The following is a 53,768-nucleotide window of genomic DNA, read 5'->3' as shown; positions in this document are numbered from 1 at the left end:
CTCAACAAGATTTGGGCCTGCAACGAGGGGAAATTCAAATCATGGGTATTTATACTTAATTACTTCGATAAGATTTATGTAAACTAAATTGGACACTTTATGTGTCAATAAATATTTACACTTACGCTGTCAGGCCGAACGGGGTATATCCTGTCGGCGCTTGTCCGGGTTGATAGGGCAACGCGCGAGACCAAGGGTTCGTTCCCGCGCGCCGATGAGTTACTTGTTCTCTTTTTGTTCTAGTTGGTCAAGCGGAAAATCCTGCTTCGGCAAAAATTTTTGGCATTTGCGCGTGGCTTTCTTCAGGCGATTGGGCTAACGGCCCTGATAGCTGGGGGAAGACCTAGGTATGGTGCCTAAGGTCCGTGCCCTCAGTATTCCACATGGGAAGCACCCAAACCGGTGCCATAAGCGGGATCTCCGCTGTGGTTCTGCGCTTCCCAGAGGTCGAACCGGAAAGGAAATACCCTATGGCGGCACCAGTCGTCACAATGCAGCAATTGATCGAGGCCGGCGCGCATTTCGGCCATCAGACGCACCGCTGGAACCCGCGCATGAAGCCGTATATCTTCGGCGCTCGCAACGGCATCCATATTCTTGATCTGTCGCAGACCGTGCCGTTGATGGCGCGCTCGCTCGAGTTCATTTCGGCCACGGTCCAATCCGGAGGCAAAGTGCTGTTCGTCGGCACCAAGCGCCAGGCGCAAGAGCCGATCGCGCAGGCCGCGCGGGCTTCGGGCCAGCATTTCGTCAATCATCGCTGGCTGGGCGGCATGCTCACCAACTGGAAGACGATTTCGGGTTCGATCAAGCGGTTCAAGGCGCTGGAAGAGCAGCTTTCGGGCGACACCACCGGCCTCACCAAGAAGGAAGTGCTTCAGCTGACGCGCGAGCGCGACAAGTTCGAGCTTTCGCTCGGCGGCATTCGCGACATGGGCGGGATTCCCGATGTCATGTTCGTGATCGACGCGAACAAGGAAGAGCTGGCGATCAAGGAGGCCAATGTGCTCGGCATCCCGGTCGTGGCGATCCTCGATTCGAACGTTTCGCCCGATGGCATCGCCTTCCCGGTTCCCGCCAACGATGACGCCAGCCGCGCGATCCGTCTTTATTGCGATGCGGTTGCCGCAGCCGCCACGCGCGGCGGCCGTGATGCCGCAATCTCGTCGGGTGCCGATCTGGGCGCGATGGACGAGCCGATGCATGAAGAAGCGATCGAGATTGCCGTTTTGGCGGACGTGGCTGAACCCACCGACGTCTGATCGCGGCGACAGTGACGGACCCGCGCGCCAGCATCGCCTGCGCGCGGGTCCGTCACTGAATTGACCTGATTGGCGCATACGAGCCCGCGGCAAGCGTTGCTGCAACAGCTGCCCGGCCGCATCCGCTGCAAGAACTAATGCCCGTTTCAAACACAAAGGATTGGCGCAATGGCTTATACCGCCGCTGACGTGAAGAACCTGCGCGAGCGCACTGGCGCCGGCATGATGGACTGCAAGAGAGTACTTGAGGAAACTGGCGGCGATCTCGAAGCTGCGGTTGATGCCCTGCGCGCGCGCGGTCTTGCCGCCGCTGCCAAGAAGTCGAGCCGCACGGCGGCCGAAGGGCTCGTCGGCATTGCCGTTTCGGGCACCAAGGGCGTTGCGGTCGAGGTCAATTCAGAAACCGATTTTGTCGCCAAGAACGATCAATTCCAGGATTTCGTGCGCAAAGTGACCGATGTGGCGCTCGCCGGCGGCATGGCCGAAGTCGAAGCCTTGAAGGCAGCGTCCTATCCGGACGGCGGCACGGTGAGCGAAACGCTGACCAACAACGTCGCCACCATCGGCGAAAATCAGCAGCTGCGCCGGATCAAGCAGGTTGCGGTAAGCAGCGGCTTGATCGTGCCTTATATGCACAATGCCGCTGCCCCGAACCTGGGCAAGATCGGCGTGCTGGTCGCGCTGGAATCCGAAGCTGGCGCGGATGTGCTTGAACCGCTGGGTAAGCAGATCGCGATGCACATCGCGGCGGCCTTTCCTCAGGCGCTCTCGATCGAAGATCTCGATCCGCTGGTGCTTGAGCGCGAACGCAAGATCGCGCTGGAAAAGGCAGTCGAAGAAGCGGCCAAGAGCGGCAAGCAGATCCCCGAGGACATCCTTGCCAAGCGCGCCGACGGCGCCGTGGCCAAGTATGCCAAGGACAACGCGCTGCTCAGCCAGGTGTTCGTCATGGACAACAAGACCCCGGTATCGCAAGTGGTGGAAGCCGCCGCCAAGGCCGCTGGCACCAAGATCGCGCTGACCGATTTCGTGCGCTTCCAGCTGGGCGAAGGCATCGAGAAGGAAGTGACCGACTTTGCCGCAGAAGTGGCCGCAGCAGCGGGCATCAAGTAACCGCCAAGATTATGTTTTTGCCCCGCGCGGTCATTCGGGCCGCGCGGGGTTTTTCATGTCCGCGATCCGGCAAAGCCTGCTTCGCGCCCTTGGCAGTTTGCCGCTTCTGCGTATAAGGGCGGCGTTCTCCGATATGAGTTGTTTGATCCGATGAGCCTCCCAAAGTTCAAGCGCATTCTGCTCAAGCTGTCGGGCGAGGTGCTGATGGGCAATCAGCCGTTCGGCATCGATACCGATTTCGTCGCGGAGATGGCGAGCGAGATGAAGGCGGCCAAGGATACCGGGCTTGAGCTGTGCCTCGTGATCGGCGGGGGCAACATTTTTCGCGGCATGGCGGGCGCGGCCAAGGGCATGGACCGGGCGCAGGCCGATTACATGGGCATGCTCGCCACGATCATGAACGCGCTGGCGATGCAGAGCGCGCTGGAAAAAATCGGCGTGGAAACCCGCGTGCAATCGGCGATACAGATGGACGAGGTGTGCGAACCGGTGATCCGCCGCCGCGCCGAACGGCATCTGGAAAAGGGCCGCATCGTGATCTTTGCCGCAGGCGTCGGCAGCCCCTATTTCACCACCGATTCGGGCGCGGCCTTGCGCGCTGCCGAAATGAAGTGCGATGCTCTGCTGAAAGGCACCAGTGTCGACGGCGTGTATGACGACGATCCCAAAAAGAACGCGGCGGCAAAGCGCTATGTTACGGTTGATTATGATACCGTTCTGGCCAACAATCTTAAGGTGATGGATGCATCTGCCGTGGCATTGTGCCGCGACAATGAAATCCCCATCGTGGTCTTCTCGATCCGGGAGCACGGCAATCTCGCGCGGGTTCTTGCGGGCGAGGGCACCCATACTATTGTGCAAAAGGAAGCCTGACTTATGGCCAAGTTCGATAAGGCCGACATCGAGCGCCGCATGAGGGGCGCTGTCGAAGCATTGAAGCACGATCTTTCGGGCCTGCGCACCGGCCGCGCGAACACTGCGCTGCTCGAGCCGGTGATGGTAACGGTTTACGGGGCGAGCACGCCGATCACGCAGATCGCCACGATTTCTGCGCCGGAGCCGCGCATGCTCTCGGTTCAGGTGTGGGACAAGACCAACATCGGCCCGGTGGAAAAGGCGATCCGCTCGGCCGGGCTCGGGCTCAATCCGATCAACGACGGCAATACCCTGCGCCTGCCGATCCCGGACCTGACCGAAGAACGCCGCAAGGAATTGGCCAAGCTGGCCAGCCAATATGCCGAAAAGGCGCGGATCGCGATCCGCAATGTGCGGCGCGATGGGATGGAAGCGCTCAAAGCCGACGAGGCCAAGAAGGAAATCGCCGAAGACGCGCGCAAGCGCGGCGAAGCCGATCTGCAGAAGCTGACCGACGAGGTGATCAAGGCGGCGGATGAAGTGACCGCGCAGAAGGAAAAGGAAATCCTCGGCAAGTGACCTTTGGGCGGGCACGCAGCGAGCGGAAGGTGCAGGAGGCACCCGGCGCGCCGGGCGCACCGGCGCGCCATGTCGCCATCATCATGGATGGCAACGGACGCTGGGCCAAGAAGCATCATCTGCCGCGTGTTATCGGCCACAAGCGCGGGGTCGAGGCGGTGCGCGAAGTGGTGCGCGCGGCCCGCCACATGCGCCTTGAGGCGCTCACCATCTATGCGTTCTCGTCGGAAAACTGGCGCCGTCCGGAAGATGAGATCAATGATCTGATGGGGCTGCTGCGCGCCTTCATCCGCAGCGATCTGGAAGAATTCGTCGCCAATGATGTGCGGCTCAAAATCATCGGCGACTATGGGGTGTTTGCCCCCGATATCATCACCATGATCGATGATGCACTGGCGCGCACGTCCCACAACACCGGGACCACGCTGGCGATTGCGCTCAATTATGGCTCGCAGCAGGAAATCGCCCGTGCCGCCGAAGCCGCCGCGCGCAAAGGCGCGGTCACGGTCGAGGCGATCGACGCCGAGCTCGATACCGCCGACATGCCGCCGCTTGATCTGTTGATCCGCACTTCGGGCGAGGTGCGCCTTTCGAATTTCCTGCTGTGGCAGGCGGCCTATGCCGAAATGCAGTTTCTCGAAGTGCTCTGGCCCGATTTCACGCCCGCACATCTGCGCGAGGCGCTCGATCACTTCGCCACCCGCGAGCGGCGCTTTGGCGGACGGTGATGCGCCTGCGGCCGGCGCGGCCGTGCCGGTCAAATCCGATCTTCCTGTGCGCGTTGCCTCCGCCATCGTCATGCTGGTGATTGCCGGAGTGGCGATCTGGCGAGGAGGCGCGGTTTTGCAAGGTTTTGTCGCGGTGGTGGGGCTGGGCATTTTTGCCGAATATGTCGGGCTAGCTGCGAAAATTGCGCCTGATCCGGCGCGGATGGCGGCGGCGGTGATCACCGGCGCGGTCTATGTCAGCTGGGCGACACTGGCGCTGGGGTTGATGCCGGTGCCGCTGCTGATCGGGGTGGTCGGCCTTGTGGTGTGCACCGATGTCGGCGCTTATTTTGCTGGACGCGCCATCGGCGGGCCCAAGATTGCGCCCGCGATCAGCCCCTCCAAGACCTGGGCGGGTCTGGCCGGCGGCATGGCGGCGGCGGCGTTCTGGACCACGGCCTTCGCGCTGTTTGTTAGCTACGCGGTCTCGGCGATGTCTCCCACTGGCCCGGGGCTGGACGATGCCTTCAGCAATACGCGCATCGGTCTTGCCGCGCTGACCGGCGCTGGCCTCGCCATCGCGGCGCAGGCCGGGGATTTTTATGAAAGCTGGCTGAAGCGCCGCGCCGGGGTGAAAGACAGTTCGCGGATTATTCCGGGACATGGCGGGCTGTTTGATCGGTTTGACGGGCTGCTCCCGGTGGCTATCATCGTGGGCACAACATGGGCCGTAACAGAATGGGCAGCATCCGGGGGGACGCGATCTTGAGCCGTACGCTTACTTTGCTGGGGGCCACCGGATCGGTCGGCACCTCGACGCTCGATCTGGTGCGGCGAAATCGCGAGGCGTTTCGCGTTATCGCGCTCACCGCCAATTGCCAGGCAGCGGAACTGGCCGCGCTGGCCCGCGAGTTCGGGGCCGAACTGGCGGTCGTCGCCGATGAAAGCTGCCTGCCCGCGCTGCGCGATGCGCTCGCCGGATCGGGCATTGCGGCGGCGGGGGGCGCGGCGGCGCTGGTCGAAGCGGCGGCGCGCGGGGCGGATATCACCGTGGCGGCGATTGTCGGCTGCGCCGGGCTTGCCCCCACGATGGCCGCGATCGAATGCGGCAAATCGGTCGCGCTGGCCAACAAGGAAGCGCTGGTTTCCGCAGGCGATGTGATGACAGCGGCTGTGGCCCGCTCTGGCGCGACGTTGCTGCCGGTCGATAGCGAGCATAACGCCATTTTTCAGTGCCTTGCCGGCAATGATCCCGCGCATGTCAGCATGATCACGTTGACCGCGAGCGGCGGCCCGTTCCGCGAATGGGAGATCGAACGCCTGCACCGCGCCACCCCGGCCGAGGCGGTCAAGCACCCGAACTGGTCGATGGGCGCCAAGATCAGCGTCGATTCGGCCACGATGATGAACAAGGGCCTCGAATTCATCGAAGCCTATCACCTGTTTCCGGTCGGCATCGATAAGCTGCGCATTCTGGTCCATCCGCAATCGATCGTGCATTCGATGGTCGAATATCGCGACGGTTCCACGCTCGCACAACTTGGCCCCTCTGACATGCGCGTGCCCATCGCTTCGGCGCTCGCGTGGCCTGCGCGGATGGACACGCCCTGCGCGCCGCTCGATCTCGCCGCCATCGGCGAATTGACCTTTCGCCGCCCTGACGAAGCGCGCTTTCCCGCCACACGGGTAGCGCGCGAGGCCGTGCTTGCGGGCGGCGCGGCCCCGGCGGTGCTCAATGCGGTAAACGAAATCGCGGTCGCGGCGTTTCTGGATGGTCAGATATCGTTCACCAGAATCGTGCAATGTGCCGAGACGATGCTGGCGCGCGGGCTTCCGCCGCCGCCCTCCTCGCTCGACGATGTGATCGCCGTGGACGAGGAATCGCGGATCCGCGCGCTTGAAATGATGGAGCCCTTGCGGTGATGCCAGATGTGAACAGTCCGGGACTATTGCTCAGCGTGCTGGCGTTCATCATGGTGCTCGGGCCGCTGGTTTTCGTCCACGAGCTGGGCCATTATCTGGCGGGCATGGCGTTCGGCGTGAAAGCCGATGTCTTTTCGATCGGTTTCGGCAAGGAGCTGATCGGCTGGACCGACCGGAGCGGCACCCGCTGGAAAATCGCGGCTCTGCCGCTGGGCGGCTATGTCCAGTTCGCGGGCGACCAGAACGCGACCGGCGCGCCGAGCGCGGATTGGCTGGCGCTGCCAGCGGCGGAGCGCAACCGCACCTTTCATGCCAAGCCCGCATGGCAGCGTGCGCTGATCGCGGTCGCCGGGCCGATGACCAATCTGGTGCTGGCGGTGCTGATTCTTGCAGGCTTCACCCTCGCTTATGGCAAAGCGGTGATCCCCCCGGTTATCGGGACGATCAAAGTGGGCTCGGTGGCTGAAAAGGCCGGCCTGCAATTGGGCGACCGGATCATTTCGATGCGCGGCAGTCCCATTGAAAACTTCATCGATGCGCGGATCGCGATCACGCAGCATCCGGGCGAGCCGCTGGCCATGGAAATCGAGCGCGACGGCAAGCGCATCGCGGTGCCGGTAACGGCGATGACCAAGGAAACCTCGGACCGATTTGGCAACACCCAGAAGATCGGCTTTCTTGGCATCGGCCCGGCCAGCGTGTCGCGGGTCGCGGTCGGGCCGGTGGAAGCGCTGGTCGACGGCGTGGCGCAGACACGCAACATCATGGGCGTGATGATCACCGGGATCAGCCAGATCCTCACCGGCCAGCGCGAGGTCAAGGAACTGGGCGGGCCGATCAAGATCGCCAAGTATTCGGGCGAACAACTGGTTTCGGGCTGGGCGAACTACGCCTGGTTTATCGCGCTTATTTCCATCAATCTTGGGTTCATCAATCTGCTGCCAATTCCGATGCTGGATGGCGGGCACATCATGTTCTGTCTGGCCGAGATGGTCCAGCGCAGGCCCGTCAGCCAACGGTCGCAGGAATGGGCCTTGCGCACGGGCCTCGCGTTGATGGTGGCGCTGATGCTGTTTGTCTCGATCAATGATGTGGCCTCGCTGAATCTGTTTGGGGGCTAGACACGCTATCTCGGCGTTGACTCGAAGGCGCATTCAGGCTTGGGGAAAGTCGAATTTGCCCTGATTGTTACGGGGACATTTGCGGGGGCAATTTGGCCGAATGCAGCGCGCTTGCTTGGCGCGCCTGCATCGGGCAGGAGGCGGCGGTGCGCGGCGCGGCTGGAGTGATCCGGCGGCAAGTCGCGGGCTGCTCGAACAGACAGGATTGCGCTTGGTGATGATTGCTTGGAATTCGGGTCCGACCCATCACCGCGCGGTCCGGCTTCGCACCGGCGGCCGTTCTGCGGTCATGCTGGCGCTCACCTTGACCACCGGCCTCACAGCTGCCGTATCGGCGCAGGCGCAGACTGCCATCGCTCCCGCTCCCGCCGCTGCGGCAAAGCCCAATGCCCCGGTTGAACTGGTCCGCACGATCACCATCGTGGGCGCACAGCGGCTCGAAACCGATACCATTCGTTCGTACATCCGCCTGAAGGAAGGCGACCGCTACACGCAGGCCGCCGCCGATCAGGTGCTCAAGGACCTTTACGCGACCGAGCTGTTTGCCGATGCGCAATTGCGCAACAATGCCGGCGACGTGACGATCGAGGTTAAAGAAAACCCGGTGATCAACCGCATCATCCTCGAAGGCAACAAGCGCCTCAAGGATGACAAGATCCTGCCCGAGATCAAGCTGGCCGCGCGCCAGATATTCACCCGCTCGAAAGTGCGCGCCGATGTTGCGCGCATTATCGAGCTGTACAAGCGGCAGGGCCGTTTTGCCGCCTCGGTCGAGCCCAAGATGGTGATGCTTGAGCAGAACCGCGTCGACATCGTGTTCGAACTGACCGAGGGTCCCAAGTCCAAGGTGCGCAAGATCAACATCATCGGCAACGAGCGCTTCAAGGATGGGCAGCTCCGCGGCCAGATGGTGACCAAGCAAGCCGGCCTGACAAAGCTGTTTTCGAGCTCCACGAGCTACGATCCCGATCGCCTCGCGTTCGACCAGCAGAAGCTGCGCCAGTATTATCTGACCAATGGCTATGCCGATTTCCGCGTGGTTTCGGCGGTGGCCGAGTTGACCCCGGACAAGCGCGACTTCATCATCACGTATGTGGTTGAGGAAGGAAAGCGCTACAAGTTCGGCGATATCAAGGTCGATAGCCAGCTGCGCGATTTCGATGGCGACGTGCTGGCCAAGCGGCTGCAGCCCAAGACCGGCGCCTGGTACAACGCCAAGCTGGTCGAAGATACGGTCGACAGCCTCACCGAAACCGCGGGCAGCTTCGGCTATGCCTTTGCCGATGTGCGGCCGGACTTCAATCGCAACAAGGATGATCTGACGATGTCGATCACCTTCCGGTTGACCGAATCGCCGCGCGTCTATGTCGAGCGGGTCGATGTGAACGGCAACACTTTGACGCAGGACAAGGTGGTGCGCCGCGAGTTCCGCATTTCCGAAGGCGATGCGTTCAGCTCGTTCCAGATCAAGCGCTCGTCGAACCGCATCAAGTCGCTGGGCTACTTTCAGGAGAAGTTCGAGGTTGAACAGAAGCCCGGTTCGGCGCCCGACCGGATCGTGCTTGAGGCCAATGTCGAGGAAAGACCCACTGGCCAGCTGCAGCTTTCGGCCGGTTTCTCCAGCCTCGAACAATTCATCCTGCAGGCTTCGATCCAGCAGAACAATTTTCGCGGACGCGGCCAGACGGTGGGCCTAAGCATCGATTATTCGCGCTTTTCGCGCAGCGTTCAGGCGAGCTTTACCGAGCCATATCTGTTCGACCGCAACATTTCGCTGGGCTTCGATATCTATCGGCGCGATTTTAACAGCTTCAATTTCCAGAACAGCAGCCGCAACACCACCTATCGGCAATCGACCACTGGCTTTCAATTCCGCGCCGGTGTCCCGCTGACCGAGTATATCTCGCTGATCGGGCGCTATACGCTCAACTTCGAGAACGTGACGCTGGACCGCGATACATATTATCTGCCCAATCCGGTGACCGGCGTGTCCGAATGCTCGATCTTCCTCGCGGGCCGCTACTTGTGCGATGCCATCGGGCGGCGGACCAGCTCGATCATCGGTGCCAGCCTCGTTTACGACACGCTCGATAACCGCCTGCGGCCGACCAGGGGCTCGCAGGCCGTGATCGGCATTGATGTCGCCGGGCTGGGCGGCGATGTCCGGTATGCGCGCATAACCGCGAACGCCTCGCGCTTTTTCCCGCTCGGCAAGGGTTTCGTCTTCTCGGTCCGCGGCGAAGGCGGCGCGATCAGGGCGCTGAGCAGCCGCTCGGACGAGGCGACCATCGACGATGTTCGCCTTACCGACCGCTTTTTCCTGGGCGAGCCGCAAATTCGCGGGTTCGACATTCGCGGCGTCGGCCCGCGCGTCTTGCGCAAATTCTATGCCAGTTTCGATCCCTTGACGGGCGCGGGCGGTACGGTCTCAACGGACCGCAACCAGTTCGTCGATGATGCCTTGGGCGGCAAACTCTATTATCTTACCCGCGCCGAGCTGGAAATTCCGCTCGGTTCGGGCGCGCGCGAACTTGGCCTGCGTCCCTCAATCTATGTCGATGCGGGTGCGGTGTTCAACGTGGCAAGACCGTTCACTTCGGGAACCCCACTGCTGCTTTATCAGGACAACGTGACCGGACGTTTGACGACGGCGGCCAACACCAACAACAAAGCCAATTCGATTGTCCAAAAGTTCGACGAGGTCTTCCTCGGCGATAGTCCCAAGCCGCGCGTTTCGGTCGGCATCGGGGTCAATTGGAACTCGCCGTTCGGCCCGTTCCGCATCGATCTCGCCAGAGCTCTCACCAAAGTAGAGGGCGATGATCCCAAAATACTAACCTTTAACGTAGGAACCCAGTTCTAATGAAAAACCTTGCTTTTTCGGCCCTGCTTGCAGGCCTCATGTTCTCGTCCGCGCCTGCCGCTCTGGCGCAGGCCACCCCCGGCGGCGTCGCAATCAATGGCATCGCCATCGCCAATCGTCCCGCCATCGTCGCAGGATCGAACGCTTACAAGACCGCAGCGACCCAGCTGCCGGTCACCTACAAGGCGCAGATCGATCAGGCCAACACGCGCCGCAACCAGATCGCCGCGCAATTGAAGCCGCTTTACGACAAGTTCGAAGCCGATCAGAAGGGCCCCAAGCCCGATGCCGCCGCGCTGCGCACGCAGGCCGCGCAGATCCAGCAGCTTGAGCAATCGGGCGAGCGCGAGATGCAGCAACTGATCGAGCCGGTGAACCTTGCCCAGCAGTATGTGATCGAGCAGATCGGCGACAAGCTGGATCAGGCCACGCAAGCAGCGATGACCAAGCGCAAGGTGACGGTCGTGCTCGATGCGCAGAGCGTGCTGAAAGCCGATCAGGTCTACAATCTCAATCAGGACATCCTGACCGAGATCAACGTGCTCATCCCGGCCGCGCAGCTCGTGCCGCCCACCGGCTGGTTGCCGCGCGCCCAGCGCGAAGCTGCGGCCCAGCAGGCCGCCCAGCAGGCAGCGCAGGCCGCACAAGGCGGCGCGGCGACTCCGCCTAAGCAGCCCGCCGGCCGCTAAGGCGAGGCTGGATGAGCGAGGAACAGGAAGGAGCGGCCGCAGCGCCGCTCCAACTTGACATCGTCGGGATCATGGCGGCGTTGCCCCATCGTTATCCCTTGCTGCTGGTCGATCGCGTGGTCTCGCTCGTTGCGGGCGAGCGGATCCATGCGATCAAGGCGGTCTCGATGAACGAGCAGTTTTTTCAGGGGCATTTCCCCGGCCGCCCGATCATGCCCGGCGTGCTCCAGATCGAGGCGCTGGCGCAGGCCGCAGGCGTGCTCGCGGTGGAAACGCTGGGCCTCGCCGGCACCGGCAAGCTCGTTTACTTCATGGCGATCGAGGAAGCCAAGTTCCGCACGCCGGTGATGCCCGGCTGCCTGCTCGATCTCCATGTCGAATTCACCCAGAAGCGCGCGCGGGTCTGCAAGTTTGCGGGCAAGGCGATGCTGGAAGGCAAGATCGCCACCGAATGCAGCTTCACCGCGATGATCGCGGATAGCTGAGGCGCTCAAGATAGCGTGCTCTGCGCGAAACCCCTCTTCCTTGAACATCGTCGCTAATGCGGCGCTATCCGCTTGCTATCTGCACCAAACTTGCCTAAGCGCGCGCCTTTCCCAATTCCCCTGAGCCCGGTTGGAACCGGGCTCTCACTGCGGAGCCAGATACCATGAAGCCCAGCATTCACCCCGACTACCACATGATCAAGGTCCAGATGACAGACGGCACCGTGTTCGAGACGCGCTCGACCTGGGGCAAGGAGGGCGATGTCATGGCGCTTGAAATCGATCCGCTTTCGCACCCGGCATGGACCGGCGGCACCCGCCAGCTCGATCAGGGCGGCCGCGTGGCCCAGTTCAATAAGCGCTTCGGCGGGCTCACGCTCAAGAAGTAAGGCTTGGCGGCAACGCAAAGGCATCAAGGGCGGCTTCGGCTGCCCTTTTTGTTGAAATCCTGCGCGCGATTGTGGGTGGGCGCGGCATCGCCAAGTTTTTGCTTCCCATGCGGGGCGGTTTCTGCAAAGGCGCGGGGGCTCGTCGGTCCTTGCTGCTGCAAGGCCGCTTTGCTTGTGGCGATCATAGCTCAGTTGGTTAGAGCGCCGGTTTGTGGTACCGGAGGTCGTGGGTTCGAGCCCCATTGGTCGCCCCATTTTTTGCTTGGCATTGCCCCCTTAAGCCCTTGCTCCTTGGCGAGCAGGGTGGCACTGACATGGGCAGCAAACGGCGGCGAGGGCTGCTGGACAAGGAAATATCTCAAGCCTCCTATGCATGGCTTTGCCAATCCCGCCCGGTTTCTGCGCATCGCGCGCTGGCTGATGCCGCTCATGCTGGTCAGCGGGCTCATCATGGCGATGGGCGCGCTGCTTTATGGCTTGTTGGTGGTGCCGCCTGACCGGCTGATGGGCGATACCGTGCGCATTCTGTTCATCCATGTGCCTTCGGCGTGGCTCGGCATGGCGGGATGGACCACGATTGCGGTCTCCAGCATTGTCGAGCTGGTCTGGCGCCATCCGCTGGCGGCGATTGCGGCGCGCGCTGCGGCGGTGCCCGGCGCGGTTTTCACCGCAATCTGCCTCGCCACCGGTTCGATCTGGGCGCGGCCGACTTGGGGCACATGGTGGGTGTGGGACGGGCGGCTGACCAGCTTTCTCGTGCTGCTGTTTCTCTATCTCGGCTATGTCGCGCTCAGCCAGGCGGCGCAGCGCGATGCGGCGGCGGGCAGCGGCGCCAGCCGCGTCACCGCGATTTTCGGCATCGTCGGCGCGGTCAATATCCCGATCATCAATCGCTCGGTGGTGTGGTGGAACAGCCTGCACCAGCCCGCCTCGATCAGCATGGGCAAATCCTCGATCGACGCTGCGTTCCTCTATCCGCTGCTGTTCTCGGCGCTCGGCTTTACGCTGATTTTCGGGGGCGTGGTGCTGGCGCGGATGCGCATGCTGCTCGCCGATATCCAGACCGAGGCGCGCCTGCGCCGCAAGGCGATGGCATAACGCGCGGATGCACGAGCGGCTGGATCAGTGGCAATTTGTCATCGCGGCGCTGTCCATCGGCGTCATCGGCACGCTATTGCTGGTTGGCTGGTCGCTGTGGGCAATGGCGCGCGCCGAGCGGCGCAGAGATCGGGCGCGTGAAAAATGAGTGTGGTCAAGCCCAAGCATCAACGGCTGGTTTTGCTCCTGTTCGCGGTCAGCGCGCTGATCGGCGCGGGGTTGCTGGCCGCTTATGCGCTGCGCAATCAAGCCGCCTATTTCTATGTTCCGAGCGATCTGGTGGCCAAGCCGCCCGAGCCGGGCCGCGCTGTGCGCTTGGGCGGGATGGTTCAAAAAGGCTCGATCAAGACGCGCGGCGACGGCGTGACGATCGATTTTCTGGTCGGCGACGGCAAAGTGGACGTGCCCGTGCGGTTTCGCGGGATCACCCCCGAATTGTTTGTCGAAGGCTCCGGCGTGGTCGCCGAAGGCCGCATGGAGGGCACAACCTTCGTGGCCGACAACCTGCTTGCCAAGCACGATGAAAAGTATGTGCCGCGCGAAATGAAAGACATGAGCAAGGCGCAGGCCGCCGCCGTCGTGGCAGAAACCAAATGATGACCGCCCCCGCTGCCCCGCCTGAGGCTCCGGCCTGCGCCGGGGCGCAGCGCATGGCCCGAACGGCAAAGCCGCGATGATCGCTGAACTGGGCCTTGCCATGCTGTGGATAGCGGCCGCGCTCGCCGCGCTCCAATTGGTTGCGGGATGCCTCGCGCTCACGCCGAAGGGCGGCCTGTTTATGGGCCTGGTGCGGCCGGTCGCCATCGCGCAAGGCGTGCTGGTGGCAGGCGCATTCGCCGCGCTGATCTGGCTGTTTCTGTCGACCGATCTTTCGGTCAAGCTGGTCGCGGGAAACAGCCATGCGGCCAAGCCGTGGATTTTCAAACTAGCGGCTACATGGGGCAACCACGAAGGCTCGATGCTGATGTGGGTGACGATCATGAGCATCGGCGGCGGAGTCGTTGCGCTGGTGGAAAAGCGGCTGCGCGAGGAAACACTGGTTGCCACTTTGGCGGGCCAAGCCTTTGTCAGCCTCGGTTTCTATGCGTTCCTGCTGCTCGCCTCGAATCCGTTTCAGCGCCTCCCTGAACCGGCGGCAGAGGGGCAGGGGCTGAACCCGCTGCTGCAGGATATCGGCCTCGCCTTCCATCCGCCGACGCTCTATGTCGGCTATGTCGGGCTGTCGATCGCTTTCAGCTTTGCCATCGGCGCGCTGGTCACGCGCGATGTCGGCCCCGCTTTTGCCCGCGCCATGCGGCCATGGGTGCTCGGCGCTTGGATTTTCCTGACTTTGGGCATCACCGCCGGCTCGTATTGGGCCTACTACACGCTGGGTTGGGGCGGCTGGTGGTTTTGGGATCCGGTTGAAAATGCCTCGCTGATGCCGTGGCTGGCGGCCACCGCGCTGCTCCATTCGTGCAGCGTGCTGGCCTCGCGCGGCGCGCTCAAAGCGTGGACGGTGATGCTCGGCGTGGTCGCCTTCTCCATGTCGATGGTCGGCACATTTCTTGTCCGCTCGGGCATTCTGACCTCGGTTCATGCCTTTGCCGTCGATCCCACGCGCGGCAGCTTCATCCTCGCGCTGCTGGCGATCTACATCGGCGGCGCGCTCACGCTGTTTGCCTTGCGCGCCAACACCGTGACCGAAGGCGCGCGCTTCTCCTTCGTCAGCCGCGAGGCCAGCCTTGTCTTTAACAACGTGATGCTCTGCGGCATTCTCGGCATCGTGCTGATCGGCACGCTCTATCCGCTCTTGACCGAGGCGATGGGGGTCAAAGTTTCGGTCGGCCCGCCTTATTTTAACCCAGTCTCCGCCTTCTTCGCTATCCCGATGTTCCTGATCATGGCGGTCGGCCCCTTGCTGCGCTGGCGCGATGACAAGGCGGCGCGGATCACTTGGGCCGTCGCGGTGCCCGCCTTTCTGGCCGCCGCAGCCCTGCTCGGCATCGTGATTTTCGCCCCTGCGGTCAGTGTGCTGTCGGCGCTGGGCCTCGCGCTGGCCCCGGCGCTGGCGCTGGCCAGCCTGATGCCGCTGCGCGGGCGCAATCTGCGGCGCACGCCGTTGCCGATTTATGGCGGCGTATTGGCGCATCTCGGGATCGCCGTCGCGCTGTTTGGCATGGCCAGCGAAAGCGCGTTCTCGACCGAGAAGCTGGCGGCGATGAACCCCGGCGATGTGCAGCAGGTGGGGCCCTATGCCATCACGCTCAAAGGCATCGATCCGGTGGCCGGGCCAAACTGGACCGCGCTAGAAGCCACGCTGGCCGCCAGCTATGAAGGTGCCGCCCCGATCATCTTGCGCCCGCAAGCGCGCACATTCTCCAATCCGCCGGGCAACCGCACCGAATCGGCGCTGAGCACCCGCTGGAACGGGCAGCTTTACCTCGTGCTCGGCGAAGAGGCCGCCGATGGCCGCTGGCAGATGCGGCTTTGGTGGAAGCCGTTCGCGCCGCTGATCTGGTATGGCGGAGTGCTGATCGCGCTGGGCGGTCTGCTCGCGCTGGTGGGCCGCGTCGCGCGCGATGTGAAGCGGCTGGTAGCGACCGACAAGATCGCCTTTCGCCGCACGGCGCAGGGCCGATGAGCGCGCAGGCTCCCGGCAAGCCCGGGCCAAAAAAGCCGGGTCTTGCGCTGTGGCTGCCGCTGATGCTGTTCGCCGGATTTGTTGTGTTGGTCATCTACGGCCTGTCGCGCAATGCCAATACCGACGTGGTCAGCGCTTTTATCGGCAAGCCCTTGCCGGCCTTCGATCTGCCGCCGGCCAGCGATGATCGTCCGGGCCTCGCCACCGCGGATTTCACCAAGGGTAAGCCGCGCCTGCTGAATGTCTTTGCCAGCTGGTGTGTCCCTTGCGCCGTGGAAGCGCCGCAACTGGCCGCGCTCGCCGCCAAAGGGGTGGAGATCGACGGCGTCGCGATCCGCGATCGCAAGCAGGATCTGGCGCAATTTCTGGCGCAGAACGGCAATCCCTTCGCGCGGATCGGCCGCGATGATCTTAGCCAGGTGCAGCTGGCGATCGGCTCATCCGGCGTTCCCGAAACTTTTGTGATCGATGGCCGCGGCGTGATCCGTTATCAGCATATCGGTGATATCCGGCCTGAGGATGTGCCGATCATCTTGCGCAAACTGGCCGAGGCGGGCGCATGAAGCGGCTCTGGCTCGCGATTATGGCGCTCCTTGCCGCCGCGCTGTGCTCGCCGCCGCTGGCCGCGCAAGACCTGCTGCCGCCCGCGCCCTATGCCTACAAGCAGATCGCCGATCCGGCGCTGGAGGCCAAGGCGCAGACACTGATGCTCACGCTGCGCTGCCTCAAATGCCAAAGCCAGTCGATCGCCGATTCGGACGCGCCGATGGCGGGCGATATGCGCCATCAGGTGCGCACGCGCATCGCGGCGGGCGAAGATCCGGAGGCGATCCGCGTCTGGCTGATCGAGCGCTACGGCGATTATGTGAGCTATACCCCGCAATTGAAACCGATCACGTGGCCGCTGTTTGCCGCGCCGCTGATCATTCTGGTGCTCGCCGCGCTGCTCCTGCGCGGGCGCTTTCGCCGCAGCAAGGCGGCGGCATGACGTGGGTCTGGATCGTTCTGATCGGCGGCGCGCTGCTCGCGGCTATGATCTTCGTGCTCAAGATGCCGCGCGCAGGCTGGGAAATAACGGCGGCAGCGCTGCTGTTCGGCATTTTGGGCTATAGGTTGCAAGGGCATCCCGGCCTTGCCGGATCGCCGACGGAGGCGCTGGAGAACGCCAAGCTAGCCGATGCCACTTTGCTGAAAGAGCGTCAGCAAATGAGTTCGTCCGGTGCGGCTTATGGCCGCGCGGGCTCGTGGATGGTGCTGGCCGACGCGCTGACCCGGCAGGGCCAGTTCGGTGCGGCGGCGGATATCTTGCACAAGGCGACGCTTGAGAACCCGCAGGATGCCGACTTGTGGGTGGCGCAGGGCAATGCGCTGATCGGCCATGCCGGCGGCGCGATCACCCCGGCGGCAAAGCTGGCGTTCACCCGCGCGGCGACGATCGCGCCCGATCATCGTGGGCCGCCGTTCTTCATCGGGCTTGCGCTGGCGCAAGGCGGAAGGCTGGCCGAAGCGCGCACGATCTGGGCCGATCTGCTCGCCCGTTCGCCCGCCGATGCGCCCTATCGGAACGACTTGCAGGCGCGGCTGGGGCAGATCGATGCGATTCTGGCCGAAAGCGCCGGTGCCCCGGTCGGCGCTGGTGCTCCCGCAGCCGCTGCTGCGCCGCAGCCAAGCCCTGCGCCTGCTGCGCCCGGGCCACGCTAATCATCTGTATTCATTGCGTTAACCTGCCTCGTTCAGACCATGGGATGAAGCTGGCGATGGGCGTTGTGTCGCGCATTGCGGGGGGCATCGCCCGGTGCTAATGCGCCGCGTCGCTTCGGCGCCCATTCCGGGGCCGGCAGGGGTTGGCGAGAGCCGGGGATTCGCTTGCCATGAATGATGCCGTGGTTGATCCCGCGCTTGCCGCCAGCGGCAAATCAGGCGCTGCTCCCGCCCATGGCCGTAGCGGCACGATCAAGCTTGCGGTCGGCGCCATCGGCGTCGTGTTCGGCGATATCGGCACCAGCCCGCTTTATGCGCTGCGCGATACTTTTGCCGGGCATCACCCGCTGCCGCTCGATCAATTGCATGTTTATGGCATCGTCAGCCTGATGTTCTGGTCGATGATGGTCATCGTCACGCTCAAATATGTCACCGTGATCATGCGGGCCGATAACAAGGGCGAGGGCGGCAGTCTGGCGCTGCTCGCGCTGATCAACCAGCACACATCGGGCAAGCGCTGGGGCAAGGGCATCATCCTGCTCGGCGTGTTTGCCACAGCGCTGTTTTATGGCGATTCGATGATCACGCCCGCCGTGTCGGTGATGAGCGCGATCGAGGGAATCGCTGTATACCGGCCATCCATGCACCCGCTGATCGTGCCGATCGTGGTGGTGATCCTGATCGGGTTGTTCTTCATTCAGAGCCGCGGCACCGAAAAGGTTGCGGCGTTTTTCGGGCCGATCATGCTGGTCTATTTCGCCACGATCACCGTGCTGGGGGTCATCAGTATCGCCGCGATGCCGCACGTGATCCTGGCGCTATCGCCGCATCATGCCGCCGCGATGTTCGCCGCTGATCCGTGGCGCGGCTTTCTGGCAATGGGCGCGGCGGTGCTGGCAGTCACGGGGGCCGAGGCGCTCTATGCCGACATGGGGCATTTCGGACGAAAGCCAATCCGGGTTTCGTGGCTGGTGTTCGTGCTGCCCGCGCTGGTGGTCAATTATCTGGGGCAGGCGTCGCTGCTGATGCGCGAGCCCGCCGCGCTGCAAAGTCCGTTTTATCTGCTTGCGCCCGCATGGTTCCAATGGCCGCTGCTTGTCATCGCCAGCCTGGCTGCCGTGATTGCCTCGCAAGCGGTCATCTCGGGCGCGTTTTCGGTGACGCAGCAGGCGATCCAGCTTGGTTTCATTCCGCGCATGACGATCAAGCACACTTCTACCGCAGCGGGCCAGATCTATATCCCGGCGATCAACTTCGCGTTGATGATCGCGGTGATCGTGCTGGTGCTGATGTTTCAGCGCTCGTCCAATCTCACGGCCGCTTATGGCATCGCGGTGACGGGCGCGATGCTGATCGACAATTTCCTGCTGGCGGTTGTGCTGTTCAAGCTGTGGCAGTGGAAACCGGTTTATGCGCTGCCGCTGCTCGGCCTGTTTTTCGTGATCGACGCCAGCTATCTCGGCGCGAACCTGACCAAGATACCCGATGGCGGCTGGGTGCCGCTGGTCATGGGCGTGGGCATCTTCACCTTGCTCACCACCTGGTCGCGCGGGCGCCAACTGATGCGCCAGAACATGGCCGATAGTTCGATCCCGCTCGAAGTGTTCATCAAATCGGCCTGCAACAGCGCGGCGCGCGTGCCGGGTACCGCGATCTTCATGGCTTCGGCCGCCACCGGGGTGCCTTCGGCGCTGCTCCACAATATCAAACATAACAAGGTGCTGCACGACCGCGTGGTGATCCTCACCATCGCGATCGAGGATGTGCCCTATGTCGAGGCGGCCGAGCGTTCGATCTGCCGCGACGTGGGTTCGGGTTTTTACCGCATGACCTTGCATTTCGGCTTTCTGGAGGAAACCGATGTGCCCGCCGCGCTAAGCAAGGTGACCATGTGCGGCGAACCGTTCGAGATGATGAAGACCAGCTTTTTCCTCTCGCGCCAGACCCTGCTTGCTTCGGACAAGCCGGGCATGGCGATTTGGCGCGAAAAGCTGTTCGCATGGATGCTGCGCAATGCGGCCAGCGCCATGGAGTTTTTCCGGCTGCCCACCAACCGCGTGGTTGAACTCGGCAGCCAGCTCAAGATTTGAGCCGGCAGTCACGGACTGCAGTAAGGGTTGTTTCGGCCCTCCTCCCCGGCGGGGATGGGTTGGGGGAAGGGGAGCCGCCTCTCTGGCAAGCGCTGATCACCCTCACCCAGCCTCCCCCGCGCGGGGGAGGAACAGACAAGCTCTCTTGGGTTCAGGTGAGGGCTCAATCGGCCTCAGGTTTGGGCGAGGGTGTGCTCTTCATCTCGTCTTTGGCGTCCCGCGCGCCCTCTGCGATGCCGTCGCCCATTTTGCTGGCGGCCGCGCCTACTTTCTTGCCGAAATTGGCAACGTCGGCGGCGGTTTCGCTGGCCTTGTCGTCCATCGCCTCGACCCCATTGCTCGCCGATGCGCCGAGCGAATCCATGCCTTCGCTGGCGTCAGCGGCCATTCCGGCGACGTCATTGGAAGCCGAAGTTGCCGTCTCGGAGGCGTCCTTCTGGGTCTCTTTCGAGCAGCCGGAAAGCACAACGGCGGCAATGGCGATAGTCGTCAAGGTGAGCGATGAAGTTGTGCGCATTGGGTATTCTCCTGCATGCAAACCGAAACAAAGCGGCCCGGGCCGCGCGTGGTGCGATCACCAACGCAGCCCGGGCCGCAAAGTTCCATGTCAGGAGCGACGACCGCCGCCGCAATTTGCTGCGGCGGTCCTCAGGGTTTGGCCGTCAGCCCAGATTGGCGCTAACCATGCAATACAGCATCGGCAGCGACAGCAGCAGATTGGTGCGGCTGGCCATCAGCGCGCGCGGGGCGGCGGCGGCCTTCTGCTCGGCGGTCGCCTCGACCAAGCCGAGAATCTTCTGCTGAGCGGGCCAGATGATGAACCACACATTGAACGCCATAATGATGGCAAGCCACATGCCCACGCCGATCAGATTGACATTGCCTTCGCCGGTGAAGGTCAGCGCGGAATGGCCATAGCCACTAACGATGGCGACCACGAGGCCAGTGATCAGCGTCAGCAGCGCGCCGTAGCGAAAGAAGAAGAACACCTTGGGTGCGATGTGGCCGGTGATCGCGCCCTTCTGCTCGGCGGGAATCTTGGGCATTGTCGGCACTTGCACGAAGTTCAGATAATACAGCAGGCCGATCCACAGGATCCCGAAGAAGGCATGCAACCAGCGAAACACCGAATTGGTGTCCACCGGAGCGCTGCTGTGAAAGCCGATCATCACAGCGATCGCGGCGACGAGCCCGACCACCAGAACCTGATGAAGATTGCCAAAGAATTTGAGCATACGATTCCCCCTGGAAGTTGCAGAGCGCCTCAGGCCGGAGCGCGGCGAGGCTGATGGCCGCTTATTAAGGGAAATGCGCTGTTTGTCATGCCATTTTGAACGTGTCGGCCAAAGGGGAGTCGTGCGCTCAATCGCGGGGCGGGTTTTGCTCGGCCTCGGCCGCGCCTGTATCGCCCAGCCCGTGTTTGAGCAGCATCGGGATCTGCGTAAACGTGAACAGGAAGGACAATGTGGTCACGCCCCACAGCTTGGCCGCAAGCCAGCCATCGAAGCTTAGCGAATAGCGCAGCACTTCGTTGAGCGCGGCCAGAAACAGGAAGAAGAACGCCCAATTGCGCGACAGCTTGAGCCAGCCTTCTTCGGAAAGGCCTTCAAATGCGCTTTCGAGCAAGGTGCGCAGCAGGGGCTTGCCGCGCATCAGCCCGCCAAACAGCAAGGCGGCAAACAGCAGGTAAATCGCGGTCGGCTTGATCTGGATCCAGAACGGATCACCCAGGAGCACCGTCAGCGAGCCAAATCCGATGATCAGCACCGTGGAAAGCCACAGCATCGGCGAAATCCGCCCCAGCCGCCATTTCGACACCACCAGTGCGATCACCGTTGCGATCATGAAGGCCGCCGTGCTCTTGGTCACCGCAACCACCGCGCTAACCCCTTCGGCACTCGCGTCCTTCGGGCTGAACTGGCGATAGGCGAGGAAAAACACGATCAGCGGGCCATAATCGACCGCCAGATTGATCCACGAGGATTTGGGCTTGGCCTTGTGCGGTGCGGCTTCGGGCGGGTTCAACGCGCTACTCCTGCAATCACTTGCGCCACCAGATCGGGATCGAAGGCGCGCAGATCGTCGATCTTTTCGCCCACGCCGATGGCATGGATGGGGAGGCCATATTGCTGCGCCGCCGCCACCAGCACGCCGCCGCGCGCGGTGCCATCCAGCTTGGTCATGATCAGCCCGGTGACATTCGCCACCTGGCCGAAAATCTCGATCTGTTGCAGCGCATTCTGGCCGTTGGTGGCATCGAGCACGAGCACCACGTCGTGCGGCGCTGCGGGGTTGATCCGGCCCAGCACGCGGCGCACTTTGGCCAGCTCGTCCATCAGTTCGCGCTTGTTGTGCAGCCGCCCTGCGGTATCGACGATTAGCGCGTCGATCCCGGCATCGGTCGCCGCGCGCACCGCGTCAAACACGATCGCCGCCGGATCACCGCCTTCGGGGCCGGTGATGATGGGCACCCCCAGCCGGTCGGCCCAGACCTTGAGCTGGCCGATCGCGGCGGCGCGAAAGGTATCGCCCGCCGCCAGCATCACGCGGTAATCCTGCTCCTGAAACATATGCGCCAGCTTGGCGATGGTCGTGGTCTTGCCCGATCCGTTCACCCCGATCACGAGGATCACCTGCGGACGCGGGAAGGCGGTGATCTCCAGCGGCTTGGCCACTGGCCGCAGGATCGCGGCGATTTCCTCGGCCACGGCGGCGCGCAGGGCGGCTTCGTCGAGCCCCTTGTCGAACCGCCCTTCGCCAAGCCGCGCGCGGATGCGGGCAGCGGCACGGGGGCCAAGATCGGCCTCGATCAGGCCGTCCTCGATCTCGTCCAGCTGCGCCTCGCTCAGCCGGGTGGCCCCGCCAAAGCCGGTGAGGCTGCTGCCGAGCGTTTCGGTCAGCCGTTCGGAGGTCTTGCGCAGCCCCCCGCGCAAACGATCAGCCCAGCTCCCGCTTTGCGAACTTGTCGTCTCGGCGGGTGTGCTCATGCCAGCATTCTTTCAATCATCCTTGTCGGCCCGCAGCAAGCCAGCGCCCGCGCCGCCCGGAATGGCCGCTGATCCTGCATTGGGCAAGCGAAACTGCCGCATGGGATCATCGGTCACAGCGGATAATCCGCATCCTCGAACGATCCTGCAAAGCTCATCTGCGCAGGGCCTGCCATCAAAACCGCGCCGCCCATCGGCCAGCCAATCTTGAGGCGGCCACCTGGCAGATCAACCCAGACCTTGCGCCCCGTCAGCCCGCGCCGGATGGCCGCGACCGCGCTGGCGCAGGCACCGGTGCCGCAAGCGCGGGTCAGCCCGGCGCCGCGCTCCCACACGCGCAAAGTCAGGTGGTCGGGGCCGGTCACGCTGGCGACATTCACATTGATCCGCGCCGGAAACAGCGGATCATGTTCGATCAGCGGCCCCAGCCGGGCAAGATCGACGGCATGGGCATCGGGCACGAAGAACACCACGTGGGGATTGCCGACATTGACCGCCACCGGCGCTTCCAGTTCGTCCCACGCCACCGGCATCGATAGCGTGTCCATCGCATAGGCCAGCGGAATATCCTCCCAACCAAAGCGGGGCGCGCCCATGTCGACCGCAACGCTGTCGTCGCGCGCTTCGGCGCGGATTATGCCGCCTAGCGTCTCAATGCTGTGCGCGCCGCCCAGCAAAAAGCCGACCGCGCGCGCGGCATTGCCGCAAGCCTCCACTTCGCCGCCATCGGGATTGAAAATCCGCATGCGCACATCGGCCGCTGCGGAAGGTTCCAGCAAGATCAACTGATCGCAGCCGATGCCCGTGCGCCGATCCGCCAGCGCGGCGGCGCGCGCCGCCGACACCGCAACCGCCGCCGTGCGCGCGTCGATCACGACGAAATCATTGCCGAGGCCGTGCATCTTGCAAAACGGTATGCGCATTACCGCGATCTAAGCCGCATCGGCCTTGATCGCAATGGGTGCCGCTCATCGCCGCCCGGGGTTCAGGCGCGCGCTGCCGCGATCGGCGCTGGCGCGTTGGCGGGCGGCGCGTTCACTGCCAGCAGCTGCTGCTCGCGCAGCAAGCGACGGGTTTCCGATGCGCTGGCTGGCTGGCCGTAAAGATAGCCTTGGCCCTTGAACTTGCCCAGTTTGCGCAGGCTTTCCAGCACTTCGGAGCTCTCGATCCCTTCGGCGGTGATCGGCATGGCCATGCCGCGCCCCAGCGAGGTGATCGCCTCGACAATGGCGGTGTTGTCCGTGCTCGAAGCCAGCGTTGAGATAAAGCTGCGGTCGATCTTGATCCGGTCGAACGGCAAGGCGCGCAGCTGCGCGATGCTGGCGTAGCCCGTGCCGAAGTCATCGAGGCTGATGCGGATGCCCTGGTTTTGCAGGCTGGTGATCAGCGAACGCACCACTTCGATGTTCTCGTGCAGGCACACCTCGGTGATCTCGATGTCCAGGCGGCTGGGCGGAAAATTGGCCGCGACCAGCAACTTGAGGATCTTCTGCGCAAATTGCGGATCGCGCAGCTGCACCGGGGAGATATTGACCGACAAAGTAAGCCGGGGGTCCCAATCGCGCGCATCGATCAGCGCCTGCGCGATCAGCGCTTCCGAAAGCGGCGCGATCAGCCCGACTTCCTCTGCAACCGGAATGAAATGCTCCGGGCTTATCAGGCCAAAGCGCGGCGAATGCCAGCGCGCGAGCATTTCGAACCCGGTCAGCACGCCGGTCTCCAGGTCCATCTGCTTTTCGTAATAGGGCACGAATTCGCCGCGATCGAGGCCCTCGCGCAAATCGTTTTCCAGCTCGCGGCGAAAGCGTAGCTCCTTGGCCATTGCCTCTTCATAGCGGCAAAAGCGGTTTCCGCCGGCCTTTTTGGCCCGGTACATCGCCAGATCGGCGCGGTGCAGCAGGTCTGCCGCAAGCTGCGCTGGCTGCATGTCGTGCACGGGTGGCTCGTCTGCGATCCCGATAGAGGCGGTTACGGTGACGCGGGTTCCGTTATGCTCGATGGGTTCGGCCAAAGCCTCGTTCAGCCGCGTGCACAAAGCTTCGACCATGCCGGCCCGGTGCTGCGCAAAAATTGCGGCGCAAATGAACTCATCGCCCCCCAGCCGCGCGATAAGCGCCTCGGCGGGCATCGCGGCGCGCAGCCGCCGCGCGATCTCGATCAACACGGCATCGCCTACCTGATGGCCATGAAAATCGTTTGAGCGCTTGAACTTGTCGAGATCGATCATCAGCGCGACGACCTCGCCGCCATGGCGCTCGGCCCGTTCGACCAGCCCGCGCATCAAGCCATCGATGCTGCGGCGATTGAGGCAGCCGGTCAGCGCGTCGGTATGGGCCAGAACATGCGCGGCCTGCTCGGCCTTGCGGCGCTCGGCGATTTCGCGGTTCAGCGCGGCGTGGCGGCGCCAGCTCAGGATCAGCAGCGCAATGTTGAGGATGAGCGCATTGGCGAGCACGGCGTCCCCATTGGCCTCGTCAAACAGGTATTTGCGGACCACACCAGTCAACACGCCCGATCCCGCCGCGACGAACATCGCGACCGAGACGATCACCACGCCCAACGCCAGAAAATCGCGCGCGGGCGCGGGCGCGCCGCCATGCGCGGCGTCGCTGTCGTCCTGCTGAGTCGTCGGCCTGATCGCCATCGGGATTGTCCATTCCTGCTGGGACGCTACGCATGATCTCTAAGGATATGTGCTGAAGTTTTGGTTAAGCGCCGCGGCTGGGGCGCTGCCTCGCTGTTCGCTGCCCGTGGTTTGCGTCAGACCTTGCCAAGTACTTCGTCCGCGCGTAATGCTGCCAGCCTGCGGTGCAGGAGTTTTCTGCACCGCTCATGATTCGTCATCGGTCTCCGCCCCGGATGCCTGACGCTGGTCGGCGAGGTTTCGCCCACCGGCGTTTTTCGTGTTTTGGCGCCGTTGATCTTTTTGGAGCCGGTTTGTTTGGCACAGGAGCAGGCGCATGTTCGATAGTCTGTCAGACCGGCTCGGCGGTGTGTTCGACCGTTTGCGCGGCAGCGGCGCGCTGCGTGAGGAAGATGTGCAGGCAGCGATGCGCGAGGTGCGCATTGCGCTGCTCGAAGCCGATGTCGCGCTGCCGGTGGTGCGCCGGTTCGTCGATTCGGTAACCGAGGCGGCCATCGGCCAACAGGTGTTGCGCTCGGTCACACCGGGCCAGCAGGTGGTCAAGATCGTGCACGACGGTCTGGTCGAAATGCTCGGTTCGCAAACGGCGGATATCGATCTCAATGCCGCGCCGCCGGTGGTGATCATGATGGTCGGCCTGCAAGGGTCAGGCAAAACCACCACGACCGCCAAGCTTGGCAAGCTGCTGCGCGAAACGCGCGGCAAAAAGGTGTTGATGGCATCGCTCGATGTCAATCGCCCCGCCGCGCAGGAACAATTGAAGGTGCTTGGCGAGCAGGCTGGGGTTGCCACCCTGCCGATCGTGCCGGGGCAAACCCCGGTCGAGATCGCCACCCGCGCGCTTCATGCGGCCAAGCTGCAAGCGGTGGATGTGCTGCTGCTCGATACTGCGGGCCGCCTCCATGTCGATCAGGCGCTGATGGACGAGATGAAGGCGGTCTCCGCCGTCTCGGCCCCGCGCGAAACCTTGCTCGTGGTCGATGCGCTGACCGGTCAAGACGCGGTCAATGTTGCGCAAAATTTTGCAGGAGAGGTTGATCTCACCGGCGTGGTGCTGACCCGCATGGACGGCGATGCGCGCGGCGGCGCGGCGCTGTCGATGCGCGCCGTTACGGGCAAACCGATCAAATTTGCCGCCACCGGCGAAAAGCTCGATGCGATCGAGGCTTTTCATCCCGAGCGCGTCGCGGGCCGCATCCTCGGCATGGGCGATATCGTCTCGATGGTCGAAAAGGCCGCCGCCACGATCCAGGCCGAAGACGCCGACCGGATGGCCGCGCGCATGGCCAAGGGCCAGTTCGACATGAACGATCTGCGCACCCAGTTGCAACAGATGCAGCGGATGGGCGGGCTTGGCATGCTGGCGGGAATGATCCCCGGCATGAAAAAGGCCAAGGCCGCGATGGCCAGTTCCGGCGTAGACGACAAAGTGCTGCTGCATATGGATGCGATCATCGGCTCGATGACGCCCAAGGAGCGCGAGCGCCCCGAACTGCTCAATGCCAAGCGCAAGATCCGCGTTGCCAAGGGATCGGGCATGCAGGTTCAGGACGTTAACAAGCTGCTGAAAATGCACATGGAAATGGCCAAGGCGATGAAGCAGATCCGCAAGATGGGCGGATTGAAGGGCCTTGGCGCGCTGTTCGGCGGCGGCGGCATCGATGCCGCCATGCCCGGGCTTGGCGGCGGAATGGGTGGGGGCGGGCAGATACCTCCCGGTATGGGCGGCGGCATGGGCGCTGGCGGTTTGCCCGGCCTGCCCGGCAGCGGCATGGGAGGAGGCGGCATGCCCGCCAACCTCGGCAATCTGCTCAAGCGCAAATGAATTCGAATACCAATCAAGTTTTAGTCGGAAAGGTTATCTAAATGTCTGTTTCTCTTCGTCTTTCGCGCGGTGGCTCCAAGAAGCGCCCTTATTACAAGGTCGTTGTCGCCAACAGCCGGAGCCCGCGCGATGGCGCCTATCTGGAGCAGGTCGGCACGTACAATCCGCTGCTCGCCAAGGATGATGCCAACCGCGTCCGCCTGACCGAAGATCGCGTGCGATACTGGATCGGCGTCGGCGCGCAGCCGACCGACCGCGTTGCGCGCATGCTCGACAAGGCGGGCATCGTCGAACGCGCGCCGACCAATAATCCGAAGGCAGGCGAGCCTGGCAAGAAGGCCAAGGAGCGCGCTGAAGACCGCGCCAAGAAGATCGCCGACGCCGAGCAGGCCGAGCGTGAAGCCGCCGAGGCTGCCGCTGCTGCTGCTGCAGAAGCCGCCGAAGCTGCCGCCGCCGCGGCTGCTGCGCCTGCAGAGCCTGCTGCCGAAGAAACGCCTGCGGCCGAAGAAGCGCCTGCCGCCGAAGCAGCGCCCGCCGAGCAGACCGAAGGCTAAGCCCCGGTGCAGGATCGCCCCGTCACGCTCGCCGCGGTCAGCGGCGCGCATGGCGTGGGCGGCGAAGTGCGGCTCAAGCTGTTCGGCGAAGGCGTCGCCAGCCTCAAGCCGCACCGCGCCTTCAATGGCGGCAGCCTGACGCTGGAAAAGCTCAAAGACGACGGCAAGGGCGGGGCGATCGCCCGCTTTGCCGAAGTCAACGACCGCACGGCGGCGGAAAAACTGCGCGGCACCGCGCTGACCGTGCCGCGCGCCAGCCTGCCGCCTTTGGCGCAAGGCGAATACTACCACACCGACCTGATCGGCCTGCGCGCTGTCTCCACCAGCGGCGATGATCTGGGCAGGTGCATCGCCGTCGATAACTTCGGCGCGGGCGATGTGCTCGAAATCGAACGGCCTGCAGCCGAGGGCAAAAAACCCGCTCGCTTCATGGTCCCGATGCGCCCCGAGGCCGTGCCCGAATGGGACGGCGAACGGCTGGTGATCGCGGCCGCCTACGCCGAAGACTGACAGCTTCGCGAGCGGCGCGGTTCTCGCCGATCTGAGGTGAAGCTGTGGGGTGCGCAAGCCGCGCGGTAACGATCCGGTAACGCCGCCGTGCCATAGACTGCGCCGGATGGACGCGCCGCTCGCTTCGCCGGTCCCGGCAACAGCGCACCCGCTGTGGCTGGCACTGTCGGCCTATGAAGTCGGCCCCGCCGACGCCGCGTTCACTTTCCCCGCACGTCTTGCCCGCGAAAACGGCTGGAGCGCTGCGCATGCCGCGCGCGTGTTCGATGAATATCGCCGCTTCCTGTTTCTGGCGATGACCGCCGGTCACGAAGTGACCCCGTCGGACGCGGTCGATCAGGCCTGGCACCTGCACCTTACCTACACCCGCGATTATTGGGAGCGGCTCTGCCCCGACGTGCTCGGCGCACCCTTGCATCACGGCCCAACCAAAGGCGGCAAGGCCGAAGGCGAGCGCTACTTCGAGCAATATGCGCAGACCTTGCGCGCTTATGAAGCCGCGTTCGGCCCCGCGCCCGCCGATATCTGGCCCGATGCGCGGCGGCGGCTCCAGATCGATCCGCAGGCGCGGCGGGTGAACCAGCGCGATGCGCTCATCGTGCCGCGCCGTCTGGTCTGGGCCGCGGCGCTGATGGCGCTTGTTCTTCTCCTGGGATGGAGGCTCGTGTGACAGATCTCGGACCTTTTGACTTGCATGGCCCTGAATTTCTTCAGCTTTACTCTGCGCTCTCGGTGATTGCGGTGATCGCTTGCTTGGCCATTCCGCCGTTTTTGCGGCCCGATGGCCGCGCGGCGCGGCCCGCCGATGAAGACGAGCTCGCGCTGCTGGCCGGCGGGCGCGACCGCTTTGCCGAGGCGGTCGCGGTGCGGCTGCTAAGCGCAGGCCGGGCGACGGTCGAGGGAACGCTCGGCCTGCGCATCCGCGACCAGCGCGGCGGCGGCACGCTGGCCGAGCGGCGCATCGTCGCGATGCCTTCGCCGGTGACGTGGAAACACGTGACCGAGGCGCTGGCAGGCCCGGCCGAGGCAAGCGAGCGGCAGCTGGAGGCAAAAGGGCTGCTGCTCGACGGCGCGACCACGCTGCAATTGCGCCTGCTGCAATCCGCGCCGCTGCTGCTGCTCTTTGCTTTCGGCGCGGCCAAATGGATCATCGGGACCATGCGCGATCGCCCGGTCGACTACCTCAGCGTGCTGTTGGTGCTGACGGCGATCGCGGCCTTGCTGCGCTTTGCCGTGCACGACCGCCGCACGCGCGCGGGGCAGCAGGCCGTGGCCACGGCCCGCGCGCAGGCCGCCCGCCTGCGCCGCGCCGCGCCGACCGATGAAGCCGCGCTCGCGGTCGCGCTATTCGGCACCTCGGTGCTGGCAGGCTCCTATCTCTCTGACTTTCACCGCATGCGCGCCGCCAACGGCGGCGGCGATAGCGGCAGCAGCGGCGGCGATGGCGGCAGCGGCTGCGGCGGCGGTGGGTGCGGCGGCTGCGGGGGCTGAGCGGCTCACAAACCGCTTGCCCTGCGCCGCACGCTTGCTGCACCCTGCGGCCTCACGGGTCGGGAGATAGGGCATGCGGCGCTGGTTAGGTCTGTTGGTGGTTCTGGGCTTGGGCATCGCAGCCCCGTTGCGCGCGCAAACCGCGCCTGAGATCGCCGCGCTCGATCCCGATATCGATGCCATCCTCGCCCAGTGGATGGCCGAAAACCACATCCCGGGCATGGTCTTCGGCGTCGTCAAGGATGGCAAGCTTGCGTATGTAAAGGGCGCGGGCGTGCTGGATCTGGTCGTCAAGCGCCCGGCCGGGCCAGATAGCCTGTTCCGCATCGCTTCGATGACCAAGGCATTCACCGCGATGTCGATCTTGCGGCTGCGCGATGAGGGCCGCCTCGCGCTCGATGATCCGGCAGACCGCTATGTCCCCGAAATGCGCGGCTGGACTTATCCCACCAGTGATTCGCCGCGCATCACGATCCGCGATCTGCTCACCCACAGCGCCGGCTTCGTCACCGACGATCCGTGGGGCGACCGTCAGCAGGTGCTCTCGCAAACCGTCTTCACCGCGCTGCTCAAGGCGGGCGTGCCCTTCACCAAAGCGCCCGAAATGCGCCACGAATATGCCAACCTGGGCTATGCCATCCTCGGCCGGGTGATCGCCAATATCACCAAATCGCCCTATCGCGCCTATGTCGAAAAGACGTTGCTGGCCCCGCTCGGCATGAGCGCCACCGGCTACGATGTGCTCGCCCACCCCAAGGACAAGCGCGCCATCGGCTATCGCTGGGAAAACGGGGCTTGGGCCGAAGAACCGACGATGAAGGACGGCGCGTTCAACGCGATGGGCGGCCTCGAAGTCAGCGCCGCCGACTACGCCAAATGGCTCGCCTTCGTCCTCTCCGCCTGGCCCCCGCGCGACGGGGCGGAGGTGGGCCCGGTGAAGCGCGGCACGGTGCGGCAAGTAATCCGCGGCGTGAACAACGCCGCCGTTTTCCGTCGCCCTGCGACGGGCGGCGCGGATCAGTGCCCCGGCACGGTGTCCTATGGCATGGGTTGGCGCGTGATCGGTGATTGCGATTATGGCACCGTGCTTGCTCACGGCGGCGGCTATCCCGGCTATGGCAGCCACGTGATGGTGCTGCCCGAATACGGTGCCGCGCTCTTCGCGCTCACCAACCGGACTTATGCCGGCCCCAGCCAGCCGGTGTGGGACATCGCCGCGCTGCTGCGCGCCAAAGGCGTGCTGGTGAAGCGCGCCGAGCCGGTCTCCGCCGACCTCGCGAGCTTCTACAGCGCCGCACAGACCGTCTGGGCAGCGGGCAACACCGATTCTTTGGCGGGCCGCGTCGCGATGAACTTCCCGATGGACCGCACGGCGGCAAACTGGGCCAAAGTATTGGCGGAAACCAAGGCGCAAGCAGGGTCATGCGACACTGGCGCGCCCATCTCCGCCGAGGGTGCGATGAGCGGCACGTTCACGTGGAAATGCGAGAAAGGCCGCATCGAGGGCGAAGTCCTCCTCGCCCCGACCAAGCCGATCACCTTGCAGGCGCTGAGCTATACGTTCGAGGGCAAGGATTGATCCAGACAGTCCGATCGTATACACATTGCGTATATACGGAAGCTATGATGGCAAAGGACGACAACGTCGCCGAAGATCGCAGGAAGTTTGCTTTGGGGCGTGTCTTCGGCTCGGCACCTTGGCTGAAAACCATCGACAAGCAACGCCACCGGACCAAAATTTTCAAGTCGGGTAACTCGCTGGCGGTTCGTATTCCTGCCGGAACCAAGCTTGCAGCCGGAATGGAGATGGAGCTTATGGTCGACGACGGGCAGTTCCTCTCCTATGAGCCTGTCGAGCAGCCGCGCCGCATGTTCAACATCGCCAAGGTGGCGGGATCTGCCACAAACCTCAAGCCGATCCTGCCCGAGGACCGCGTTTTCGAGGATCGTCCGCTGCGTGCCATTGGCAAGCCGCAGGACAAGCCGTGAAGTACCTTCTCGACAGCAATGTCATCATCGCGCTGGTCATGAACAACGACGAGGGCGTCTATGCCCGCGCGTCACAGTGCGAGGCGGGCGAGATCGTGACGTCCGCGATCTGCTACGCCGAGGTTGCCTATGGCTCGGTGAACGAGAAGCCATCGGCAACCGAGCAACTCCGCGCCTTCGTCGAGGAAGTCCCGGTGCTCGATTTCGATTTCAAGGCGGCGCAGACTTACGCGACCCTGCCTTTCAAGCGCGCGAGCTACGACCGGCTGATCGCTGCGCATGCGCTGTCGTATGGTTTGATTGTTGTGACGGACAATGAATCGGACTTCGCCGATGTGCCGGGGCTCAAGGTTGAGAGCTGGACGGCTTAATGGGTTTTCTCTTTGCATTCGTCACTGCCGTCGTGTTGCTTACGATTCTGGCCTGCCTGCTTGCCGATAAGTTGTTCGCAAAAGCTTCGACGAGAAGGCTTACGTTGTGCTGTGGTTTGATCATACCCAGCCTGCTTCTGCTGCTTTATCCAATCTCACTAATCTGGATTCAGATGGCTCCAAGTTCAAAAGACTCGATAGACGTCGATGGAATGACCATGCTCGTTATCGCCGGGGCAATCGCGTTTTACACCTTTGTCAGCATAGTTATCGGATTGCCGATTTCTGCGGCGACTTTTACATTTTTGCGCAAGAAAACATGACCTTCCACGCTACCGTCCTCACGCTCTACCCCGAAATGTTCCCCGGCCCGCTCGGCGTCAGCCTCGCCGGCCGGGCGCTGGAGGCGGGGACGTGGGCGCTCGAGGCCGTCCAGATCCGCGATTTTGCCGCCGACAAGCACCGCACGGTGGATGATACGCCTGCTGGCGGCGGGGCGGGGATGGTGCTGCGCGTCGATGTGCTGGCGGCGGCGGTTGATCATGCGCGGCAAAGTTCCTCCCCGAGCTCGCTCGGGGAGGGGGGCCGCCCGCAGGGTGGTGGAGGGGTGATAGCGACATGTTCCCCTCCACCTCTGCCTCCGGCAGCGGTCCCCCTCCACGAGACAAGCTCGGGGAGGAATGAACGCCCCGTTATCGCGCTCACCCCGCGCGGGAAGCCGCTCACGCAGGCCTGCGTGCGCGAACTCGCGTGCGGTCCCGGCATCATCCTGCTGTGCGGCCGCTTCGAAGGCTTCGACGAGCGCATTTTCGCAGCGCGCGGCATCGAGGAAGTCTCTATCGGTGACATTGTGCTCAGCGGCGGGGAACCTGCGGCGCTCATGCTTCTCGATGCTTGCATTCGGCTGCTTCCCGGCGTAATGGGCGCGGCCTCGAGTGGTACTGAGGAGTCGTTCGAGAACGGCCTCATCGAGTATCCGCACTACACTCGGCCCAGCGAATGGGAAGGGCGCACGATCCCCGAAGTGCTGCGATCGGGGGATCATGCGAAAATCGCGGAATGGCGGAAACGCCGTTCGGAAGCCGATACACGGTCACGCAGGCCGGATCTTTGGGAGCGCCACATCGGCGCTCGGGTCCAGTCTGCCTCTGGCGCGCAGCATGAAGTGCAGGACGATTAGACCATGAACCTCATTCAGCAGCTTGAGGCTGAAGCCATCGCCGAATTCAAGGCGAAGAAGGAAATCCCGGCATTCCGTGCGGGCGATACCGTGCGCATCGGCGTGCGCGTGGTCGAAGGCGAGCGCACCCGCGTTCAGGCCTACGAAGGCGTGTGCATCGCGCGTTCGAACCGGGGCCTCGGCTCGAACTTCACCGTGCGCAAAATCTCGTTCGGCGAAGGCGTCGAGCGCGTATTCCCGCTCTATTCGCCCAACATCGACAGCATCACCGTGGTCCGCCGCGGCGTCGTGCGCCGTGCCAAGCTGTACTATCTGCGCGGCCGCACCGGCAAATCGGCGCGTATTGCCGAGCGCAAAATGGTAAAGCCGGCCAGCTAAGTCAGGGCACAAGCCACAGACCACGCACACCGTGTTCGAAAAGGCGCCCTGGCACATCTGCCGGGGCGCTTTTTCCATTTGGGGATATGTGAATTGCCATGCGCCATGCCGCCCGCTTGCTTGTCCTTTGCGCGCTCGCCGTTAGCGCGCCTGTCCGCGCGAAGGAGCCGGTAATGGTCCCGGCACCGCCGCAAACCCTTTCGCTCGAACGCGTGTTCGCCAGCCCCGGCCTTGCCGGTGCAGTGCCGCGCGCGGTTAAGCTCTCGCCCGATGGCCGCTTTGTCACTGTTCTGCGCGCGCGCGCGGACGACCGTGAGCGCTATGACCTGTGGGGCTTCGATCGCAAAGCCAATAGCGGGCAGGGCGGTTGGCGCATGCTGGTCGATTCGCTGAAGCTCGCCTCGGGCCGCGCACTGTCCGAAGCCGAAAAGATGCAGCGCGAGCGCCAGCGCATCGGCGATCTCAAAGGTATCGTCAGCTACGAATGGACGGCGGACAGCAAGGCCTTGCTGGTGCCGGTCGATGGCGATCTGTTCCTCGCCGGGCTGGAAGGCACTTCGCGCAAGATCGCAGGGACCAAAGGCGGCGAGCTCAATCCCGAGCTCGGACCAAAGGGCCAGCATATCGCCTTTGTGCGCGATGCACGGCTCCATGTCGGTCCGGTCGATGGCAGCAGCCTGCCGCAAGCCATCACGCCTGCCGAAACCGCAGGGACGGTTCATTGGGGCGAGGCGGAGTTCGTTGCGCAAGAGGAAATGGACCGGTTCAAGGGCTTCTGGTGGGCACCCGATGAAAGCCGCCTGGCCGTGGAGCGGTTCGATGAGGCCGGAGTCGGCATCGTCACCCGCGCGGCGATCGGCGCCGATGGCACCAAGACCTTCGACCAGCGCTATCCCATCGCCGGCAGCGCCAATGCGCAAGTCTCGCTGTGGGTGATCTCCAGCGACGGCAGCGCGCGTGTTCAGGTCGATCTGGGGCCGGATAAGGACATCTACCTCGCCCGCGCCGATTGGGCGCCCGATGGCAAGACGCTCTATATCCAGCGCGAGAACCGCGCGCAGACCGTGCTCGATATGCTCGCCGTCGATCCGGCCACAGGCAAGTCCACCGTGCTGTTTTCCGAACGCGCTGCGCCAAAGGGCTGGATCAACCTGTCGAACAGCTATCGCTTCCTCAAGGATGGCAGCCTGATCTGGCTTTCGGAGCGCGACGGCTTTGCCCATCTCTATCGCTTGGATGATGGCGCGTGGCAGCAATTGACCAAGGGTCCGTGGGTTGTCACCAGCCTTGTCGGGATTGACGAAAAGGCCGGGCGCGTAACCTTCACTGCCACCCGCGACGATGTGCTCGCGCCCCAGGTCTATGCGCTCGATCTCAAAGCCCCTGAAAAGATCGAACGGCTGACCGATCTCGCCTTCGCCAATTCTGCCGCAATGGACCGCAAGGGCCAGACCCTCGTGGTCACGCGCAGCGCAGACAACCAGCCGCCGCAATCCTATCTGGCCGATAGCGCGGGCGAGCGGCTTTCGTGGATCGAGGAGAACCGGGTCGAGGGCAAGCACCCCTATGCGCCTTATCTAGCCAGCCACCGCGCGGCGCAATTCGGCACCTTGAGCGCGGCCGACGGCACTGCGCTTCACTGGATGATGCTCACCCCGCCGCTCGAACCGGGCAAGCGCTATCCGGCGTTCACCTACCACTATGGCGGGCCGCATGCGCAAGTCGTCCAACGCGGCTGGCAGGGCGCGCTGGCGCAGGCGATTGTCGACAAGGGCTACATCTATTTCGCCATCGACGGGCGCGGTTCGGACAATCGCGGCGTGGCCTTCGAAACCGCGATTTCGCGCGCGATGGGCAGTGTCGAAGTGGCCGATCAGCTGGTCGGCGCGGACTATCTCAAATCGCTCGATTTTGTCGATCCAAAGCGGGTCAGCACGTTCGGCTGGTCTTATGGCGGCTACATGACGATCAAGATGCTGCAGGCCAATCCGGGGGCTTATGCGGCGGGTATCGCGGTCGCCCCGGTCACGCGCTGGCAGCTTTATGACACGCACTACACCGAGCGCTATCTCGGCGATCCGAACAAGGAACCGAAGGTGTACGAGGCCTCGAACGCGCTCGCCGATACCGGCAAGATCAGCGACCCGCTGCTGGTGATCCACGGCATGGCCGATGATAACGTGGTATTCGAAAATACCACCGCGCTCGTCGCCAAGCTGCAGGCCGAGGCAGTGCCGTTCGAGATGATGCTCTATCCCGGCTTCACCCACCGCATCAGCGGGCCCAAAGTGAGCAAGCATCTCTACGAAACAATGTTCCGCTTCCTCGATCGCCACGGCGCGGGCAGCGGCAAGTGAAAAGCTCCGGGAGCAGCGCGGATACGCTGCTTCCGGAGCCTCGTCAGGTCGGCAGGATCAGAAGAAGAAATCGCCTGCGTCGATCACAGCCATGTTGGTGTTCAGCAGGGCGATCTCGCCCGCCGAGCCGACGTCTGTCTTGATCAAAAGGTCATCGGTGTTGCCATCGCTGTCGGCATCGGTCATCTCGAAGTTCAGTGTCCGGAAGCTCAGCCCGTTGCCGCGCAGATCGAGCTTGTCGAAGCCGTTCTGGAAGTCTGTGACCGTGTCGAAGTCCCATTGGCCGCGGAATACGAAGACATCCGAACCAGCCCCGCCCGAGAGAAAGTCCTGGCCGATGCCGCCGGTTAGCGAGTCATTGCCAAGGCCGCCGCGCAAGGTATCGGTGTCGGCACCGCCCAGCAGCGTGTCGTTGCCGATCCCGCCATCAAGCGTGTCGCTTCCGAAATCGCCTTGCAATAGGTCATTCCCTGCATCGCCGAACAGCGTATCGTCGCCATCATTGCCGAACAAGCGATCCGCGCCGTTGCCGCCCGAAATGCGGTCATTCCCTTCGCCGCCCAGCATGGTGTCGTTGCCGTCTTCGCCAAACAGGCGGTCATCATCCTTGCCACCGTCGATGTAGTCATCGCCCCGCCCACCATACACTATATCATCACCTTCGCCGCCAAACAGACGATCGTTGCCGCCGGCCCCATCGATGAAGTCATTGCCTTTGCCGCCATCAATAAAGTCGTTGCCGATGTCGAATGACTTGCGGCCTGCTGCATAGCCATAAAGAAAATCGGCAGATTCTGTTCCAAAAATCCGGTTTGCAAGGTCAGTACCATAACGAATAGCCATTGGTTTCTTCCTTTTATCTGGTTGCTGGGCTGCGCCCTCGGACTTGATAAGTGATTCGCAATTGGCATTCGCTGAACATTGCGTTCACCGGGCGTTTAGTTTTAGATGATTGCTGTAATGCCTTTGTCTTATTTCGGAATGTTGCGCCGAGCCGCGAGGCTGTCCCTGCAAAAGGCACTTGGGCATGGCGCGGCAATCGGCTACTAAGCTCGGTTCAAACTGCCATCGGCAGGAGAGTGGAGTTCCAAGGAATGGGTTACCGGGTAGTGGTCGTGGGCGCGACCGGCAATGTCGGCCGCGAGATGCTCAACATCCTCGCCGAGCGGGAGTTTCCCGCCGATGAAGTGGCGGTGGTCGCAAGCCCGCGCTCGCAGGGGCTGACCATCGAATACGGCGACACCGGCCGCATGCTCAAAGTGCAGAATGTCGAAAACTTCGATTTCGCGGGCTGGGACATCGCGCTGTTCGCCGCCGGCTCCGGCCCGACCAAGATCTATGCGCCAAAGGCGGCGGCGGCCGGCTGCGTCGTGATCGACAATTCCTCGCTTTACCGCATGGATCCCGATGTGCCGCTCATCGTGCCCGAGGTGAACCCCGAGGCGATCGACGGCTACAAAAAGCGCAACATCATCGCCAATCCCAATTGCTCGACCGCGCAGATGGTCGTGGCGCTGAAGCCCTTGCACGATGCCGCCAAGATCACGCGCGTCGTCGTCTCGACCTACCAGTCGGTCTCTGGCGCGGGCAAGGAAGGCATGGACGAGCTGTTCGAGCAAAGCCGCGCGATTTTCGTCGGCGACGAGGTGTCGGTCACCAAGTTCACCAAGCAGATCGCCTTCAACGTGATCCCGCATATCGACGTGTTCCTTGATGATGGCTTCACCAAGGAAGAATGGAAGATGGTGGTCGAAACCAAGAAGATCCTCGATCCCAAGATCAAGGTCGTGGCCACATGCGTGCGCGTCCCCGTGTTCGTCGGCCATTCCGAGGCGATCAACATCGAGTTCGAAAACGAGATTTCGGCCACCGAGGCGCAGGATATCCTGCGCGAGGCCCCCGGCATCATGCTGATCGATAAGCGCGAGGATGGCGGCTATGTCACCCCCATCGAATGCGTCGGCGATTTCGCCACCTATGTCAGCCGCGTGCGCGAAGACCCCACGGTGGACAACGGGCTGGTGCTGTGGTGCGTGTCAGACAACTTGCGCAAAGGCGCCGCGCTCAATGCGGTGCAGATCGCCGAGCTGCTTGGCCGCCGCCATCTGAAGAAAGGCTGACAAGCTGCTGACTTCAGAGACATTTGCCGGCTTTGGCGGCACGCCGCTGGCTTTGCACCGGCTGGGGGCCAAAGGGCCTGATGAGGGCAGGCCGGTGATCCTGCTGCACGGGCTGTTTTCCTCGGCGCAGGTCAATTGGGTCAAATATGGCACTGCGGCAAGGCTGGCCGAAGCGGGCTTCGAGTGCCTGATGCCAGACTTGCGCGCCCACGGCCAAAGCGCCGCGCCGCAGGACCCCGCAGCCTACCCGCGCGATGTGCTGGCGCGCGATCTGGAAGCGCTGGTGGCGCACCTTGGCCTCACCGACTACGATCTCGTCGGCTTTTCGCTTGGCGCGCGCACCGCCACGCGCGGCGTGCTCGCGGGCCTCGCGCCTAGGCGGCTGGTGCTGGCGGGCATGGGGCTCGAAGGCCTCGCCGGATGGTCGCGGCGGCGCGATTTCTTTCTCGATGTGCTAGACCGCTTCGGCACCATCCCGCGCGGCGATCCCGCGTATTTCGCGCAAGCATTCCTGAAAACGATGGCGCTCGACCACGACGCGCTGCGCCTGCTGCTGGGCACCAACGCCGATACCGACCCCGCCGAACTGGCCGCGCTCACCATGCCCACGCTCGTCCTGTGCGGCGCGGAAGATACCGACAATGGCAACCCCGACCGGTTGGTCGATGCGCTGCCCCATGCCCGCCGCGCGGTCATTCCCGGCGGCCACATGAGCTGCGTCACCGAACCCGCAATGGGGCTCGCGTTGGCCGATTTTCTCGGCGCCGCATATTGAGTTGCAAATAAAAATCTATTTCACTAACCTTTGCCCGCTATATCCAACCGAAAGCGGCGGCGATGCGGATCATCATGACAGGGGCAACCGCCGGGTTCGGCCAAGTCGCGGCGCGGCATATGGCCGAGGCAGGCGCGCAGCTAGTCGTCGGCGCGCGCGGCGCAGCCGGCCGCGCGCCCGGCTTTGCCGCCGAGATGCTTGAGCTCGATCTGGCTTCGCTGGCCTCGGTGCGCGCCTTTGCGGAAACCGTTGCCGCAGGCCCGCAAGTCGGTGCGCTGGTGTGCAATGGCGGGCTGCAATTCACCAGCCTCGAACCGACCAGCGAAGGCTTCGAGCGCACGTTTGCGGTCAATCACCTGTCGCATTATTTGTTGATCCGGCTGCTGCTTCCCGTGCTCGCGCCTGGAGCGCGGGTGATCCTGACCGGCAGCGGCACGCATGATCCTGCGGAAAAGTCCATCGTCACCCCGCCGTGCCACGCGCAGGCCGATTGGCTGGCGTTCCCAGACCGCGACCCCAACCCTGAAAAATCCCCGCGCAACGCGGGCTTTCGCGCCTATTCCTCGTCCAAACTCTGCAACATCATGACTGCGCGCGAACTGGCCGTGCGCCATCCAGAGTTCAGCACCATGGCGTTCGATCCTGGCTATGTCCCCGGCACCCGGCTGGGCCGCGACAACCCGGCGTGGATTGCGTGGGCGGCGGGCAAGATCATCCCGCTCACCATGAAGCGCGACCGCACCAGCACCGTCGCCGCCTCGGGCCGCGCCCACGCCGATCTCGCGCTCAGCGCCGCCCATGCGAGCGAGCGCGGCACTTATTGGGCAATGCGCGGCGGCAGGTGCATCGCGATGGCCCCCTCCGCCCTTGCGCAAGACGCCGCCGCCTGCGCCAAACTCTGGGACGACAGCGCCCGGCTGGCAGGGCTCTAGAGAGTCAGCCCCCGCGCCCCGGCGCAGGCCGGGCGCCAGTCCGGCCGCAGGAAGCAATCGCTGTCTTCCGGTGAGGCGTGATTTGCGTGCCAAGGGAAAGGATCATCGACGCAGGCGCGTTTACAGTCACGGTGATCATGTCGTCGCCACCAATCTTCCCGGGGAGGGAACAATGCAGCTGTGTCGTCCCAGTCTTGCCATGATCCTTTCCGTGATCATTTCGCTCGCTTGCCCAGGCGCTGCCCAGGCAGAGGGCCTGCGCGCCGAAATCCACGGCGGTTACGATCGCCTCTCGAACCAAAGCTTTTTCAGCCCGTCGGACTCGACCTTCAGGCCGGTCGAGGGCGGCGTCTACGGCTTTGGCATCGGCTATGACCAGCCGGTCGGGAAGCAGGTTTTCGTTGGTCTCGAAGCCAATGCCGATTTCAGCACGGGCTCGCGTTGTCAGGTCAATCCGCTGGTTGCTTTTGTCGCGCCGGGCATCTTTGAATCCTGCCTGCGCACCGGGCGCGATCTCAGCGCGAACGCCCGCCTCGGCGTCAATCTCGGCACCGGGCGCACGCGGCTCTATGCGCTGGCCGGATACAGCAATGTGCGGCTGACATCATCGTTCCAGATGAATCGCGGCCCGCGCACCGGGCTCAACTCGCAAAACCGCGACGGCATCCGCGCCGGCGTGGGCCTCGAACACGGCTTCGACGAGCGCTTCTACGCCAAAATCGAATATCGCTATTCAGACTACGGCAACCGCATCAACCGCAACCAGGCCCTCGCCGGGGTCGGCATCCGCTTCTGATACCCTCCCTGCGGCCCGGCGCAGGCCGGGGCCCCGGTCCGGCCAGGCAACCACCAAAGAAGAGCAGCCCCCGGCGAGCAATTGCCACAACCCTTGCAACCCAGAACCAAATCCTCCCCGGAACGGGGAGGGGGACCGCCCGCAGGGTGGTGGAGGGGGAGGCAAATGGGACGCGCGCACGAAAGGCGCTAATCGGCGCTGCGGTGACAAGACTGTTGGTTATTCGACGGAGCGCCGTTCGCACAGTCGCAGTAGTTTTGACGCTGCCGCAATAGTTCGCGCTTGGAAGCTAAGGGCGTTAGCGCGTATCGGCGTCATCAACGTAGTCTTTGATACTAATTTTGATCATATAGTGATCTGACAGGAATCGATCATGTGCTGTCAGGTCGGATGAACGTAGAACATATTGGCGGGTATACTTCAACTCGTCACGATCCATGGCAACAAAAGCGCGATCAAAAGGAGCCTCGGCGTATTGAGCGCTCCAGTATGTTGTTGCATCATTATTGTTCAGATCTCGGAAACCACGTGTCAAAAATGTTTCGATCGCAGGTTCGGCATTATTAAGAATGTTTGTATCGCCGATCATAATGATCGAGGGGTCGATGGAATCTCTCAAATCATCTATTGCGGCGCATAGCGATAAGGCTTCTTTTGCTCGGACACGTCTGTTTTTTGTGACGCCGCCGTAGTTCGACTTCATGTGAAGTGGTACCAGGGAAAAGCTTCTTTTCTCATCTAGCTCTTGCCAATTGCCATTGGCATCGCGGCGAAATACCTTGATCTCCGAAGTGAATCGCAAGACGTGAGGCTTGCGATCCCAAAGGTTATCATCACCGTCTTTGTGAGAAACGTTCAACACCTTCACATCAGAGAGTGTTAATTTGTTAGTATTCCAAATAAAACCACAAATCTGCGAAGTGTCTCCTGCATTCTTGTTCGGCAGAAGTAGATATTTCCATTTCTCATCAAGATGCTCTTCGAGCAAATAGCAAACTGTGTCGAGATCCGAATTTCGTCTCGCCCCATCAGTCGCAATCTTAATCGGTGGAGATTCTTCAAAAATACTAATTTCTTCGTCGTGGGCTGTAACGTATACTTCCTGAAGCGCCATTACATCAACACCAGACATCTCAATGTGATCGGCCAGAGCATACGCACTTTGTCGACGATCAGACCTCGAAGAGCCACTCAGATGCTCAATGTTCCAGCTCGCAATTTGGACAAAGCTCATGTTCTTTCCCTCGACGCTGCGGTGACAAAGGTAATCTGTAGAAAATTTCTGGCATATAGAATCGCCGAATAAATTGACAACTCCGTGACTAGATTTTCCGGAGATAGTACGATTCTGGTGGGAAATTTTGCTATCAGCTTATGAAACCAACAAAATATCGTACCCAGTTTGCCGACCTGCAACGAGTAACATTAGCAGGTGCAATAACCACTAAATCTCGTCCCTCTTATTCGCTTGCGCCGCCGTACCCAGCCCACCGCGCCAGATGATCGGCAGTAGCCGCAGCGCCGGGCCGGCGAGCCATCGCGGAGACAGGTACGCTATCCCCAAATCGCCGGAGTCTCACCCGCACCGCGCCCAGCGCGCATCCCCAGCCGCCGAGGCAAAAACCATTTTCCTACATGCCGCCTTCCCGGCATAGCGCGCATCGCTCTTTGAACCGTGGATACCTCGTCCCACGCCGTCTTCCCGTCCTCCGCCCGCATGGCTGCATCGCCTGCCCGCTGGGGAGGGGCGGCGCTGTGCCTTTAGGGTCTCTCCAACAGGCTGCTTTCCTTGTAGGAACGTGCGGGCAGGGCGGTTCGGCGAAAATGCCTTTAATTACAACGCGAAACGCGGCCCGCCCCGCCCCCTGAGTTTTCTCTCAGGACTGTGTCAACTATGTCAACTTAGTCTCTCGGATCAGCGCCGCCGCACCAGCTCCTGACGCGAGGTGATGTGGCCTGCCAGTTCGTCCGGGTAGAAATGCACCGGGCGCAAGTCGCCGCGCGCATAGCGGTCCACCTGGTCGGCAAAGTGCGGCGAGGCCGGGTCGCTGTTCTCTCCGCCGATGCTGATTGCGCGGGCTTTCACCCGTGGTCCGAACTCGACCACCGCGACGAAGCTGTTGCCATAGGTGCCGTAAGTGCGCTTCGTGCCCGGATAGCGCGATGCGCCGAACGCGGCGAGCGAGCCCCATTGGGCGCTGGTAAACGGGATTGGCGTGCTGGGCCTTGCATCGTTGAAGGTTTGTTTGATCGCGCTGTCGTTGCGCTGATAGCGGTTGATTTCACCCCACGGCACCTGCCAGTCGCCAAAATCGGCCTTGAGCTTTGCGGCGGCCTCGCCGAGCGCGGCGAGGCGCTGGGTGTCGCTGGCGCGGGTGGCCATCCAGTCATAGACTGGGACATTCGCCTTGGCCGCATCTTCGGCGACGTTGGCCCAGAGCGTCTCGGCCCACGTTATCGCCAGCGTGGTGGCGGTGGAGTTGAGGCTCCAGCGGCGGTCCCAGCCTTTGAGCAGCGCGACCGGCGCGTCGTGCGCCGGATCTGGCGCGGCCTCGTGCGCCGCGATCAGCGCGGGCAGCAACCGGTCGAACGCGGGCAGGGCGGGATCATAAGCCGCGCCCAGCAGCCGATCGAGCGTGAAATCGCGGCGGGCGCCGAGCACCGTCTTGGCATGGGGCGTGCGCGCGTTGGTGCCCGCCTCGTCCATGTAAGCGGGATAGTCGGCGGCGCGCGGGCTGTCTGGCCCGGCGGCATTCCACGGTGCGTCGTTGACATTGAACACCCAGCCATTGGCCGGATTGATCACATTGGGCAGGCTGGCGATGGTGTGCAGCCCTTTCCACTCCGCCTCCGGATCGCTGCCGTCGACCGGGGCCTGCCAATTGAAGCGGGGGTCGCGGATCGGCACGAACTGCGGGTGGAGATAGGCGGTATTGCCTTTGCTGTCGGCAAACAGCGTGTCGTTCGAGGAATTGGCCTGAAGCGCAGCGACTTTGAGGAAGCTGGCCAGATCGCGCGTCTTGGTGCGCAAAAAGCTCTGCTCCAGCGCCGCGATCGGCCGGTTCATCAGCGCGAAGGCGATCCACTTGCCGCCCTCTTCGCGCACGATCGGGCCGTGGTGGCTGGCATACGTCGTGAAGGTGCGGCTGGCCTGCGAACCATCGGCTTGGCGCACTTTGAGCGTGATCGCGGTTTTGCGCAGTGTGCGCACTTTGTCGCCATAACGATAGCCGGGCTTGCCATCAGGACCCGCGTCCAGCGTTTCGGCAAATTCGTCGACATTGTCGACCCCGCTGGAGGTGTGCATCCAGCCCGCGTTGGCGTTGAAGCCCTGGTAGATGAAAAATTGGCCCCAGGTCGCCGCGCCGTAGGCATTGAGGCCCTCCCGGCTGGTCACTTGCTGTTCGGCGCGGAAGAAGAAGCTGGTGTGCGGATTGATCAGCAGCAGCGCTTTGCCATCGGCGGTGTGCGACGGGGCGATGGCGATGCCGTTGGAGCCGAGCGGCTCGCGCATGATCAGCCCGCGTTCGTCAGCGGTCATCGCCACCGTGCGCTTGCCGTAAAACGCTTCGAGCTGCGAGAGCGGCACCCGCTCGATATCGCCGCCGATGCTGCCTTCGGTGAAGCTCAGGGCCATCCACGGCTCAAACCGGGTGATCACGCGCGGGCGCACTTCAGGATGGTCTGTGAGATAGGCGTTGAGCCCCGCGGCCCATGCGGTCATCAGCGCGCGCAGCCAGACCGGACTGCGCGCATAGTCCGCCTTCAGCCTGGCCGGATCGATGAACAGCCGCTGGCGCAAGTCCTGCCACAGCGCCGCTTCGCCTTCCGCCTCGGCTAGCCGGCCCAAGCTGACCAGATAGTTTTGCTCGATGCGGGGGAAATCATCCTGCGCCTGCGCATAGATCATGCCGTAAACCGCATCGGCATCGGTCGCGCCGGAGATGTGCGCGATGCCCCATTCGTCCCGCTCGATGATCACCTTGGCCGCCTGTGCCGTGGCCTTTGCCTGCGCACCATGCGGCGCGAATGCGGCCAGCAATGCGGCCAGCGCGATACCATGTTTTGCGTTCATCATTGTCCCCAAACCAATTTTGCCGATCATAGGCCCTTAAGTCCCGGGCTGACAAACGCGATCTTGCCGCACGAAAAAGGGGCGCCCGCTTGCGGACGCCCCTTTATGAACTGCGTTGACCGCGAAAAGCCGATCAGGCTTCTGCTGCGGCCTCTGGCTCTGCATCCAGCAGGTCGGCCGGGATTTCGCCCGGTTCTGCATTGGGATCATAGGCTTCGGTGAAGCCGCCTTCCTCGTTATCAAACATGGCCGACATGACATCGACGCCCTGCGATTGCAGCGCGGCTTCATCAGGCGAACGGGCCACGTTGACCTTGACCGTAACGACGACTTCGGGGTGAAGCGAAACCTTGACGGTCGAAACGCCGATCGCCTTGATCGGGCGTTCGAGCACGATCATCGACTTGTTGACCTTGGCGCCCTGTTCAACCAGCGAATCGACGATATCGCGGACCGAAACCGAACCGTAAAGCTGGCCCGAGTTCGACGAGGCGCGGATGAGGACGACCTCGCGGCCTTCCACATTGGCCGCTTCGCCGCTGGCTTCTTCGCGGCGTTTGGCGTTGTCCGCCTCGATCCGCGCACGGTTGGCTTCGAAAACCTTGCGGTTAGCGTCGTTGGCGCGTAGAGCCTTCTTGTTGGGCAACAGGAAGTTGCGGGCATAGCCATCTTTGACGTTCACAACGTCGCCAATGGTGCCGAGCTTCTCAATGCGCTCGAGCAGGATGATCTGCATGGGTGCGCTCCTTACTTCACGATGTAGGGAAGCAGGCCGATGTGCCGGGCGCGCTTGATCGCCTGGCCCAGCTCGCGCTGCTTCTTTGCCGAGACGGCGGTGATACGGCTTGGCACGATCTTGCCGCGCTCGGACATGAAGCCTTGCAGCAGGCGCACGTCTTTATAGTCGATCGCTGGCGCGCCTTTGCCCGAAAACGGGCACGACTTGCGGCGGCGGAAAAAGGGACGGGCCATGGATTATTCCCCTTCGCGTTCGCGGCGGCGGGTGCGCTCGCGGTCGTTCTTGCGCATCATGGCCGATGGGCCGGCCTCGTGCTCGTCGACACGTACGCTCAGAAAGCGGATCACGTCTTCGTTTATCGAGGTCTGGCGCTCAAGCTCGGCAATCACGCCCGGAGGGGCATCGATGTTAAGCAGAACAAAGTGCGCCTTGCGGTTTTTCTGGATCTTGTAAGCCAGCGAACGCAGACCCCACTGCTCGGCCTTGGTGACCTTGCCGTGGTTTGCTTCGACGATTTCGGTGGCTGTGGCGGCGAGCACGTCAACCTGAGCCTGGCTCAGATCCTGACGCGCCAAAAAGATATGCTCGTAAAGCGCCATGCGCTTGGCGTCCTTTGCATTCCAACCGATCGCTGGCTGATCCGCACGATTGCGGGGCCCCTCCGGCTTTCTTCGATTTCCCGCGCGGGCGCAATCATGCGCTGTCTGCGGGAGCGAGGGTAACTAGCGAGTTTGGCGGGGAATGCAAGCTTCTCTGGCGGTTTTCAGGCGGCGTGCCGCAGTTTCTCAGGCGGCGTGCCGAACCGGGCGGCTTTCCGCCTTTTGCAGGTGGCCTATGGCATAATCAGCGACCAGCGCAGCAAACACATCCTCGTGCAGCGCCCACTCGAACTCAAGCCCCGAGGTCATCGGTTCGGACCAGACGACGAACGCGGTTTTGGGGGCGAGGCTTGGCAGGAACAAAGTTACCGCTTCGCCAATCCGCAGCTTTTCAAGGCCGGTGATCATTGCGCCGCGCGGGGTCATGTCCTTAAGCATGACCGTTGACCGGATCATGCCATGCTTGCAGCGCACCGGAAGCTCGAAACCAACCCGCTTTTCGCGGCGTTTGCTGACAAATTCACTGTCGGCTGGGTTGATTTCCATCGGCCTTCTCCACCCTTGCGTTTACCACATGCAGTAGGACGGCAGCGGTCAGAAGGATTTTAGAGGGGGCTGCGCGGCATGAAACCCCGATAAACCATCGCCACATTGGCGCGCTGATAAAGCGCGCCATACGTCTGCATGATCCCAGCATCATGCGCAAAGCCGAGCTTTTCATAAAGGTGGATCGCAGCCGCGCAATCGCGGTTGGTGAGCAGGTAGAGCGGATCGGCACCGAGTTGCCCTGCGCGGGCGATCAGCGCCGCAAGCAGGAATTCGCCCGCCTTCAAGCCGCGCGCCGTCTCGGTTACGCCCATCTTTGTCAGCTCGAACGCGCTTCCGCTAGCGGGGCGCAGCGCGCCTGTACCGACAACACCAAGCCCCTCGGCCTCGACGAACAGGATCGCGCCGCCTGTATCGATGATCCTGGCGCGGGGGTTCATCAACACTTCGCGGTCAACGGGTTCGAGCACGAACATCGCCTCGATCCATTCGGCGTTGATATCGTAAAACGCGGGTGCGAGATCATCGGAAAACGCGCGGATGGTGAGGCGCGGTGTCGTCATCGGGCGGTCCCTTGCGCCGCAATCTTGCCATCGACCAGCATGATCGCAGCGGCAATCGCCTCTGCGGGGCTCAACGCCGAGGTATCGAGCAGCAGCGCATCGGCCGCCTGCCGCAGCGGCGCTGCCGTGCGCGCGGCATCGCGGGCATCGCGCGCCGCGAGATCGGCTGCGATGGCCTCGTGCGCAGCATCCTCTCCGCGCTGCAGCATTTCTGCCCAGCGTCGCTGGGCGCGCGCGGCGACGCTGGCGGTGACAAACAGCTTGGCTTCAGCCTCTGGAGCGATCACCGTGCCGATGTCGCGCCCATCGAGCACCGCGCCGCCTCGCTGCGCTGCAAAGGCGCGTTGCCTCTCGAGCAGCGCGGCGCGCACCGCGCTGTGCACCGAGACCTGGCTGGCGAGCCCGCCGCACACTTCGCTGCGCAGCGCCGGATCGGCGAGTAGACCTTCGGGAAACTGCGTCGCGGCCAGCGCATCTGCGGCGTCGTCAGGGTCGCCGCCGTGCAGCGCCACCTGGTGCCCGACCGCGCGGTAGAGCAGCCCGGTGTCAAGATGCGGCAAGCCGAAGTGCGCGGCCAGTGCTTTTGCAATCGTGCCCTTGCCCGATGCGGTCGGCCCATCGACAGCGATGATCACGCAGCGCTCATGGCGCTGGCCAGCAGCGCTTCGAACACCGGAAAGCTGGTCGCGATCGGGCGGGTATCGTCCACCGCCACGCCCTGGCGGCTGGCAAGCCCCGCCACGGCCATGCTCATGGCAATGCGGTGGTCGAGGTGGGTGGAGACTTCCGCGCCCTCGGGCGTGCCTGCCAGCGGCTCTCCGGCGGTGCCATCGATGATCAGCCCGTCCTCGGTCTCGATCACGCGCGCGCCGGCCAGCTCCAGCGCGGCGCGCATGACCGCGATGCGGTCGCTTTCCTTGACGCGCAGTTCTTCCAGCCCCGTTGTCACGGTGCGGCCTGAAGCGAGCGCGGCGGCGACAAACAGCACGGGAAATTCATCGACCATGCTAGGCACCGCGGCGGGATCGACGACAATGCCGCTCAGCGCCGAGGCGCGCACGCGCAAATCCGCGGCCGGTTCGCCGCCCACGTCGCGCCGATCGATCTCGTCGATGCTGCCGCCCATCGCGCGCAGCACATCGAACAGCGCGGCGCGGGTGGGATTGAGGCCGACATTCTCGATCACCAGATCCGACCCCGGCACGAGCAACGCAGCCACCACGAAGAAGGCGGCGGACGAAGGATCGCCGGGCACCTCGATCACTTGCGGGCGCAGTTCGGCCTCGCCAGTGAGGTGGATGGTGCGCGTGCCGTTGCTGGCAATCTCAACCTCGAGCGCGGCGCCGAAGCCGCGCAGCATCCGTTCGGAATGGTCTCTGGTCGGTATCGGTTCGATCACCGTGGTGATGCCCGGCGTGTTCAGCCCTGCGAGCAGCACCGCGCTTTTGACTTGCGCCGAGGCGACCGGCAGGGTGTAGGTGATGGGCACTGCGGGCATGATCCCGCGCAAGGTGAGCGGCAGGCGCCCCCCCGGGCTGGCGGTGAAGCTTGCGCCCATCTGCGAGAGCGGTTCGATCACCCGGCCCATCGGGCGGCCTGACAGGCTGGCATCGCCGATGAAAGTGGCGGTGATCGGATGGCTCGCGACCAGCCCCATCAGCAGCCGCGTCGAGGTGCCCGAATTGCCCATGTCGAGCGCGGTGCGCGGCTGAAGCAGCCCGCCCACGCCCACCCCGTCGATCGTCCATGTGCCATTATCGAGCCGCGCGATGGTCGCGCCCATTGCTCGCATCGCAGCGGCGGTGGAAAGCACATCCTCGCCCTCGAGCAGCCCGGTGACGTGCGTGCGGCCCACCGCGAGCGCGCCCAGCATGATCGAGCGGTGGCTGATCGATTTGTCGCCGGGAACGCGAATGCGGCCGCACAGCGGGCCGCCAGCGGCAAAGCGGCGGGGGCGCGTCGCGCCGGGATCTGAGGCATTCACGGACAAATCGGTCTTTCGGGTGCGGTTGGGATGACGCGGGCTTTTGACAGCGGGCAACGCCTATGGCAAGGCGCGCGCCGCGCTTGGTTTCCTGCGATAAAGCACCAACTAGGCAATTATCTTGGCGTCCGGGCAGTTTCCGCACCGGGCAAACATTCGAGGATACTTCATGGTCAAGCCAGAATGGGGCGCAAAACATGGCTGCCCGAAGTGTGGCACCCGTTTCTACGACATGGGCAACGACGAGCCGGTCACTTGCGTTGAGTGCAAATATGCCTGGACGCCCGATGCGGTGCTCAAGTCCAAGCAGCCGATCCCCTACGAAGAAATTCAAAAGGCCAAGGTCGAGGCGATCCCCGATGCCGATATTGCCGATGAGGATCTGGATATCGACGAGGATGCGGATATGCCAGATAACGACGTCGATCTTGGCGGCGATGATGATCTGGGCGTTCCGGGACACGACGGCGAAGACGAGGAATCCTGATCGCTGACTGCGCCGGGGGGCTTGCCCACGGCGCGGTCCAGTGATTTCCGGGCAGCATCAAAGAATGCTATTGCCAGCCGGACAGCCCTCGCATAAAGGCGCTGCTCCCGGCGGCATGCTGCCGGAGCGCGTGCCTCCCACGGCACCTGCGCCTGAGATAGTGGGGCCTTAGCTCAGCTGGGAGAGCGCCTGCATGGCATGCAGGAGGTCAGCGGTTCGATCCCGCTAGGCTCCACCACTCAAATACACCAAGAAATTGAAAAATAGTGATTTCGGGGCGGCTGGTGGTTCACGCCTTGACCTTGCGCACGCGCAGCGATCGTAGCGGGCGTTGATGGGCCGCCACCGAACCAACCAACGGCTATCTCGCGGAGCGAATTAATATAGCTTGAGCCTAGGTTTCCGGCCAGGCGATGCGCTCGCATCCGACACACAGCGTATGCCCCGGGGCTCTCCCGGTCTACCGGGCTTTGCGCGGTGCAGGCACCCGTGCCGCAAGCGATCGCGGCGCGACCAGCGGCATCCCGGGCATTGACATGTGGGTGCGAGGCGTAAACTGGTTTGCCGTGGCCAAAGTTGAAAAAAGAACGACGATTGTCGATGTCGCCCGCGATGCGGGGGTCTCCTACAAGACCGTGTCGCGCGTCCTGAACGGCGAACCGCATGTCAAACCCGATCTCCAGAAACGCGTGCTCGAAGCGGCCAAGCGGCTCAATTATCACCCAAACCTGTTGGCGCAGGGGCTGGTCAGTCGGCGGTCCTACCTGATCGGGCTGGTCTATGAAAATCCCAGCGCCAGCTATGTCGTTGAGCTGCAGAAGGGCGTGCTCGATCGCCTGTCTTCGGAGCGTTACCGCCTTGTCGTCATTCCCGTGCGATCGATCAGCGAGCATGCCGGCGAAGTCGTCGGCCTGCTGCGCTCGGCCGCGCTGGACGGCGTGGTGCTGGCACCGCCCGCCTCGGACCATCCGGTCATCCTCGAAGGGTTGCGCGCGACCGGCATGCCTTTCGCCCGGATCGCGCCGACCCGGCTGCTCGATATCGGCCCCAACAATCTGATCGACGATGTTGCCGCCGCGCGCGAAACCGCAGCCTACATCATCGGTCTCGGCCACCGGGCCATCGCGATCATCAAGGGCGACGCGACCCATCATTCGAGCGAGGCGCGGCTGATCGGCTATTCGCAGGCTTTTGCCGCGGCCAAGCTGGAACTGCGGCTCGATTGGATCGAGCAGGGCGATTTCACCTTCGATTCAGGCTATGCCGCCGCCAAGACGCTGCTTTCCGGCGCGGCGCGGCCGACCGCAATCCTGGCGCAAAATGATGACATGGCCGTCGGGGTACTGATGGCGGCGCGCGATCTAGGGCTTTCGGTGCCGGGAGATGTCTCGATCACCGGGTTCGATGATGCCGAAGTGTCGCGGATTGTTTGGCCGCGCCTGACCACGGTGCAACAGCCGGTGTTCGATATGGCGGCAAGTTCGGCCGATATGCTGCTTACCCAGCTTACTGGCGACGAGCCGATTCATGATCGGATGCATGCCCACAAGTTGATCATTCGCGAATCCGCCGGACCGCCGCCGCCCACGTGATCGCGCGTGGTCCCATGACTATCTAGATCGCAACCCGGTTTATCGCCCGATCTCGCCGCGGCGGAAGCCAAAATTGGGCCGCCTTGTCTCGCGTGGATCGAGCATCAGCGCGAGGATATCGTCATGCGACCGGGCTGCCGCCTGGTATCGCTGCATCACCTCGCGCATCTGACCGATGATCCCGCGCACATCTGCGAATGGCGCGGCATCGATCAGCGGATCATACTGCGCAGCATCGATGCCCATGCCATGGGCGACGAAGAACCAGCTGATATCGGCGAAAAGCTCGCGCCGCCGCGAGACAATCCGTCCGCTGGCCTGGAACAGATCGATCTTCTCAGCGAGCGACAGCGGCAGCTCCAGCCCGCGCATGTAGTCCCAGAACGGCTCACCGACGCGCTGGTTGGGCACATAGTGGAGCAGGATGAAGTCGCGGATATGGGCATATTCCGCCGCCGCTTCGCGGTTATAGGCCTGCGCCAGCGAAGGCTCGAAATCGCGGCGCGGGAAATAATCGATCAGCCGGTTGAGCGCGGTGTGGATCAGGTGGATGCTGTTGGATTCCAGCGGTTCGAGGAACCCGCTCGAAAGCCCGACCGCCACGCAATTGCCGATCCACATGGCCTTGCGGTGGCCGGCAGTAAAGCGCAGATGGCGCGGCTCGGCCAGCGGCGAGGCATCGAGCACTGACAGCAAGGTTGCAGTGGCGGCCGCTTCGTCGGTGAACTTGCTGCTCCAGACATAGCCGTTGCCGACCCGGTTTTGCAGCGGGATGCGCCAGCGCCAGCCAGCCTCCTGCGCGCCCGCGATCGTATAGGGCGTGCGGCCGGGTAGCGGCGCGCTGGGCACCGCCACCGCCCGGTCGCAGGGCAGCCAGTGGCTCCAATCGTCATACCCTGCCTTGAGCGATTCCTCGATCAGCAGCCCGCGAAAGCCCGAGCAATCGATGTAGAGATCAGCCTGCAATTCCTCGCCATCGTCGCAGACCACGCTGGTGATGAGCCCGTCGGCGGAAACTGTCGCCCCCTTGATGCGGCGATCAAGCCGCTGCACTCCGGCTTTCTCGGCGTGCGCGCGCAGATATTGCGCGACCAGCCCTGCGTCGAAATGCAGCGCAAAGGCGACGCCGCCGCCGGGGAAACTGCCATCGGGGGAGGGGAAGACAAACTTGCATGCTTCGGCCAAGGCGATCGAGGGGCAGAAGTCAGCGAGCGTTTCGGCATGGCCCTGCGCCTTGTTTTTCCACCAGTAATGATGAAACGGACGCTGGTTGATGGTCATCCCGAATGTGCCGAAGGGATGCCAATAGCGGTGCCCGCGGTGCAGCCAGTCGTCAAAGCGGATGGCCAGCTTGAAGGTCGCCTGACAGCGGCGAATGAAATCTACCTCGTCGATGCCACAGTTTTGCAGGAACTCGAAGATCGGTGGAATGGTGGCCTCACCCACGCCGACAGTCGGGATGTCTGACGATTCGATCAGGGTGATCTTGCAAGTTGGACCAAGCACATTCGACAGCAAGGCCGCAGCCGACCAGCCAGCGGTGCCGCCGCCAACAACCATGATCGAACGGACAGGCTCACTCATTGCTCATATCCGCAAAAATGCCGGAGCGCCTGCGCGCTCCGGCAGGGGTGGCGGCGGGGGGAGAGGGACCCGCCGCCGAGGATCAGAAATTGACCTTTGCGCCCAGATAGATCCGGCGGGCACCGGTTTCATAGCGGAAGGGCAGATCGGGGAACTGAAGGTAAGCAGATTGATCCGCCTTTGCCAGATTGATGCCCTGCACGAAGACACCCACGTTCTTGGTGATGTCATAAGAGATTTGACCGTCGAGCTGTCCGTAAGACCTGCCATAAATGCCAAGGGTCCTTGTCGTACCGCCGTCGCCAAAGCCGAAGTTGCCAAGATAGGCCTTCGAGCGCCAACTGTAAGAAAGCCGTGCGGAAACACCGCCGGTTTCGAAGTAGACTTGGCCGTTGAACGAATGCTTCGAGACACCGGGCAGCGGCAGCCCGTCGCTGAAGTCGTTCTTTGCGTCGGTCTTGGTGTCAGAGAAGGTGTAGTTGGCATTGAAACCGAGGCCGAAGTCGAAAGCGTACTGTGCCGCGATTTCGAAGCCGCGAACTCTTCCGCCGCTGCCATTGACCGGCTGCGAAACCGGGCCAAGGCGACCACCTGCCTGATCGTTCACGAACACCGCCACCGTGTCGGTCCGCACGAACGAGTCGACTTCCTTCCAGAAACCACCGACCGAAATCAAACCTTGGCGGCCGAAATAGAATTCATAGGTCACGTCGAACTGGTTGGCGCGATAGGGTTCGAGCGCCGCATTGCCGCGGCTCCCGCTGGTGAAGGTGAACAGGTCGGTGGTGGGGTTGCGGGTGAAATCGGTGGCAAACCCGCGGCCAAGGTCAAACAGGTTCTGACGGGCAACGACACGCGCGGCAGAAAAACGCACCTTCTGTCCTTCACCGACATTGGCGACAGCGTTGATGCTTGGCAGGAAGTCGGTGTAGTTGCGGACAGTGGTTGTCGTGGCGAAATCGCGCAGGACCCCGTTCCAGCTGTCGGTGCCGAAATAGGTCGGGTTTGCGGTTCCCTGGTTCTGATCAACCGAGAGCCGCGTGTTGACGATGCGAAGGCCCACATTGACGTGATAGGGATCATCCTTGCCGCCCAGATCAGCCATGACTGTTCCCCGTCAGCACCAATGGCACAGATTTGAGGTTGTGATTTAAGGAGTGTTGGGGCTTCGTCGTAGTGACGAAGGAACGAA

General features: G+C 63.2%; 56 protein-coding genes and 2 tRNA genes. 40 read left to right on the top strand and 18 right to left on the bottom strand.

All coding sequences use genetic code 11. The features are described from left to right. Positions 1-470 precede the first annotated feature (470 nt). The 21 genes from rpsB to Q0O40_RS03785 all read left to right on the top strand — a co-directional run bounded on the left by rpsB (position 471) and on the right by Q0O40_RS03785 (position 19,498). Complete coding sequence (rpsB, locus tag Q0O40_RS03885) at positions 471-1,262, top strand: 30S ribosomal protein S2 (protein ID WP_295526398.1); 792 nt, start codon at positions 471-473, stop codon at positions 1,260-1,262. A gap of 168 nt (positions 1,263-1,430) precedes the next feature. Further along, positions 1,431-2,375, top strand: coding sequence for a translation elongation factor Ts (tsf, locus tag Q0O40_RS03880; protein WP_295526396.1), 945 nt, complete (start codon positions 1,431-1,433; stop codon positions 2,373-2,375). 150 nt (positions 2,376-2,525) lie between these two features. After that, positions 2,526-3,248, top strand: coding sequence for a UMP kinase (gene pyrH / locus Q0O40_RS03875; RefSeq protein WP_295526393.1), 723 nt, complete (start codon positions 2,526-2,528; stop codon positions 3,246-3,248). A gap of 3 nt (positions 3,249-3,251) precedes the next feature. Next, a complete protein-coding gene (gene frr / locus Q0O40_RS03870) occupies positions 3,252-3,809 on the top strand; it encodes a ribosome recycling factor (RefSeq protein ID WP_295526391.1) in 558 nt (185 codons plus the stop codon). Positions 3,810-3,838: 29 nt separating this feature from the next. Next, positions 3,839-4,537 carry a polyprenyl diphosphate synthase gene (gene uppS, locus Q0O40_RS03865; protein WP_295526407.1) on the top strand — a complete coding sequence of 233 codons (699 nt, stop codon included), beginning with the start codon at positions 3,839-3,841 and terminating at the stop codon, positions 4,535-4,537. A gap of 22 nt (positions 4,538-4,559) precedes the next feature. Beyond that, positions 4,560-5,285: a phosphatidate cytidylyltransferase gene (locus tag Q0O40_RS03860; RefSeq protein ID WP_295526388.1), complete on the top strand. Its 726-nt coding sequence runs from the start codon at positions 4,560-4,562 to the stop codon at positions 5,283-5,285. Then, positions 5,282-6,439 (top strand): 1-deoxy-D-xylulose-5-phosphate reductoisomerase, encoded by a 1,158-nt coding sequence (gene dxr, locus Q0O40_RS03855; protein WP_295526385.1) that lies wholly within the window; start codon positions 5,282-5,284, stop codon positions 6,437-6,439. Before Q0O40_RS03860 ends, dxr begins: the two co-directional genes overlap by 4 nt. Then, positions 6,439-7,560, top strand: coding sequence for an RIP metalloprotease RseP (rseP, locus tag Q0O40_RS03850; protein WP_295526405.1), 1,122 nt, complete (start codon positions 6,439-6,441; stop codon positions 7,558-7,560). Before dxr ends, rseP begins: the two co-directional genes overlap by 1 nt. A gap of 289 nt (positions 7,561-7,849) precedes the next feature. Beyond that, positions 7,850-10,423: an outer membrane protein assembly factor BamA gene (bamA, locus tag Q0O40_RS03845; protein ID WP_295526403.1), complete on the top strand. Its 2,574-nt coding sequence runs from the start codon at positions 7,850-7,852 to the stop codon at positions 10,421-10,423. Beyond that, positions 10,423-11,112 carry an OmpH family outer membrane protein gene (locus Q0O40_RS03840; RefSeq protein ID WP_295526382.1) on the top strand — a complete coding sequence of 230 codons (690 nt, stop codon included), beginning with the start codon at positions 10,423-10,425 and terminating at the stop codon, positions 11,110-11,112. Before bamA ends, Q0O40_RS03840 begins: the two co-directional genes overlap by 1 nt. Positions 11,113-11,123: 11 nt before the next feature. Next, positions 11,124-11,597: a 3-hydroxyacyl-ACP dehydratase FabZ gene (fabZ, locus tag Q0O40_RS03835; RefSeq protein WP_295526379.1), complete on the top strand. Its 474-nt coding sequence runs from the start codon at positions 11,124-11,126 to the stop codon at positions 11,595-11,597. Positions 11,598-11,761: 164 nt separating this feature from the next. Then, a complete protein-coding gene (gene rpmE / locus Q0O40_RS03830) occupies positions 11,762-11,986 on the top strand; it encodes a 50S ribosomal protein L31 (protein ID WP_295526377.1) in 225 nt (74 codons plus the stop codon). 177 nt (positions 11,987-12,163) lie between these two features. Beyond that, a tRNA-His gene (locus tag Q0O40_RS03825) sits at positions 12,164-12,240 on the top strand. A 49-nt stretch (positions 12,241-12,289) separates the two neighbouring features. Then, positions 12,290-13,084 (top strand): heme ABC transporter permease CcmC, encoded by a 795-nt coding sequence (gene ccmC / locus Q0O40_RS03820; RefSeq protein ID WP_295526375.1) that lies wholly within the window; start codon positions 12,290-12,292, stop codon positions 13,082-13,084. Between the two features lie 7 nt (positions 13,085-13,091). Continuing rightward, positions 13,092-13,232 carry a hypothetical protein gene (locus Q0O40_RS03815; RefSeq protein ID WP_295526374.1) on the top strand — a complete coding sequence of 47 codons (141 nt, stop codon included), beginning with the start codon at positions 13,092-13,094 and terminating at the stop codon, positions 13,230-13,232. Then, positions 13,229-13,681: a cytochrome c maturation protein CcmE gene (gene ccmE, locus Q0O40_RS03810; protein WP_295526372.1), complete on the top strand. Its 453-nt coding sequence runs from the start codon at positions 13,229-13,231 to the stop codon at positions 13,679-13,681. The genes Q0O40_RS03815 and ccmE overlap by 4 nt, the downstream gene beginning before the upstream one ends. 76 nt (positions 13,682-13,757) lie before the next feature. Next, positions 13,758-15,707, top strand: coding sequence for a heme lyase CcmF/NrfE family subunit (locus Q0O40_RS03805; RefSeq protein ID WP_295526369.1), 1,950 nt, complete (start codon positions 13,758-13,760; stop codon positions 15,705-15,707). Continuing rightward, positions 15,704-16,270, top strand: coding sequence for a DsbE family thiol:disulfide interchange protein (locus Q0O40_RS03800; protein WP_295526366.1), 567 nt, complete (start codon positions 15,704-15,706; stop codon positions 16,268-16,270). The genes Q0O40_RS03805 and Q0O40_RS03800 overlap by 4 nt, the downstream gene beginning before the upstream one ends. After that, positions 16,267-16,695 carry a cytochrome c-type biogenesis protein gene (locus Q0O40_RS03795; protein ID WP_295526364.1) on the top strand — a complete coding sequence of 143 codons (429 nt, stop codon included), beginning with the start codon at positions 16,267-16,269 and terminating at the stop codon, positions 16,693-16,695. The genes Q0O40_RS03800 and Q0O40_RS03795 overlap by 4 nt, the downstream gene beginning before the upstream one ends. Then, the gene (locus tag Q0O40_RS03790) at positions 16,692-17,408 is read left to right on the top strand and encodes a tetratricopeptide repeat protein (protein ID WP_295526358.1); all 717 of its coding nucleotides are present in this window, start codon (positions 16,692-16,694) and stop codon (positions 17,406-17,408) included. The genes Q0O40_RS03795 and Q0O40_RS03790 overlap by 4 nt, the downstream gene beginning before the upstream one ends. Positions 17,409-17,578: 170 nt before the next feature. Beyond that, positions 17,579-19,498: a potassium transporter Kup gene (locus tag Q0O40_RS03785; RefSeq protein ID WP_295526356.1), complete on the top strand. Its 1,920-nt coding sequence runs from the start codon at positions 17,579-17,581 to the stop codon at positions 19,496-19,498. 163 nt (positions 19,499-19,661) lie between these two features. On the opposite strand, the gene Q0O40_RS03780 is transcribed toward Q0O40_RS03785, so the two are convergent. The 6 genes from Q0O40_RS03780 to Q0O40_RS03755 form a co-directional block, all read right to left on the bottom strand. Further along, the gene (locus Q0O40_RS03780; RefSeq protein WP_295526354.1) at positions 19,662-20,015 is read right to left on the bottom strand and encodes a hypothetical protein; all 354 of its coding nucleotides are present in this window, start codon (positions 20,013-20,015) and stop codon (positions 19,662-19,664) included. A 145-nt stretch (positions 20,016-20,160) separates the two neighbouring features. Beyond that, positions 20,161-20,733 (bottom strand): urate hydroxylase PuuD, encoded by a 573-nt coding sequence (locus Q0O40_RS03775; protein ID WP_295526351.1) that lies wholly within the window; start codon positions 20,731-20,733, stop codon positions 20,161-20,163. Positions 20,734-20,860: 127 nt separating this feature from the next. Then, positions 20,861-21,523 carry an inner membrane-spanning protein YciB gene (locus Q0O40_RS03770; RefSeq protein ID WP_295526348.1) on the bottom strand — a complete coding sequence of 221 codons (663 nt, stop codon included), beginning with the start codon at positions 21,521-21,523 and terminating at the stop codon, positions 20,861-20,863. Continuing rightward, positions 21,520-22,485, bottom strand: coding sequence for a signal recognition particle-docking protein FtsY (ftsY, locus tag Q0O40_RS03765; RefSeq protein ID WP_295526345.1), 966 nt, complete (start codon positions 22,483-22,485; stop codon positions 21,520-21,522). The genes Q0O40_RS03770 and ftsY overlap by 4 nt, the downstream gene beginning before the upstream one ends. A gap of 113 nt (positions 22,486-22,598) precedes the next feature. Beyond that, positions 22,599-23,408 (bottom strand): diaminopimelate epimerase, encoded by an 810-nt coding sequence (gene dapF, locus Q0O40_RS03760; protein WP_295526343.1) that lies wholly within the window; start codon positions 23,406-23,408, stop codon positions 22,599-22,601. 62 nt (positions 23,409-23,470) lie between these two features. After that, positions 23,471-25,129: an EAL domain-containing protein gene (locus tag Q0O40_RS03755; protein ID WP_295526341.1), complete on the bottom strand. Its 1,659-nt coding sequence runs from the start codon at positions 25,127-25,129 to the stop codon at positions 23,471-23,473. A gap of 316 nt (positions 25,130-25,445) precedes the next feature. On the opposite strand from Q0O40_RS03755, the gene ffh reads away from it, so the two are divergent. The 12 genes from ffh to Q0O40_RS03695 all read left to right on the top strand — a co-directional run bounded on the left by ffh (position 25,446) and on the right by Q0O40_RS03695 (position 35,784). Continuing rightward, entirely contained in the window at positions 25,446-26,954 is a 1,509-nt protein-coding gene (ffh, locus tag Q0O40_RS03750; protein WP_295526338.1) for a signal recognition particle protein, read from the top strand. Between the two features lie 41 nt (positions 26,955-26,995). Continuing rightward, the gene (gene rpsP / locus Q0O40_RS03745; RefSeq protein WP_295526336.1) at positions 26,996-27,508 is read left to right on the top strand and encodes a 30S ribosomal protein S16; all 513 of its coding nucleotides are present in this window, start codon (positions 26,996-26,998) and stop codon (positions 27,506-27,508) included. 6 nt (positions 27,509-27,514) lie between these two features. Next, on the top strand, positions 27,515-28,018 hold the full coding sequence (gene rimM, locus Q0O40_RS03740) for a ribosome maturation factor RimM (protein ID WP_295526333.1): 504 nt from the start codon (positions 27,515-27,517) through the stop codon (positions 28,016-28,018). Positions 28,019-28,124: 106 nt separating this feature from the next. Beyond that, on the top strand, positions 28,125-28,688 hold the full coding sequence (locus tag Q0O40_RS03735; protein ID WP_295526331.1) for a hypothetical protein: 564 nt from the start codon (positions 28,125-28,127) through the stop codon (positions 28,686-28,688). Beyond that, a complete protein-coding gene (locus Q0O40_RS03730) occupies positions 28,685-29,509 on the top strand; it encodes a TIGR04222 domain-containing membrane protein (protein WP_295526328.1) in 825 nt (274 codons plus the stop codon). Before Q0O40_RS03735 ends, Q0O40_RS03730 begins: the two co-directional genes overlap by 4 nt. 73 nt (positions 29,510-29,582) lie before the next feature. Continuing rightward, positions 29,583-31,088 (top strand): serine hydrolase, encoded by a 1,506-nt coding sequence (locus Q0O40_RS03725; protein WP_295526326.1) that lies wholly within the window; start codon positions 29,583-29,585, stop codon positions 31,086-31,088. A 44-nt stretch (positions 31,089-31,132) separates the two neighbouring features. Next, positions 31,133-31,498 (top strand): hypothetical protein, encoded by a 366-nt coding sequence (locus Q0O40_RS03720; protein ID WP_295526323.1) that lies wholly within the window; start codon positions 31,133-31,135, stop codon positions 31,496-31,498. Further along, entirely contained in the window at positions 31,495-31,869 is a 375-nt protein-coding gene (locus tag Q0O40_RS03715; protein WP_295526321.1) for a type II toxin-antitoxin system VapC family toxin, read from the top strand. The genes Q0O40_RS03720 and Q0O40_RS03715 overlap by 4 nt, the downstream gene beginning before the upstream one ends. Then, positions 31,869-32,192 (top strand): hypothetical protein, encoded by a 324-nt coding sequence (locus tag Q0O40_RS03710; protein ID WP_295526319.1) that lies wholly within the window; start codon positions 31,869-31,871, stop codon positions 32,190-32,192. Before Q0O40_RS03715 ends, Q0O40_RS03710 begins: the two co-directional genes overlap by 1 nt. Then, on the top strand, positions 32,189-33,049 hold the full coding sequence (gene trmD, locus Q0O40_RS03705) for a tRNA (guanosine(37)-N1)-methyltransferase TrmD (protein ID WP_295526316.1): 861 nt from the start codon (positions 32,189-32,191) through the stop codon (positions 33,047-33,049). Before Q0O40_RS03710 ends, trmD begins: the two co-directional genes overlap by 4 nt. 3 nt (positions 33,050-33,052) lie before the next feature. Next, on the top strand, positions 33,053-33,427 hold the full coding sequence (rplS, locus tag Q0O40_RS03700; RefSeq protein WP_295526313.1) for a 50S ribosomal protein L19: 375 nt from the start codon (positions 33,053-33,055) through the stop codon (positions 33,425-33,427). A 173-nt stretch (positions 33,428-33,600) separates the two neighbouring features. After that, a complete protein-coding gene (locus Q0O40_RS03695; RefSeq protein ID WP_295526311.1) occupies positions 33,601-35,784 on the top strand; it encodes a S9 family peptidase in 2,184 nt (727 codons plus the stop codon). 57 nt (positions 35,785-35,841) lie between these two features. Here the strand turns inward: Q0O40_RS03695 and Q0O40_RS03690 are convergent, their stop codons facing one another. Then, positions 35,842-36,627, bottom strand: coding sequence for a calcium-binding protein (locus Q0O40_RS03690; protein WP_295526308.1), 786 nt, complete (start codon positions 36,625-36,627; stop codon positions 35,842-35,844). Positions 36,628-36,878: 251 nt separating this feature from the next. Here Q0O40_RS03690 and Q0O40_RS03685 point away from each other — a divergent pair, with 251 nt between their 5' ends. The 4 genes from Q0O40_RS03685 (at position 36,879) to Q0O40_RS03670 (ending at position 40,407) form a co-directional block, all read left to right on the top strand. Next, on the top strand, positions 36,879-37,904 hold the full coding sequence (locus Q0O40_RS03685) for an aspartate-semialdehyde dehydrogenase (protein ID WP_295526305.1): 1,026 nt from the start codon (positions 36,879-36,881) through the stop codon (positions 37,902-37,904). Between the two features lie 46 nt (positions 37,905-37,950). Continuing rightward, positions 37,951-38,679: an alpha/beta fold hydrolase gene (locus Q0O40_RS03680; protein ID WP_295526401.1), complete on the top strand. Its 729-nt coding sequence runs from the start codon at positions 37,951-37,953 to the stop codon at positions 38,677-38,679. Between the two features lie 74 nt (positions 38,680-38,753). Then, complete coding sequence (locus Q0O40_RS03675) at positions 38,754-39,611, top strand: SDR family NAD(P)-dependent oxidoreductase (RefSeq protein WP_295526303.1); 858 nt, start codon at positions 38,754-38,756, stop codon at positions 39,609-39,611. A gap of 211 nt (positions 39,612-39,822) precedes the next feature. Continuing rightward, positions 39,823-40,407, top strand: a complete 585-nt coding sequence (locus tag Q0O40_RS03670) for an outer membrane beta-barrel protein (protein ID WP_295526300.1) — start codon at positions 39,823-39,825, stop codon at positions 40,405-40,407. Positions 40,408-40,705: 298 nt separating this feature from the next. Here Q0O40_RS03670 and Q0O40_RS03665 read toward each other — a convergent pair whose 3' ends face one another. From Q0O40_RS03665 to aroA, 9 genes are all read right to left on the bottom strand, one after another. After that, the gene (locus Q0O40_RS03665) at positions 40,706-41,641 is read right to left on the bottom strand and encodes a hypothetical protein (RefSeq protein ID WP_295526298.1); all 936 of its coding nucleotides are present in this window, start codon (positions 41,639-41,641) and stop codon (positions 40,706-40,708) included. Between the two features lie 681 nt (positions 41,642-42,322). Then, a complete protein-coding gene (locus tag Q0O40_RS03660; RefSeq protein ID WP_295526295.1) occupies positions 42,323-44,485 on the bottom strand; it encodes a penicillin acylase family protein in 2,163 nt (720 codons plus the stop codon). A gap of 130 nt (positions 44,486-44,615) precedes the next feature. After that, positions 44,616-45,218, bottom strand: a complete 603-nt coding sequence (gene rplI / locus Q0O40_RS03655) for a 50S ribosomal protein L9 (RefSeq protein WP_295526293.1) — start codon at positions 45,216-45,218, stop codon at positions 44,616-44,618. An 11-nt stretch (positions 45,219-45,229) separates the two neighbouring features. Then, positions 45,230-45,454: a 30S ribosomal protein S18 gene (gene rpsR / locus Q0O40_RS03650; RefSeq protein WP_295526289.1), complete on the bottom strand. Its 225-nt coding sequence runs from the start codon at positions 45,452-45,454 to the stop codon at positions 45,230-45,232. Between the two features lie 3 nt (positions 45,455-45,457). Beyond that, the gene (rpsF, locus tag Q0O40_RS03645; protein WP_295526286.1) at positions 45,458-45,820 is read right to left on the bottom strand and encodes a 30S ribosomal protein S6; all 363 of its coding nucleotides are present in this window, start codon (positions 45,818-45,820) and stop codon (positions 45,458-45,460) included. 186 nt (positions 45,821-46,006) lie between these two features. Continuing rightward, positions 46,007-46,366: a PilZ domain-containing protein gene (locus tag Q0O40_RS03640; protein WP_295526283.1), complete on the bottom strand. Its 360-nt coding sequence runs from the start codon at positions 46,364-46,366 to the stop codon at positions 46,007-46,009. Between the two features lie 59 nt (positions 46,367-46,425). Then, complete coding sequence (locus tag Q0O40_RS03635; protein WP_295526280.1) at positions 46,426-46,929, bottom strand: GNAT family N-acetyltransferase; 504 nt, start codon at positions 46,927-46,929, stop codon at positions 46,426-46,428. Beyond that, positions 46,926-47,564 (bottom strand): d(CMP) kinase, encoded by a 639-nt coding sequence (locus Q0O40_RS03630; RefSeq protein ID WP_295526278.1) that lies wholly within the window; start codon positions 47,562-47,564, stop codon positions 46,926-46,928. Before Q0O40_RS03630 ends, Q0O40_RS03635 begins: the two co-directional genes overlap by 4 nt. Then, a complete protein-coding gene (gene aroA / locus Q0O40_RS03625; protein WP_295526275.1) occupies positions 47,561-48,913 on the bottom strand; it encodes a 3-phosphoshikimate 1-carboxyvinyltransferase in 1,353 nt (450 codons plus the stop codon). The genes Q0O40_RS03630 and aroA overlap by 4 nt, the downstream gene beginning before the upstream one ends. Positions 48,914-49,082: 169 nt before the next feature. On the opposite strand from aroA, the gene Q0O40_RS03620 reads away from it, so the two are divergent. From Q0O40_RS03620 to Q0O40_RS03610, 3 genes are all read left to right on the top strand, one after another. Further along, on the top strand, positions 49,083-49,400 hold the full coding sequence (locus Q0O40_RS03620; RefSeq protein ID WP_295526273.1) for an FYDLN acid domain-containing protein: 318 nt from the start codon (positions 49,083-49,085) through the stop codon (positions 49,398-49,400). Between the two features lie 162 nt (positions 49,401-49,562). Beyond that, positions 49,563-49,638 (top strand) — tRNA-Ala (locus Q0O40_RS03615). A gap of 328 nt (positions 49,639-49,966) precedes the next feature. Continuing rightward, positions 49,967-50,992 (top strand): LacI family DNA-binding transcriptional regulator, encoded by a 1,026-nt coding sequence (locus tag Q0O40_RS03610; protein WP_295526270.1) that lies wholly within the window; start codon positions 49,967-49,969, stop codon positions 50,990-50,992. 39 nt (positions 50,993-51,031) lie between these two features. Here Q0O40_RS03610 and Q0O40_RS03605 read toward each other — a convergent pair whose 3' ends face one another. Both Q0O40_RS03605 and Q0O40_RS03600 read right to left on the bottom strand, forming a co-directional pair. After that, the gene (locus tag Q0O40_RS03605; protein WP_295526267.1) at positions 51,032-52,576 is read right to left on the bottom strand and encodes a tryptophan halogenase family protein; all 1,545 of its coding nucleotides are present in this window, start codon (positions 52,574-52,576) and stop codon (positions 51,032-51,034) included. An 82-nt stretch (positions 52,577-52,658) separates the two neighbouring features. After that, complete coding sequence (locus Q0O40_RS03600; RefSeq protein ID WP_295526264.1) at positions 52,659-53,681, bottom strand: TonB-dependent receptor; 1,023 nt, start codon at positions 53,679-53,681, stop codon at positions 52,659-52,661. Positions 53,682-53,768: the final 87 nt, after the last annotated feature.

The sequence above is a fragment of the Novosphingobium sp. Chol11 genome (assembly GCF_945870625.1).
In the GTDB taxonomy this organism is placed as follows: domain Bacteria; phylum Pseudomonadota; class Alphaproteobacteria; order Sphingomonadales; family Sphingomonadaceae; genus Novosphingobium.
The sequence above is the reverse complement of the archived record's forward strand: the minus strand, read 5'-3'. Positions and strand labels throughout refer to the sequence as shown.

Excerpts from the sequence above, each read along its gene's own strand:
- rpsB (WP_295526398.1), top strand. The coding sequence starts at position 471 with ATGGCGGCACCAGTCGTCACAATGCAGCAATTGATCGAGGCCGGCGCG.
- tsf (WP_295526396.1), top strand. The coding sequence starts at position 1,431 with ATGGCTTATACCGCCGCTGACGTGAAGAACCTGCGCGAGCGCACTGGC.
- pyrH (WP_295526393.1), top strand. The coding sequence starts at position 2,526 with ATGAGCCTCCCAAAGTTCAAGCGCATTCTGCTCAAGCTGTCGGGCGAG.
- frr (WP_295526391.1), top strand. The coding sequence starts at position 3,252 with ATGGCCAAGTTCGATAAGGCCGACATCGAGCGCCGCATGAGGGGCGCT.
- rseP (WP_295526405.1), top strand. The coding sequence starts at position 6,439 with ATGCCAGATGTGAACAGTCCGGGACTATTGCTCAGCGTGCTGGCGTTC.
- bamA (WP_295526403.1), top strand. The coding sequence starts at position 7,850 with ATGCTGGCGCTCACCTTGACCACCGGCCTCACAGCTGCCGTATCGGCG.
- Q0O40_RS03840 (WP_295526382.1), top strand. The coding sequence starts at position 10,423 with ATGAAAAACCTTGCTTTTTCGGCCCTGCTTGCAGGCCTCATGTTCTCG.
- fabZ (WP_295526379.1), top strand. The coding sequence starts at position 11,124 with ATGAGCGAGGAACAGGAAGGAGCGGCCGCAGCGCCGCTCCAACTTGAC.
- rpmE (WP_295526377.1), top strand. The coding sequence starts at position 11,762 with ATGAAGCCCAGCATTCACCCCGACTACCACATGATCAAGGTCCAGATG.
- Q0O40_RS03815 (WP_295526374.1), top strand. The coding sequence starts at position 13,092 with ATGCACGAGCGGCTGGATCAGTGGCAATTTGTCATCGCGGCGCTGTCC.
- ccmE (WP_295526372.1), top strand. The coding sequence starts at position 13,229 with ATGAGTGTGGTCAAGCCCAAGCATCAACGGCTGGTTTTGCTCCTGTTC.
- Q0O40_RS03805 (WP_295526369.1), top strand. The coding sequence starts at position 13,758 with ATGATCGCTGAACTGGGCCTTGCCATGCTGTGGATAGCGGCCGCGCTC.
- Q0O40_RS03800 (WP_295526366.1), top strand. The coding sequence starts at position 15,704 with ATGAGCGCGCAGGCTCCCGGCAAGCCCGGGCCAAAAAAGCCGGGTCTT.
- Q0O40_RS03795 (WP_295526364.1), top strand. The coding sequence starts at position 16,267 with ATGAAGCGGCTCTGGCTCGCGATTATGGCGCTCCTTGCCGCCGCGCTG.
- Q0O40_RS03790 (WP_295526358.1), top strand. The coding sequence starts at position 16,692 with ATGACGTGGGTCTGGATCGTTCTGATCGGCGGCGCGCTGCTCGCGGCT.
- Q0O40_RS03785 (WP_295526356.1), top strand. The coding sequence starts at position 17,579 with ATGAATGATGCCGTGGTTGATCCCGCGCTTGCCGCCAGCGGCAAATCA.
- Q0O40_RS03780 (WP_295526354.1), bottom strand. The coding sequence starts at position 20,015 with ATGCGCACAACTTCATCGCTCACCTTGACGACTATCGCCATTGCCGCC.
- Q0O40_RS03775 (WP_295526351.1), bottom strand. The coding sequence starts at position 20,733 with ATGCTCAAATTCTTTGGCAATCTTCATCAGGTTCTGGTGGTCGGGCTC.
- ftsY (WP_295526345.1), bottom strand. The coding sequence starts at position 22,485 with ATGAGCACACCCGCCGAGACGACAAGTTCGCAAAGCGGGAGCTGGGCT.
- dapF (WP_295526343.1), bottom strand. The coding sequence starts at position 23,408 with ATGCGCATACCGTTTTGCAAGATGCACGGCCTCGGCAATGATTTCGTC.
- Q0O40_RS03755 (WP_295526341.1), bottom strand. The coding sequence starts at position 25,129 with ATGGCGATCAGGCCGACGACTCAGCAGGACGACAGCGACGCCGCGCAT.
- ffh (WP_295526338.1), top strand. The coding sequence starts at position 25,446 with ATGTTCGATAGTCTGTCAGACCGGCTCGGCGGTGTGTTCGACCGTTTG.
- rpsP (WP_295526336.1), top strand. The coding sequence starts at position 26,996 with ATGTCTGTTTCTCTTCGTCTTTCGCGCGGTGGCTCCAAGAAGCGCCCT.
- Q0O40_RS03735 (WP_295526331.1), top strand. The coding sequence starts at position 28,125 with ATGGACGCGCCGCTCGCTTCGCCGGTCCCGGCAACAGCGCACCCGCTG.
- Q0O40_RS03725 (WP_295526326.1), top strand. The coding sequence starts at position 29,583 with ATGCGGCGCTGGTTAGGTCTGTTGGTGGTTCTGGGCTTGGGCATCGCA.
- Q0O40_RS03720 (WP_295526323.1), top strand. The coding sequence starts at position 31,133 with ATGATGGCAAAGGACGACAACGTCGCCGAAGATCGCAGGAAGTTTGCT.
- Q0O40_RS03710 (WP_295526319.1), top strand. The coding sequence starts at position 31,869 with ATGGGTTTTCTCTTTGCATTCGTCACTGCCGTCGTGTTGCTTACGATT.
- trmD (WP_295526316.1), top strand. The coding sequence starts at position 32,189 with ATGACCTTCCACGCTACCGTCCTCACGCTCTACCCCGAAATGTTCCCC.
- rplS (WP_295526313.1), top strand. The coding sequence starts at position 33,053 with ATGAACCTCATTCAGCAGCTTGAGGCTGAAGCCATCGCCGAATTCAAG.
- Q0O40_RS03695 (WP_295526311.1), top strand. The coding sequence starts at position 33,601 with ATGGTCCCGGCACCGCCGCAAACCCTTTCGCTCGAACGCGTGTTCGCC.
- Q0O40_RS03690 (WP_295526308.1), bottom strand. The coding sequence starts at position 36,627 with ATGGCTATTCGTTATGGTACTGACCTTGCAAACCGGATTTTTGGAACA.
- Q0O40_RS03685 (WP_295526305.1), top strand. The coding sequence starts at position 36,879 with ATGGGTTACCGGGTAGTGGTCGTGGGCGCGACCGGCAATGTCGGCCGC.
- Q0O40_RS03675 (WP_295526303.1), top strand. The coding sequence starts at position 38,754 with ATGACAGGGGCAACCGCCGGGTTCGGCCAAGTCGCGGCGCGGCATATG.
- Q0O40_RS03665 (WP_295526298.1), bottom strand. The coding sequence starts at position 41,641 with ATGAGCTTTGTCCAAATTGCGAGCTGGAACATTGAGCATCTGAGTGGC.
- Q0O40_RS03660 (WP_295526295.1), bottom strand. The coding sequence starts at position 44,485 with ATGATGAACGCAAAACATGGTATCGCGCTGGCCGCATTGCTGGCCGCA.
- rplI (WP_295526293.1), bottom strand. The coding sequence starts at position 45,218 with ATGCAGATCATCCTGCTCGAGCGCATTGAGAAGCTCGGCACCATTGGC.
- rpsR (WP_295526289.1), bottom strand. The coding sequence starts at position 45,454 with ATGGCCCGTCCCTTTTTCCGCCGCCGCAAGTCGTGCCCGTTTTCGGGC.
- rpsF (WP_295526286.1), bottom strand. The coding sequence starts at position 45,820 with ATGGCGCTTTACGAGCATATCTTTTTGGCGCGTCAGGATCTGAGCCAG.
- Q0O40_RS03640 (WP_295526283.1), bottom strand. The coding sequence starts at position 46,366 with ATGGAAATCAACCCAGCCGACAGTGAATTTGTCAGCAAACGCCGCGAA.
- Q0O40_RS03635 (WP_295526280.1), bottom strand. The coding sequence starts at position 46,929 with ATGACGACACCGCGCCTCACCATCCGCGCGTTTTCCGATGATCTCGCA.
- Q0O40_RS03620 (WP_295526273.1), top strand. The coding sequence starts at position 49,083 with ATGGTCAAGCCAGAATGGGGCGCAAAACATGGCTGCCCGAAGTGTGGC.
- Q0O40_RS03605 (WP_295526267.1), bottom strand. The coding sequence starts at position 52,576 with ATGAGTGAGCCTGTCCGTTCGATCATGGTTGTTGGCGGCGGCACCGCT.
- Q0O40_RS03600 (WP_295526264.1), bottom strand. The coding sequence starts at position 53,681 with ATGGCTGATCTGGGCGGCAAGGATGATCCCTATCACGTCAATGTGGGC.